Consider the following 56,729-nt stretch of genomic DNA (forward strand, 5'->3'; position numbering starts at 1 on the left):
TTAAAGATGAAAAACCTTCCTCTGATACTTCGTGTGAGACTCTTGATACTTTTGCTTGTTGTCTCAGCCCAAAAGACTGAAACCGCACTCGCTATCAAGCGCCCACACTTATCGGCTGTTAGTTTTTAAAGAGCACATCGCAAGACATTCACTACATCAACTTCTGTCTTGCGTCGCTGCATCAGCAGCAGAGAAACGAGATTATGAACAACGTTTCGGTTCGTGTCAACAAGATTCGAAGCGTTTTCTCGTCTTGCCAACCGCGCTCAGCACCTTCTACAACCGATCCCAAGCGCACCACCGATACCGCCCACTCCCGCTTCCTTCGCGTTCATCGAATCGCGAAGGAACGGAATTCTAGTGAGCGAATGCCTCCTCCGCAAGTGAGATGCGAAAAAATAATTCGGCGGCTCTGGACGCCCTCGCCCGCCATCGATCGACAGACCTTAACGGCGCACGATAAAAGCGTCGTCCGAGCGACTACAATCAAAGGTTCACCGCACCAATTAACTTTCGTACTTATATGCGCTCGCGAATCGCAAAACGTATTCCCCCGGATGCCGACAAGCTCGTCAGCCTCTCCCTCGCGCTCTTCGCGTCCGGAAGCCGGGTCGAGGACAGGTTCTGGGAAGCCCGCCTTGACACCCTCATCGCAAAACTCGTGCGTAACGGCAATCAGACGACGCTCGACGCCGCGCTCGACCATCTGCAGCAGAACCATCCAGACGCCTATGGAGCGCTCGCCGATATGGCCGAGACGCACAGCGAGTCATTCAAAATCGACATCGAGGGCGCGCCCCACGAAGCATTGCTCATTTCCGCGCCGGTGCTCGCGTGGACGCGCTACGCGATCCCGTCGGGGGCACTCAAGGGCGACGCCGTCGATGCCCTGCGCACGCAAATGCAGGCGCATGTTCTCGCAGCGGACGCGCGCGTCGCCGTCGCGCCCTATCTCTATAGCATCGACCAGTTGCCGCGACACCACGTGGATACCGCACGCCTCGCGCAACAGTTGTTGCAAACGGTGTTGACCGGCACCGCCGCGCGCCTGAATCTGTCCGATCTTCCCGAAACCTCGCCGATTCTCGCCGACCCGCGATTCCTGCTGGCTCTGGTCGTCGTGCCGGCCGGCGCGGCGTTCTTCCGCTGGCAGGAAGACGAAAACGGCAGCCGCGTCGAGCGTGGTCAATGCCTCGAACAGTGGGCCGCTCAGGGCGGGCCGAGCTTCGCCGCCATCTTGCCTGGCTGCGAATTCGAGTGCCTGCTTCCCGATGCCTACTACTCGGCCTGCCGCGACGCCGACGAGCAGGTCCGTCCCCACACCGTGCGCACCGCAGTCCGATATCTGTTCGACACGCTCGGCACCGCGCCTCAGGATTTACGCGCGGTTATCGCGGGCTTCGGCGAACGGCGCATCGACGAATACCGCATCGGCTTCACGCGGCGCGGCAGCAACGATGTGATCTACGGGGTCGTGTGGCCGCTCTACGGACGCGAAAACGGAGAGTCGGGGATGGACGACGACGCGGCCGATCTCGAAGGCGCCGATGGCCCGGTCGAGGAAATCGTCGAGTTGCTCAAAAAAACAGGCGTCTCGGATGTGCGGCGTCACGCGGGACGCTTCGAGCCGGAGTTCTGCGACGACTGCGGCGTGCCGCTCTACGCGGATCCGCTCGGCGAGATCGTTCATGCCGAGATGCCCGAGGACGCAGAACCGGCGCAACCTCATTTCCACTGATATTCGGCGAAAGCGCCGGTCTCGACCCACGACGAACCCCGCCCTCGCGCGGGGTTTTTTGTGTATTTATGCCTATGCCATTCGGCTAGGGGGCCGAATCAGCCCAAATTTGTCAATATAGCCACTGACGCCGATATGTACGCCGGCGTCGAGTCCCGGAGCCGAGGGGCAACGGGTGTATTGACACGAGGTAAAGCATGATAATCAACATTATTGGTTCCGACGCCGAGCGCCGGGCGGGCCTTAAAACATTGCTGCGCCGTGTTGCGCGCCAGGCGCAATTCACTGAGGCGAAGGATTGGAGACAAGCCCGTTCCGCCTTGAAACGCTCCGAACCCGACATGATCGTGATCGACTGGGCGCCCGACATGCGTACCGGCGACCTACAGCTTCTGCTCGACGAAGCGCCACGCGTGCCCGCAGCCATCATGGTCGACCGCTGCGGCGCCGCGCTCGTCTATGCGCTGATAAGCGTCGGCGCAATGGGCGTGATCCCACGCGCGCTCGACCCGATCCTTATCCTTCGTGCGTTTGAGATGGTGCTCGTCGGCGGCCACTACATTCCGCCCGACGTGGTCGACCCGGAACTGACGCTCGAACTCACGGCCCGCCGCGCTCGAGATATCGCCAAGCTGCCGCTCAAAATCCGCCACCATCCGGCTCTGTCGCCCCGACAGCAGCAGATCATGCGCTGCGTCCACATGGGCAGCACGAACAAGATGATCGCGAAGACGCTTGGTATCAGCGAAGGCACGGTGAAGATCCACCTTGCAAGTATCTTCCAGCAGCTTGGCGCGACAAATCGCGCCGCCGCGGTTGCGATCTACAACGGCGTGCAGAATTCGCACCTCGAAATTCTGCGCATTGGAAGCGAGAGATCCGCGCGTGTCGTCGCGGGGCAGCCAGGCGCAATTCCGTTGCGCCGTCCACGGACGCGTTATCCGTCGCTTCTCGACAACGACGCGGCTGCGCTTCCCATGGCCGCCGAGCCTGAGTCGACGTTCTAGCAACAAACCAGGCAAACGGGTTCGTCCTTTGCGCACACGTTTTACGCGCAACGAGTAATATGCAAGGCATGGGGTTCTTCTACACACCGCTACCGCTATGGCTTACCGTCGGCAGCTGGATCGCAGCCGCGGGCGTGCTCGCGCTCGGACTGCTGCAGCGACCGTTCGCTCGTCTGCAGGATGCGACGCTGCAAAACGTGTGGCTCGGCATCATTGTCGCGGTCTCGGTGCTGTGGGCGTGCAACGCATGGTTCGATGACGGACCCGTCATTCATCTGTTGGGTGCGACGCTGATGGTCACGTTGTTCGACTGGAGGCTCGCGCTGATCGGAACTGCTGCGACTACCGGCCTCGCCGCGGTCGTTCTCGATGCCTCGTGGCTCTCGGTAGCGACCACCTACCTGCTCTTCGGCGCACTGCCCGTCGCGGTCTCGACCCTGTTGCAGCGTTTGAGCAATGCCTGGTTGCCGCGCAATCTCATCACCTTCATCACCGGGCACGGCTTCGTCACTTCGGCTGCGGCGGTGGCGGCGGCATGTGGCGCCACCGTGCTGCTCGAGATGGCGCTCGCTAGCGGCCGGTTCGTCGTTCCTCCGGCGTTCACGCGAGGCTCGCTGCTGCTGGGCGTCGGCGAGGCGCTCTTCACAGGCCTGCTTACCATCCTGATCGCCGTGTACAAACCTGCGTGGATCACCACGTATGACGTGCGCCGCTATCGCCTCGATCGCGGTCCGCGCGTCTAAGTCTCGCGAACCTTGCCCGCCTCGTGCGATCCCATGCCTCGGATATCGGATTCCGGGCGATGGGCACGCGTGCAAAGTACGATAAGATTGAACTCCTTCCCCACACGGCGCATCTTACTTGCCCGTGTCTTCTTAGCGCCAGACTTGATGGAAAGTAACTACGCACCGCGCCGGCTCCTGCGGCTCGTCGGCCGGTTGGCGGTATGCGCATCACTCACATGCGCGGTTTCCGCTTTTGCCGATTCGCTCGACGAGCGCAACGAACTGATTCACCACTTCGTCATCGACTTCAAGGCCAACCCGCTCGTCGCGGATTGCGCCGCGCATGGCAACTTCATCGCCAGCACGTCTTCGGCTTTCGATCACGTCGAATTTCCGCCCGACTCGTTCGATGCCTCCCATTCCGCAATCGAACCGTGGAACGATTCGTTCGACGAGAAGAAGCAGCGAATCAAGGTGGACAACGTGGTGACCGTCGAAGGTCAAGGCATGCCGAAGGACGGGGAGCGCGATCCCACTCCGCTCAAGTTCCGCTGCGGTTATGTCGGCAGCCAGATGCTCGCTTTCGGCTGGAACGATCCGGTGCCGGCGTTGCGTCCACGTGCCGAACCGCGCTCGACCCACAGTACAAAGGGCAAACACGGCACGAAAAACAAGGCGACCACGGGCAAGACGAAGAGCACGTCGAAGTCTTCGGCCAAGTCGACGAAGAAGACGACCAAGAAGCACTAGCCGATTTTTTCCCTGCAACGAAGACACGACAAAAAAGGGCGTGGCCACATAAAGCGGCCACGCCCTTCTTGCATCAGCGGGTTAGTCGCCGGCGTCAGGCGCCGGAAGACTGCAGATGCCACAGGATGGCCTGCAGCATCGACGCGCCGAGCGCCGCGCTACGCGCGCCACTCCAGCCGACGCTCTCATCCGGCAGATTCGCGTTGTCCTTGAACGGCATCTCCAGCGTGAGCGACAAGCACTTGTACTCGTTGCCGATGTACTTCGACGCGAGCTTCAGTGCATCCGTCTGATACTTGCTCGACTCATAGCCGTACACGTCCTGGAAATCCGGGCTCGCCTGCTTGAAGAATTCGACGAACGCCTTCTGTTCCTTCGCCTGCTGCGGCGTGAAACCCGGCAGCATCTCCGATCCCGCGACGAACACATAGGGAATCGCTTCGTCGCCGTGGATATCGAAGAACAGGTCGCAGCCCGTTTCCGCGATGGCCTCGCGCACGGCGAGCACTTCCGGGCTGCGCTCGGCACTCGGCTCCATCCATTCGCGATTCAGGTTCGCGCCCGCCGCGTTGGTGCGCAGGTTGCCGAGCACGCTGCCGTCGGGATTCATGTTCGGCACGATATGGAAGATGGCACGCTCGAAGAGCGAGCGCGCAACCGGATCGCCCGCCCAGTCTCCGAAGCCCGCGAGGCGCTTCACGAGCCCTTCGACGAACCATTCCGCCATCGTCTCGCCCGGATGCTGACGCGCGATGATCCAGACTTTCTTCTTCGGCTCGGCGTCGCCGAAGTCCGGGATGCCGAGCGAGAGCACCGACATCGGGCGGCCCTGCACCGAGCTGCCGAGTTCGGTCAGCGTCGCGAGCGGCATCTGTTGAACCGCGCCGAGAAATTCCGAGTGGCGCTCCTCGCTGTACGGCTCGAAGTACGCGTAATAGATACGATCGAAGTCCGGCGTGTGATCGATCTTCATCACCTTGCCGTCGTATTCCGTCGATACGCGGAACCAGTTCACGCGGTCATAGCTCGCGACCGCCTCGTAGTCGCGCCAGCCTTCCGGGAACGCGCACTGGGCCGCGTTCTCGAAGGTCATCACGAGACGCTCGCCACGCGCGCCGGACACGCGAAAGTAGAACCACTGCGCGAAATCGGCATGCGAATCGGGACGGATGCGCAGCCGAATGTCCTCGGGATCGTCGGCGTTGAGGACTTCGATCGCGCCCGCGTCGAAATTGCTTGAAATGGAGAGTGTCATCTGCGTTTCCTTGCGTGCTTGCCGCGCGGGTCTCAATCCCCGATGCGGCGACGAAATACGTATGTCGTGTCGTTCGACGCCTTCGGGTCGAACCTGTAGCCTTCGCTGTCGAAGCTCTTGAGCGCTTCCGGCTCGTCGACGCGGTTCTCGACCGCAAAACGCGCCATCAGACCGCGCGCGCGCTTCGCGTGAAAACTGATGATCTTGTAGCGTCCGCCCTTCCAGTCTTCGAAGACCGGCGAGATGACAGGCGCCGCGAGCAGCTTCGGCCTGACCGACTTGAAATATTCCCCCGACGCGCAATTCACCAGCACACGCGCGCCGCGCTGCTTTTTCATCTGTTCGTTGAGCGCCGCCGTGATGCGCTCGCCCCAGAACGCGTACAGATCCTTGCCGCGCGCGTTCGGGAATTTCGTGCCCATTTCCAGACGATACGGCTGCAACAGATCGAGCGGCCGCAGCAAACCGTACAGCCCCGACAACACGCGCACATGGTTCTGCGCGAAGTCGAGATCGCCCGCGGAGAGCGTCTTCGCGGCGAAGCCTTCGTACACGTCGCCGTTGAACGCGAGCACCGCCTGCTTGGAATTGTGCGCATCGAAAGTCTTCGACCACTCCGCGTAACGCTGGAAATTCAGCGCCGCGAGCTGGTCCGAGATGCCCATCATTCCGCCGATTTGCTGCGGCGAGAGTTCGCGCAGCCCGTCGATCAACTCGGCGGCGTCATCGACGAATTGCGGCAGCGTGTGCTTCTTGATATGAGCAGGCGTCTCGTAGTCGAGCGATTTGGCGGGAGAGAGAACGATTATCATGGAGGCTCGCCGGCACCCCGCCGGCGATCGTTGGCATAAACCCCTGATTGTATCGAATGGACAATTCCGCCGCGCCGCTGCCGTCGCCGACGCGCGTGGTGCTCGATTCGAATGTGTGGATCGACATCCTCGTATTCGACGACGCCGCCACGCGCCCGATTCACGCGGCCCTCGAAGCCCGCACGCTCGAAGCGCTGATCGACGAACGCTGCCTGCGCGAACTCACGCGCGTGCTCGACTATCCGCAGTTCGTGCGCATGGAGGTCGACAAGACCGCCGCGCTCGCGACTGTCGCGCGCCTGTCGACGCTCGTCGCCGCGAGCATCGAAGAAGACGAGCGTCCGCTGCCCAAATGCCGCGACCGCGACGACCAGAAGTTTCTCGAACTCGCGCACGCGTCGGGCGCGCAGTGGCTGGTCTCGAAGGATCGCGCGGTGCTGAAGCTCGCACGCCGCATCGCGCGCGACTTCGCCTTTCGCATCGCCGAACCGAAACCCTTCGTGCTCGCGTTCGAAGCACAGGCGGCCATCGGCTGATGCTGTCTTAAAATAGTCGCGAGCCCTATTCAACGTCCACATCATCATGAACGCCACGCACGAATTGCCGCCGACACCGCCCGAGCTTTCCTTCCCGTCGCGTCTGCCCAATGTGGGCACGACCATCTTCACCGTGATGAGCGCGCTCGCAACGCAAAAGGGCGCGGTGAATCTCGGTCAGGGTTTCCCCGATTTCGACTGCGATCCGCGCATCGTCGATGCGGTCGCCGGCGCAATGCGCGACGGCCACAATCAATATCCGCCGATGGCGGGCGCCGCGCCCTTGCGCCACGCGATCGCGCGCAAGATCGACGCGCTCTACGGCCGCGCCTATGACGCAGACACGGAGATCACCGTGACCGCGGGCGCCACGCAGGCGCTGCTCACGGCCATACTGTGCTGCGTGCATCCGGGCGATGAAGTCATCGTCATCGAGCCGATGTACGACAGCTACGTGCCGTCGATCGAGCTCGCGGGCGGCAAGCCGGTGTTCGTGTCGCTCGAAGCGCCCGATTACGCGCTGCCCTTCGACAAGATCGCCGCCGCGATCACGCCGAAGACGCGGCTTCTGATGATCAACACGCCGCACAATCCGACCGGCCGCGTATGGCGCGCCGACGACATGAAAAAGCTCGAGGAGATCGTGCGCGACACCAACGTGCTGATCGTCTCCGACGAAGTCTACGAGCACATGGTCTACGACGGCGCGCCGCACGAAAGCGTCTCGCGCTGTCCGGAACTGGCCAAACGCAGCTTCGTCGTGTCGAGCTTCGGCAAGACCTTTCACGTGACCGGCTGGAAAGTGGGCTACGTCGCCGCGCCCGCCGCGCTCACCGCCGAATTCCGCAAGGTGCACCAGTTCAACGTGTTCACGGTGAATACGCCGATGCAGATCGGCCTCGCGCACTATCTCGAAGATCCGAAGCCGTATCTGGAACTGCCCGCGTTCTATCAGAAGAAGCGCGACTTCTTCCGCGCGGGACTGTCGAACACGCGCTTCTCGCTGCTGCCTTGCGACGGCACATACTTCCAGTGCGTCGATTATTCGAAGATCAGCGACATGCCCGAAGCCGAATTCGCGCAGTGGCTGACGAGCGAGATCGGCGTGGCCGCGATTCCCGTGTCGGCGTTCTATCACGAGAGCCATGAATCGGGCGTCGTGCGCTTTTGCTTCGCGAAAAAGGAAGAAACGCTCGCGCTCGCGCTCGAACGTCTCGCCAGACTCTGAGCGACGGCGCGAGCGCCGAACCGTCTCGAACCCGACGCCACGCGCGTTCCCATCTCCGAGGAGCAGAACCGCATCATGAGCCAGCACGACTACAGGATCGAGACGCTCGGTATCGTCGGCAGCGGCGCGATGGGGCGCGGCATCGCGCAGATCGCGGCGCTCGGCGGACTGAACGTGCATGTCTACGACACCAATCCGAAAGCGCTCGCCGCCGCGCGCGCGTATCTGTCGGAGACGTTCGCGAAGCTCACCGCCAAGGGCAAGCTCAAGGAAGCCGACGCGCACGCCGCGCTCGCGCGCATCCGCGATGCGGGCGACGCGAGCGAACTGGCCGATTGCGACGCCATCGTCGAGGCGATCGTCGAGAATCTCGACATCAAGCGCGAACTGTTCCGCGAGCTCGAAGCGGTGGTCGGCGAGCATTGCATTCTCGCGTCGAATACCTCGTCGCTGTCGATCACCGCGATCGCCGCCGGCTGCGCGCATCCGGGGCGCGTCGCGGGCTTTCACTTCTTCAATCCGGTGCCGCTGATGCGTGTAGTGGAAGTCATCGACGGCCTGCGCGGCGACCCGCGCGCCGGCGACGCACTGATGGACCTCGCGCGCCGCATGGGTCACACGCCGGTGCGCGCGAAGGACATGCCGGGCTTCATCGTCAATCACGCCGGGCGCGGCATGAACACCGAGGGCCTGCGCGTGGCGAGCGAAGGCGTCGCGAGCTTCGCGGATATCGACCGCATCATGCGCGAGCAGGCGGGCTTTCGCCTCGGGCCGTTCGAACTGCTCGATCTCACCGCGCTCGACGTCTCGCATCCGGTGATGGAATCGATCTATCACCAGTTCTATGAAGAGCCGCGCTTCAAGCCGTCGCCGATCACCGGCACGCGGCTCGCGGGCGGTCTCATCGGGCGCAAGGCGGGCGAGGGATTTTATCGATATGTCGATGGCAAGCAGGACGTGCCGCCGGAACCCGCCGCGCCCACGCAGCTGCCGACGCACGTCTGGATCAGCCGCGCGTCGCACGCCGGCCGCGAGGAGGTGCTGAAGCTGATCGCCAAATGCGATTGCTCCGTCCACATCGACGCGGGCCACACGCCCGAGCCGGAATCACTCATTATCGTGACGCCGCTCGGCCTCGATGCGACGACCGCCGCCGTCAACGAACATCTCGACGCCACGCGCGTCGTCGCCGTCGATACGCTCTTCCCGCTCGATACCGTCGCGCGCCGCACGATCATGACGACGCCCGCGACCTCGCCCGCCATGCGCGACGCCGCGCACGCCCTCTTCTCGTTCGACGGCGTGCCCGTCACCGTGATCCGCGATTCGACCGGCTTCGTCGCTCAGCGCGTGGTGGCGACGATCGTGAACATCGGCTGCGATATCGCGCAGCAAGGCATCGCGACGCCCGAGGACATCGACCTCGCGGTGACGCTCGGCCTCGGCTATCCGCGCGGCCCGCTCGCGCTCGGCGACGCCATCGGCGCGACGACCATCCTGACCATCCTGCGCAACATCCACGCCGTACTCGGCGACCCGCGCTACCGGCCGGCGCCCTGGCTCACGCGGCGGGCGCAGCTCGGACTTTCGCTTACCCATATCGAGGAGCTCAGATGAGCGCCGAATTACTGACAGACCGTCCCGCGGGCAGCGACACCACGCTCGTGCTCAAGTTGTCCAATCCCGGCGCGCGCAATGCGCTGCATCCGGACATGTACGCCGCGGGCATCGAGGCGCTGAACACGGCGGAGCGCGACAACAGCGTGCGCGCGATCGTGCTGACCGGCGCCGACAATTTCTTCTGCGCGGGCGGCAATCTGAATCGCCTGCTCGAGAACCGCGCGCAGGATCCGTCGGTGCAAGGCGCGAGCATCGACTTGCTGGCGGAATGGATCAGCGCGCTGCGCGCATCGACGAAACCGGTGATCGCGGCTGTCGAAGGCGCGGCCGCGGGCGCGGGCTTTTCGCTTGCGCTCGCGTGCGATCTGATCGTCGCCGCCGATGACGCCAGGTTCGTCATGTCGTATGCGCGCGTCGGCCTTACGCCCGACGGCGGCGCATCGTGGTTCCTGTCGCGCGCGCTGCCGCGCACGCTCGCAAGCGAAGTGCTGCTCGAAGCGAAGCCGATCGGCGCGGCGCGCCTGCACGAAGTCGGCGTCGTGAACCGGCTGACGAAGAAAGGCATCGCGCTCGATGCGGCCATCGCGTGGGCCGACGATCTCGGCAGCGTGTCGCCGAAAGCGATGGCGCGCATCAAGTCGCTGATCAGCGCCGCCGACGTGCAGCCGCTCGCCGCGCATCTCGACATGGAACGCGACAGTTTCGTCGATGCGCTCCATCACGGCGATGCGCTCGAAGGCATCACCGCGTTCCTCGAAAAGCGCCAGCCGAATTATCGTTAAGCTCATGGCTCAGTACGAATTGCCGAAGCGCCGCCGCATCTTTCTGATGCGTCATGGCGACGTCACTTATTTCGACGACAGCGGCCGCGCGATCGATCCTGAAAGCGTCCCGCTCAACGAACAGGGACGCGAGGAAGCGAGCGCCGCGGGCCGCGAGTTCGCCGCGCAAAAGATCCACTTCGATCGCGTGATCGTGAGCGGATTGCCGCGCACGGTGGAAACGGCGCGTCGCGTGCTCGCGGAAACGGGTCAATCGATCGAGCCGGAAATCTGGCCCGAGTGGCAGGAGATTCGCGGCGGCAAGCTCAAGGACCTCACGACATCGGACATCGAGCGCGCGTTTCTTTCGGTGTTCGATGGCGTCGTGCCGGAAGAAACACAATTTCTCGGCGGCGAGACGATCGGCCAGTTGCTCGATCGCGCGCTGCCCGCGGTTGCGCGCCTGCGCGATGATCGCTCGTGGGACACGGTGCTGCTCGTGCTGCACGGCGGCGTCAATCGCGCGCTGCTCTCGCATGCGATCACAGCCGGCGGGCGCGCGTTCTTCGGGCATCTGTCGCAGGCGACGGGCTGCATCAACGCACTCGACGTCGGCGACAAATCGAGCGACTGGATCGTGCACGCGATCAATCATTCGCCGCCCTCGCCGCTGCACGCCGACGTGCGCAACACGACGATGGAACTGCTCTATGCGCAGTTCGTACGCTACAAGGCCGTCGACATGAAGTGATGGCGACGCAAAAACGGAGGAGACGATGCAGGACGAAGAAAAGAACAAGCACTCCGATTTTTCCGCGTTCGAAGGAACGCGCCCGGTGCAGGACAAACAGCGCTTCGACATCGATGCCCTCTCGACATGGCTCGCAGCGAACGTCGATGGCTTCGGCGGCCCGCTGACCGTCGAGCAGTTCGCGGGCGGTCAGTCGAACCCAACATTCAAGCTCGTCACGCCCGCGCAAAGCTATGTGATGCGCGCGAAGCCCGGACCCGTGGCGAAACTTTTGCCTTCCGCGCATGCGATCGAGCGTGAGTATCGCGTGATGGACGCGCTCGCCTCCACCGACGTCCCGGTCGCGCGCATGCTCGCGTTGTGCGAGGACGAAAGCGTGATCGGCCGTGCGTTCTATGTGATGGAGTTCGTGCAGGGCCGGGTGCTGTGGGATCAGTCGCTGCCCGGCATGACGCCCGCCGAACGCGCCGCGATCTACGACGAAACGAATCGCGTGATCGCCGCGCTTCATACGGTCGATATCGAAGCCGCCGGACTGTCGGGCTACGGCAAGCCGGGCAACTACTTCGAGCGACAGATCGGGCGCTGGAGCAAGCAGTATGTCGCGTCGGAGACCGAAAAGATCGATGCGATGGATCGCCTGATCGAATGGCTGCCGCAGCACATTCCGCAGACGCAAGGCGCGCGCGTGAGTGTCGTGCACGGCGACTATCGGCTCGACAATCTGATCTTCCATCCGGACGAGCCGCGCGTGCTGGCCGTGCTCGACTGGGAACTCTCGACGCTCGGCGATCCGCTCGCCGATTTCGCGTATCACTGCATGGCGTGGCATGTCGATCCGTCGCAGTTTCGCGGCATCGCCGGGCTCGACTGGGCCGCGCTCGGCATCCCCGATGAAGCCGCCTATGTGAAGTGCTATTGCGAGCGCACGGGCTTCACGATCGAAGGCGACTGGAACTTCTATCTCGCCTACAACATGTTCCGCATCGCCGCGATCCTGCAGGGCATCATGAAGCGCGTCGTCGATGGCACGGCCGCGAGCGCGCAAGCCGTCGACGCGGGCAAGCGCGCACGGCCGATGGCCGAACTCGCGTGGCAATACGCGCAGAAAGTCGGCCGATAAAAGCGAGGGAGACAAGCCATGAACTTCGACTACACGCCCAAGGTGCAAGCGTTGCGCGAAAGGCTGCTCGCGTTCTTCGATGCACACATCTATCCGAACGAACGCGCTTACGCCGACGAAATCGCGGCCAATCGCGCGGCGGGCAATGCGTGGATGCCGACGCGACTGATCGAAGGCCTGAAGGAAAAGGCGCGCGCCGAAGGACTCTGGAATCTCTTTCTGCCTGCATCGGAACGTGGCGCGGGCCTGACGAATCTCGAATACGCGCCGCTCTGCGAAATCATGGGCCGCGTGCCGTGGGCGCCGGAAGTGTTTAACTGCGGCGCGCCCGACACGGGCAACATGGAGACCATCGAACGCTACGGCACCGATGCGCATAAGGCGCAATGGCTCGAACCGTTGTTGCGCGGCGAAATCCGCTCGGCGTTTCTGATGACCGAGCCGGAAGTCGCGTCGTCGGATGCGACCAACATCCGTTGCAGCATCGTGCGCGACGGCGACAGCTATGTCATCGACGGCCACAAGTGGTGGTCATCGGGCGCGGGCGATCCGCGCTGCAAGGTGTATATCGTGATGGGCAAGACCGACACGCAAGCGCCGAAACACGCGCAACAGTCGATGATTCTCGTGCCCGCCGATGCGAGCGGCATCACGGTGCATCGGCCGCTAAGCGTCTTCGGTTACGACGACGCCCCGCACGGCCACATGGACGTCACGCTCGACCACGTGCGCGTGCCCGCGGCGAACATGCTCCTGGGCGAAGGACGCGGTTTCGAGATCGCGCAGGGCCGCCTCGGGCCGGGGCGCATTCATCATTGCATGCGCCTGATCGGACTCGCGGAACGCGCGCTGGAACTGATGACGAAGCGCACGCTCGGACGCGTCGCGTTCGGCAAGCCGATCGCGCATCATGGCGTGACGCAGGAGCGTATCGCCGAGGCGCGGATCATGATCGAACAGGCGCGGCTTCTGACGCTCAAGGCCGCGTACATGATGGACACGGTCGGCAACAAGGGCGCGCGCGGCGAGATCGCGATGATCAAGGTCGTTGCGCCGAATGTCGCGTGTCAGGTGATCGACTGGGCGATCCAGGCGCACGGCGCGGGCGGCGTCAGCGATGACTTTCCGCTGGCGTATGCGTATGCGTCGGCGCGTACGTTGCGGCTCGCCGATGGGCCCGACGAAGTGCATCGTAATGCTATCGCGAAGCTGGAGTTTGGTAAGTTCGCGGATGTTTGAGGACTCGGCGGATGCGTCGCGATAGCGGCTCTCGCGCGTGGGCTATGGCGGGTTCGTGCGAATGCTTGGATTTTGTCGCCGGATCCCGGGTTCGTGTCGGTCTATTTGTGTTGCCCCTGTGCGGGGCGGCAGTCACTTTCTTTGCTGCTGCAAAGAAAGTAACCAAAGAAACAGCTATCCCCAGCCTAAGCACTTCACACCGGCCGCGGCACAGGCGATTAGCCTAATGGCCCGGCAGTAGCGAGTGCCCTCGTAGGTCTCGCGAGGCTTGGACCGCGCACGGTCCGCCGCTCCAATTGTTTAAGCGTGCTGGTTCAGCACGAAATAGCTTCGGCACAGCGCTACGCGCTGCCGTTGGGTATGCAGGGGAAACCAACGGAGCACATGTGCAGTGCATTGAGATGGCGGCGTCAGCAAGGAAGAGCGCGCAAACCCGATTGAGCGGTCGGCCGCGAAGCGGGCCGGAGCCATTTGGTGCTGAACCAGTTTGTTCTGTAGTGCGATGTGTCAGACCGTGCGCGAGCCAAGCCCGGTAGGTCCTTCGAGGGCGACACTTAGGCGAGTGCCACCGCGGGCTGGCAAGCATGGCCAACGTGCGTGTGACCGCGGGCGGTGAGAAGCTGCTTTCTTTGGTTACTTTCTTTGCAGCAGCAAAGAAAGTGACCCCCGCCCCGGGGAGGGGCAGTGCTAATAAACCGACACGAACCCGGGATCCGGCGAACGCCCCAACCACTCTCATCCCTCGCCGCCCGGATTACGCAACCCGAACAGCGCAGCAGAATCCACCGTCAGCACGACCTCGCCATGCTGGTTGTGCGCTTCCCATCGCGTCTGCACGATCCCGCGATCCGGCTTGCTCTTCGACACGCGCTTGTCGAGCACGCGCACGGTAAGCCGCACCGTATCGCCGACGCGCACGGGCTTGATCCACCGAATGTTATCGAGGCCGGGGGAGCCCATCGAGGTCGAATCGCCGACCATGTCGCGCACAAGAATGCCCATCATCGCGGAACACGTGTTCCAGCCGCTCGCGACAAGTCCGCCAAAATGCGACGCCTCGCCAGCCGCCTCCGACAGATGAAAAGGCTGCGGATCATAACGCTCGGCGAATCCGACGATCTCTTCTCTCGTGAACGTGTGCGCGCTCAACTGCACTGCGCTGCCGATGTCGAAATCTTCATAAGCGTATTTCATGCAAAAGCTCCTCGATGAGCGTCAGTCTTCGGTAACGGAAAAAGCGGGGAGCATCGCGAAGCGCGCGAGATGATGATCGACATCGCCAAGCGTCGTCTCGATGATCGACAGGCGCTTGAACCAGTGCGCCGCGGGCAGTTCGTTGGTCATGCCCATGCCGCCGTGCAACTGCACCGCCTGTTGTCCGACGAAGCGCGCGGCCTGACCGACGCGCACCTTCGCGGCCGAGACAGCTTGTGCGCGCGTCGCGGCATCGTCGCTCGCGTAACGCGCGGCGGACAGATACGTGATCGAGCGCGCCTGCTCCGCGTGGATCAACATCTCGACCATGCGATGCTGCAGCGCCTGAAAGCGCGCGATCGGCATGCCGAACTGCTGGCGTTCCTTCGTATAGTCGACGGTCGCACGATTGAGCGCATCGAGTGCGCCGAGCGCTTCCGCGCATAGCAGAAATGTCGCGTAGTCGGCGATTCGCTCGAAGGTCGCGGCGCCCGTATCGCGGCCAGCGAGGCGCATCGCGGGCGTCGCGTCGAAGGTGAGCGTTGCGGCGCGCTGCCCGTCGATCGTGCGGTACTCGGTAATGCCAACCTTTGCTGCATCTTTCCCGACGATGAACAGCGCCATTTCGCCTTCCGCGCGCGCCGGCACGATCCAGTAATCGGCCTGCGCGCCATGCTGGACCATCGACTTCGTGCCTTCCAGCGTGAAGCGCTCGCCTTCGCCGCTCGCAGTGGTGCGCAGATCGAAGAGATCGTAGCGCGCGTGCGGCTCGTGAAACGCGACCGAAAGACGGATCTCGCCGCGCCCCGCCCGTTCGAGCAACTCGCTGGCGATCGCACTGCCCTTCTGCGCAGCGAGCCGCAGCGCTTCGATGCCTACAGCCGTCGCCCAATACGGTTCGACGACGAGCGCACGCCCGAGCTCCTGCATCACGACGAGCATGTCGACCGGACCGCCATCGAAGCCGCCCTGCGCTTCGGGAACCGGCAGCGCGAGGAGACCCAGTTCGGCGAACGCGCGCCAATGTTTTTCATCGACGCCCGCCTCCGACGCGACGATCTTCTGCCGCGCATCGAACGCATATGCCTTGTCGAGATAACGGCGCAGCGCATCGCGGAACTGCTGCTGTTCATCGCTGAAAGTAAAGTCCATGCGCCGCTCCTCAAAGTCCCAGAATCATCTGCGCGATGATGTTCTTTTGAATCTCGTTCGATCCGCCGTAGATCGATGTCTTGCGGAAGTTGAAGTAGTACGCGGCGAGCGGCGCGGCATCGTCGTCGCCCGTGATGCTATGCGGGCGCTCGCCTTCGAGGAATGCGGGATCGAAGGCGGCTGCCTGCGGGCCGATTGCTTCGACCATCAACTCGGTCAGCGCCTGCTGCACTTCGGTGCCTTTGATCTTCAGCATCGACGCTTCCGGTCCCGGACCCTTGCCGCCCGCCTCGCTCGCGATCACGCGCTGAACCGTCACTTCGAGCGCCATCAATTCGATTTCGAGCGCGGCGATTTTCGCGGCGAAGACCGGATCGTGCAGGAGCGGCTTGCCGGCCTTGTTGCGGTCCAGAGCGAGTCGCTTGAGAAACAGCAACTCGCGCTTCGACAGCCCGACGCGCGCAATGCCCGTGCGCTCGTGGCCGAGCAGATACTTCGCATACGTCCAGCCGCGATTTTCCTCACCGACGAGATTCTCAGCCGGCACTTCGACGTCCTCGAAGAAGACTTCGTTGACTTCGTGATCCTCATCGAGCGTGATGATCGGGCGAACGGTGATGCCCGGCGTCTTCATGTCGATCAGAAGAAACGAGATGCCTTCCTGTTTCTTCGCTTCGGGATCGGTGCGCACGAGGCAGAACATCATGTCGGCGTGCTGGCCGAGCGTGGTCCACGTCTTCTGGCCGTTCACGATGTAGTGATCGCCGCGTCGTTCTGCGCGCGTGCGCAGCGACGCGAGATCGGAGCCCGAGCCGGGTTCCGAGTAGCCCTGGCACCACCAGTCGGTGGCGTCGAGAATGCGCGGGAGATAGCGCGACTTCTGCTCGTCGCTGCCGTACTTCATGAGCACCGGCGCGACCATCATTACGCCAAAAGGCAGCACCATCGGCGCGCCGGCCCGGGCGCATTCCTCGTCCCAGATATGCCGTTGCGTCACGTCCCAGCCGGGGCCGCCGTATTCCTTCGGCCACGCGATTGCCGACCATCCGCGCGACGCGAGCAGCTTGTGCCAGTTCGCGTAATCGTCGCGGGTCAGACGCTTGTGATGGAGAACTTTGTCGCGCAGCGCGCGAGGAAGACTGGCTTCGAGCCAGATGCGGACGTCGGCGCGAAAGGCGTCGTCGGCGGGGGAATAACTGAGGTTCATGCGCGGAGTCTCCCTTATGGCTCATTCCGGAGCCAGAAGAGACGCCGCGCGCAAGACTTACTGCAGCGGCTCCTTCAATGCTTCCGGAACAGGCAACGGCATCACGTCGATCCCTTCCTCGAGCAAGGCATGCGCGTCTTCAGGCGTCGTGACGCCGCGAATGTTGCGCGCCGGCGCCTCGTTGTAATGAATGCGCCGCGCCTCCTCGGCAAACCGCTCGCCCACGTTTTCGGTCTTCTCGATCAACTCGCGCATGAACTTCAATGCGCGCGCCTGAAGTGCCGCCGACTCGGGCGCGGCTTGCGCCTGCGTAGCCTGTGGCACTGCCTCGCCTCGCGCCGACGACAGATTCAGGCGCGGCGCGGACGGCATGCGACTCACGTCCGTCGCCGAGCAAACCGGACACGCAACCAGCTTGCGCGACAACTGCGACTCGAACTCCTCGGTCGAGGCAAACCAGCCTTCGAACCGGTGTTCGTGCGAGCACTTTAAATCGAGGACCTTCATGCTGATGGGGCTTCGGTGAAGTTTATCTCAAAATCGCGTTTTGTGAACGATCGTTCTAAAAATCGGACAGATGCCGACGACCGCCGCGCGACGAATCATTCATTCTAGCCGGTCGGCCCCTCCGACGCTTTTACTGACGCAAAAACGACAAAAGCGGCTGTCGAGGCCGCTTTTGCATGAGTCGGATTGGCAACCGATCAGTCCGTGATCGTCTCGCCGAGCTTCCATTCGCCCGAGCGAATCTTCTCCAGCCAGAAGACACCGATGATCGTCTTCACGTCGCTGATGCTGCCGTCCTTCACCCAGTTCATCAACTGCACTTCGTCGGCGATGAAGGTTTCGAGGAACTCGCCCTCGTCGAGCTTCGCATCGCCCGCATGCAGGCCGCGCGCAAGATAAATGTCGATGAACTCGGTCGAATACGAAATCACCGGATGGATGCGCGTGAGGAACGTCCACTCGCGCGCCGTGTAGCCCGTCTCTTCCTGCAGCTCGCGCTTCGCGCACGTCAGCTCGTCTTCGTTGGGATCGAGCTTGCCCGCCGGAAATTCGAGCAGCACGCGACCCACCGGATAACGGAACTGGCGTTCGAGCAGCACACGGCCGTCGTCGAAGACCGGCAGGATCATCACCGCACCGGGATGCTCGACGAACTCGCGCGTCGCGTGCTTGCCGTCGGGCAATTCCACGGTATCGCGTTTCAACGTAAGGAATTTGCCCTCGTGCAACGTGACGCTTTCGACCTTCTTTTCGATGAGGCCGTCGTCATTGCCGGGAATCGAGGAATGATCTGCCATCTTGAGCCCTGTGCTTTGAAGCAAGCTGCCGACGGCGAAAAGCCGTCAGCGGCGTTTGACGAGATACTGATACGTGAAGCCCGGGAAGGCCAGCACGATGAAGAGACTGAAGGTGACGGCATAAAACTGCCATCCCTGATCGAACCGGTTGCCGGCGCGCGCTTCCAGCATGAAGCCGAGCGCGCCGACCACGAAGTAAAGAACGATCAGTTCGCCGATGCGAATCCACGCGCTCTTCTTCGCCGCCTTGCGTCCCGTCGGCGCCGCAAGGCGCACCGGGACGAGGGCGAAGAGACGCTGATTCAGGAACGGCACATTGGCGAGAACGAGCGCCAACAGGACGATGAACCAGCCTGCCGCCGACATTACAGCGGCAGCGTGTGCGAGATCGCCGTCAGGCACGCCGTCATCAGCGGACCCGGCACGAGGCCGAGCACCAGCACGGCCAGGCCGTTGAATGCGAGCAGCGAGCGGTTGAGGCCGCCAGCGACGATCGGCGATGCGTCTTGCGGCGCATCGAAGTACATCAGCTTCACGACACGCAGGTAGTAGAACGCGCCCACGAGCGAGGTCATCACGGCGAGAACGGCGAGCCACGTGAGGCCGGCATTCATCGTCGCTTCGAGCACGGCGAGCTTCGCGTAGAAGCCGACCGTCGGCGGAATGCCGGCGAGCGAGAACATCATGATCATCATGACGAACGCGAACACGGGGCTGCGCTGGTTCAGGCCCTTGAAGTCTTCGAGCATTTCGGCTTCGAAGTCGCGGCGCGCGAGCAGCATCACCACGCCGAAGGTGCCGAGCGTCGTCACGAGATAGATGATGCTGTAGAACATCGCCGAGCTGTATGCGCCGGCCGCGCCCGTCACCTTGCCGTCGACCACGCCGGCGAGCAGGCCGAGCAGCACGAACCCCATATTGGAGATGGCCGAGTAAGCGAGCATCCGCTTGATGTTCTTCTGCACGATACCCGTGATATTGCCGACGATGAGCGACAACGCCGCGAGGATCACGAGCATCTCCTGCCAATCCACCGCGAACGGCAGCAGGCCCATCACAAGGAAGCGCAGGCCCCACGCGAATGCCGCGACCTTCGGACCGCCGCCGGTGAGCAGCGTCATCGCGGTCGGTGCGCCTTGATAGACGTCCGGCACCCACATGTGGAACGGCACGGCGCCCATCTTGAACGCGACGCCCGCGACGACGAAGATCACTCCGAACAGCAGGACGGCATCGTTGATGCGGCCCGAAGCGACGGCCTTCAGCACTTCGTTCAGTTCAAGCGAGCCGGTCGCGCCGTAGAGCATCGAGATGCCGTACAGCAGGAAGCCGGATGCGAGCGCGCCGAGCACGTAGTACTTCATCGCCGATTCGTTCGACTGCGGCGAGTCCTTGCGCAGCGCGATCACCGCGTACAGCGACAGCGACATCAGTTCCAGGCCGAGATACAGCGTGAGGAAGTTGTTGCCCGAAATCATCACGCACTGGCCGAGCAGCGAGAACATCCCGAGCAGGAAGAAGTCGCCGCGGAACAGGTCGCGGTCTTCGAGATACTTCTTCGAATAGATGATCGACACCGCGTAGCCGAGACACACCACCGCCTTCATCGCGCTCGCGAACGGATCGACGATGTACATGCGCGTGAAGAAGTAATGCGGCGTCGGGTCGAGCGCCGTGGCGGCGAACCACACGCCGACGACGATCGTCGAGACGAGCGCGATCAGATACGTCGTGCCGCGGCTCTTCTCGCCGAACACCGTGTCGTTCAGCCAGGCCAGAACGACCGCGCCCATCAGGATCGCGTCAGGCCAAAGAATACTCATAGAGGCGTTTTGCATGATCTTTTAGTTCCTCCGCACGACGTTACTGAGCCAGCGGCAGCTTGGACTGCGCGACGTGGGAGAGCAGGTTTGCCACGGATTCGTGCATCACATCGGTAAAGGGCTTCGGATGCAGACCCATATACAGCGTGAAGAGCGCGAGGATGGCGAGCATCAGGAACTCGCGCTTGTTGATGTCCTTGAGCTTCGCGACGTGGTCGTTGGCGACCGCGCCGAAGTACACGCGCTTGTACATCCACAGCGTGTAGGCCGCACCCAGAATCAGCGTGAACGTGGCGAGGAAGGCGATCCAGAAGTTGTACTTCACGGCCGCCAGAATCACCATGAATTCGCCGACGAAACCCGAGGTGCCCGGCAAGCCACAGTTGGCCATCGCGAAGAGCATCGCGAACGCGGCGAACTTCGGCATCGTGTTGACGACACCGCCGTAATCCGCGATCTGACGCGAGTGCACGCGGTCATAGAGCACGCCGATCGAAAGGAACATCGCGCCGGAGATGAAGCCGTGCGAGATCATCTGGATGATCGCGCCTTCCACGCCGAGCTGGCTCGACGGGCCGAACATGAAAAAGCCGAGCGTGACGAAGCCCATGTGCGCGATCGACGAATACGCGACGAGCTTCTTCATGTCAGCCTGCACCAGTGCGACGAGGCCGATGTAGATCACCGCGATCAGCGACAGCGTGATGACGACAGGCGCGAGGAAGTGGCTCGCGTCCGGCGCGATCGGCAGCGAAAAGCGCAGGAAACCGTACGCGCCGAGCTTCAGCATGATCGCCGCCAGCACGACCGAGCCGCCCGTCGGCGCTTCCACGTGCGCGTCCGGCAACCACGTGTGCACCGGCCACATCGGCACCTTCACGGCGAAGGCCAGGAAGAACGCGATGAAGAGCAGCACCTGCGGCGTCATGTCGAGCTTCGCGGCGTGCCACGTGGCGAGATCGAACGTGTGCGTCTGCGTGTACAGATACAGCAGCGCGACCAGCATCAGAAGCGAACCGGCCAGCGTGTACAGGAAGAACTTGAACGCCGCGTACACGCGATTCGGGCCGCCCCACACGCCGATGATGATGTACATCGGAATCAGCGTGGCCTCGAAGAACACGTAGAACAGCAGGCCGTCCGCCGTCGAAAACACGCCGATCATGATGCCCGAGAGAATCAGGAACGCGGCCATGTACTGCGACACGCGCTCGGTGATCACTTCCCAGCCGGCGATCACGACGATCACCGTGATGAGCGCGGTCAGCACGACGAACCACATCGAGATGCCGTCCACACCGAGGTGGTACGTGATGTTGAAGCGTTCGATCCAGTTCGACTGCTCGACGAACTGCAGCGCGGCCGTCGACGTATCGAAGCCGGTGATGAGCGGAATCGTGACGATCAGCCCGAGCACCGAGCCGATCAGCGCGACCCAGCGCGCGGGCGCCGGGTTCTGATCGTTGCCAACTGCGAGTACCAGCAAGCCGAAAATGATCGGCAGCCAGATCGCGACACTGAGAATCGGAAAAGAGTGCATAGGATCCCTCGCCTTATTTGCCGCCGAGCGTCACAAACAGGGTCAAGAGCCCCAACATGCCGATAATCATGGCGAACGCGTAGTGATAGATGTAACCGGATTGAAGGAAGCGGATCACACCGGCGAACCAGCCCATGAACCGCGCACTGCCGTTGACGATGCCGTCGATGACGACCACATCGCCCTCTTTCCACAAGCCACGGCCGATGGCGACCGCGCCCTTCGCGAACACGATCTCGTTGATCTTGTCGCAGTAGTACTTGTTGTCGAGCAGCACGTAGATCGGACGGAACGTCTTTGCGACGACCGCCGGCAGATCCGGACGCTTCATATAGAAGAACCACGCGACGATCACACCCAGCGCCGCGAGCCACACCGGTCCCGGCGTGATGATGCCGTGCAGCGCCATCGCCATCCAGCCGTGGAACTCTTCGGCCATTTCCTTCAGGCCTTCGTGGTTCTCGCCGATGAAGATCACCTTGTCGAACGCGACGCCGTGCGCGAAGAAGTCGCCGTAGATCATCGGGCCGATCATGATCGCGCCGATGATGATCGACGGAATCGCGAGCAGCACGAGCGGCAGCGTCACCACCCAGGGCGTTTCATGCGGCACATGAGCGTGGCCGTGACCATGATCGTCGTGACCGTGCGCGTCATGACCGTGACCGTGCGCTTCGGCCTGGCCCATCGGCGAGTCGGGATGCTTCGGACCGCGGAAGCGTTCTTCGCCGTGGAACACCATGAAATACATGCGGAACGAGTACAGCGACGTGACGAACACGCTCGCGACCACCGCGAAGTACGCGAAGCCCGAGCCCGCCAGATGCGAGTACTTCACGGCTTCGATGATCGAATCCTTCGAGTAGAAGCCCGAGAAAAACGGCGTGCCGATCAGCGCGAGCGACCCGATCAGCGACGTGATCCAGGTGATCGGCATGTACTTGCGCAGGCCGCCCATGTTGCGCATGTCCTGATCGTGGTGCATGCCGATGATGACCGAGCCCGCGCCGAGGAACAGCAGCGCCTTGAAGAACGCGTGCGTGCCGAGGTGGAACACGGCGACCGGATACGCCGATACGCCGAGCGCCACCGTCATGTAGCCGAGCTGCGAGAGCGTGGAGTACGCGACCACCCGCTTGATGTCGTTCTGAACGACGCCGAGGAAGCCCATGAACAAGGCCGTGATCGCGCCGATCACCGTAACGAACGAAAGCGCCGCATCCGAATGTTCGAACAGCGGCGACATGCGCGTCACCATGAAAATGCCGGCCGTCACCATGGTCGCCGCGTGAATCAGCGCGGAGATCGGCGTCGGGCCTTCCATCGAGTCCGGCAGCCAGACGTGCAGCGGGAACTGCGCGGACTTACCCATCGCGCCGATGAAGAGGCACACGCACGCGACCGTCAGCAGACCCCATTGCGTGCCGGGGAACGTCATCGTCGCGAGCTTGTCGCCTTGCGCGAACACGTCGCCGTAATTCAGCGAACCGGAGAACGCGAGCAACAGGCCGATACCCAGCAGAAAACCGAAGTCGCCCACGCGGTTCACGATGAACGCCTTCATGTTGGCGTAGATCGCGCTCTCACGCGTGAAGTAGAAGCCGATCAGCAGGTACGACACGAGACCCACCGCTTCCCAGCCGAAGAACAGTTGCAGGAAGTTGTTGCTCATGACGAGCATCAGCATCGAGAACGTGAAGAGCGAGATGTACGAGAAGAAGCGCTCGTAGCCCACTTCCTCGTCCGCCATGTAGCCGATCGTGTAGATGTGCACCATCAGCGAGACGAAGGTCACGATGACCATCATCATTGCCGTGAGCGAGTCGACCAGGAAGCCGACTTCCATCTTGAGCGTGCCGACGTTCATCCACTCGTAGATGGTCGCGTTGAAGCTCGCGCCGTGCATCACGTCGTTGAAGACGATCGCGGAGAGGATGAACGAGATGAAGACGCCGAGGATCGTGATGCGATGCGAGCCCTTGCGCCCTACCGCCTTCCCGAATAGCCCTGCGATCAGCGAGCCGGCCAGCGGCGCCAGCGGGACCGCGAGCAGGAGGTTTTCATTGAGTGTCGTGGACATAACAGCCTTGCCTGAAATTAACCTTTGAGCTGATCGAGGTCCTCGACGTTGATCGTGTCGAGGCTACGGAACAGGGTCACGAGAATCGCGAGACCGATCGCGGCTTCAGCCGCAGCCACGGTCAGCACGAAGAACACGAAAATCTGGCCGTGCACGTCGCCCAGATAGTGCGAGAACGCGACGAAATTGGTGTTCACCGCGAGCAGCATCAATTCGATGGCCATCAGGATGATGATGACGTTGCGCCGGTTCAGGAAGATGCCGACGATGCTGATCGCAAACAGGATCGCACCGAGCACGAGGTAATGGGCAAGACTCAACATATTCGATTTCTCCTTCGCGCTCAGCCCTTGTTGTCGACCGTGCCCGCGCCGATGTTTCCGGTCACGGCAGGTTCCGTAGCGGCGTCAGGCGCCTCCGTCTCGGACTTCATCTTCACGATGCGCACGCGGTCCTGCGCGCGCACCTTGACCTGCTGGCTGACCGTTTGCGTCTTCTTGTCCTTCTTGTCGCGGATCGTGAGCGAGATCGCCGCGATGATCGCGACCAGCAGCACGAGGCCCGCAATTTCGAACGCGAAGATGTAGTCCGTGTAGATGACCTTGCCGATCAGTTGCGTGTTCGGCATCAGCGCCGCGCCCGAAACGCCCGCGCCAGCCGAAGCGTCGCGCAGCGGAGTCGTCGTCGCGCCGTAGCCGTGCCACAGGATCAGCGCCGTCTCGATCACGATGATCGCGCCGACGATGCTCGCGAGCGGCACGAAGCGCTTGAAATCCCGCCGCAGGACATCAACGTTGATGTCGAGCATCATCACGACGAAGAGGAACAGCACCATCACGGCGCCCACGTACACGAGAACCAGCAGAATCGCGAGGAATTCGGCTTGCAGCAGCATCCAGATCGCGGCCGCGTTGAAGAACGAGAGCACGAGGAAGAGCGCGGATGACACCGGGTTGCGCGAGGTGATCACCTTCAGCGCCGACACGGTCAGCAGCAGCGCGAAGATATAGAACAGTACGGTTGTGAATTCCATGATTACCGGTTCATCGTTAGGCCATCATCAGGCATGGTGTGTCGGCGCTCGTGGACAGAATGCATCCTCGGCGCTCGCCGCAGTGTGCCAAACAGCAACAACAAAATCGCTGGCGCGACGCCGGAACGCCTGGTTCCGGCATCGAACGCATATCAGCGATAAGGCGCGTCCGCCGCCTTCGACGCGGCGATTTCCGTTTCGTAACGATCGCCCACGGCGAGCAGCATGTCCTTCGTGAAGTACAGATCGCCGCGCTTTTCGCCGTGATATTCGAGGATGTGCGTCTCGACGATCGAATCGACCGGGCAGCTCTCTTCGCAGAAACCGCAGAAAATGCACTTGGTCAGGTCGATGTCGTAACGCGTCGTGCGACGGGTGTTGTCCGCGCGCGTTTCCGATTCGATCGTGATCGCCATCGCCGGGCACACCGCTTCGCACAGCTTGCAGGCGATGCAGCGTTCTTCGCCGTTTTCGTACCGGCGCAGCGCATGCAGACCGCGGAACCGCGGCGAGATCGGGGTCTTTTCCTCCGGGAACTGCACCGTGATCTTGCGCTGGAACGTATAACGACCCGTCAGCGCCAGACCCTTCAGCAGTTCGGCCAGGAAGAAGGTTTTGAAGAAGTTCTGAATTGCGTTCATGATGATTTCGTCCGCCCTTGTCTCACTTCCAGATGTTGAGCGGCGACATGATCCAGAAGCCGACCACGACCACCCAGATCACCGACACCGGCAGGAACACCTTCCAACCCAGACGCATGATCTGGTCGTAGCGGTAACGCGGGAAAGTCGCACGCGCCCAGATGAACACCGACAGCAGCAGGAAAACCTTGAAAACGAACCAGAATACGCCCGGAATGAAAGACAGGAAGCCGAACGGTGCATCCCAGCCGCCGAGGAACAGCGTCGTGGCGATCGCGGAGATCACGATCATGTTGATGTACTCGGCGAGGAAGAACAGCGCGAACGCCATGCCCGAGTAATCGATCATGTGACCCGCGACGATTTCCGATTCGCCTTCCACCACGTCGAACGGGTGACGGTTCGTTTCAGCGATGCCCGAGATGAAGTACACGACGAACATCGGCAAGAGCGGCAGCCAGTTCCACGACAGGAAGTTGATGCCCCAGCCCGCGAACATGCCGCGCTGTTGCGAGTGCACGATGTCGGACATGTTCAGCGTGCCCGCGACCATCAGCACCACGACGAGCGCGAAGCCCATTGAGATTTCGTAGGACACCATCTGCGCCGCGGCGCGCATCGCGCCGAGGAACGCGTACTTCGAGTTCGAGGCCCAGCCAGCGAGAATCACGCCATACACGCCGATCGACGAGATCGCCATGGCGTAAAGGAGGCCGGCGTTGATGTCGCCGAGCACCGCCTGCGCCTGGAACGGAATCACCGCCCAGACCGCGAACGCGGGCACCACGGTCATGATCGGCGCGATCATGTAGATCCACTTGCTGGCCGCTGTCGGCTGAATCACTTCCTTGAGCAGAAGCTTCAGCACGTCCGCGATCGGCTGCAGCAGACCGGCCGGGCCGACGCGATTCGGGCCGAGACGCACGTGCATCCAGCCGATGAGCTTGCGTTCCCAGAGAATCAGGTACGCCACGCACAGCAGGATGACAACCGCAACCACGAGGATGCGGACGAGCGCCCACACCGTCGGCCATGCGACGCCGAGAATCTGCGTGCCGCCTGCGTTGATCGTATCGAACAAGCCCATTTTTACGCCTTCTCCACTACCAGTTCACCGAACAGGCCGCCGAGCGCGGCGCCAGCCGCCGTGCCCGCCGACACGCGGACCACCGACTCCGCGAGATTCGCGTCGCGGACCGCGGGCAACGTCACCGACAGACTGCCTTGCTTGATACGCACTGCTTCGCCGTCCTTCAGACCGAGCTTCTCGAAGAGCGCGGTCGGCAAGCCGGCCACGTTCGCGTCGCGTGCGGCTGCCGTCAGATGCAGCGACGGCGCGCGGCGCACGAGCGCATCGGCGTGATAGATCGGCACATCGGCGAGACGCTGCAGGCCGCTGCCGTTCAGCGCGACGTTCGATGCCGCGCGCTTCGCTTGCACCGTCGTCTTGTTCGACAGACGCGAGCTCAGATCGCCCGTACCGAGCGCGGCGATGCGCACTTCTTCAGCCGTGTCGAACTCGAAGCCCGGCAGACCGAGGATCGTGCCCAGCACGCGCAGCACCTTCCAGCCCGGACGCGTGTCGCCCAGCGCGCGCACGACGCCGTTGAACGACTGTGCCGTGCCTTCCGCGTTGACGAACGTGCCCGACGTTTCCGTGAACGGTGCGATCGGCAGCAACACGTCCGCGTAATCCATGCCGTGCTTGAACGGCGACATCACGACGACCATTTCCGCCGCCTTGAGCGCGGCGATGGCCTGCGCCGGATTCGCCGTGTCGTATTCCGGTTCCGCGTTCAGCAGCACGTAAGCCTTGCGCGGCTGCTCGAACACTTCGCGTGCGTTGAGGCCGCCCTCGCCCGGCAATGCATCAACGAGATGCGCGCCGACCGAATTCGCGCCTTCCGTGAGGAAGCCGAGCGTCGCGCCGGTATTGTCGGCGATCCACTGGGCCGCCGCCTGAATCTGTGCAAAGTCGGGATGCTGAACCGCGAGGTTGCCGAGCAGCACCACGCGCACTTCGCCCGCCGACAGCGATGCCGCGACATCCTTCGCCGCCGCCGATGCTTCGCGACCCGCGAACGCGTCAGGCACTGCGACGCCGCGCGCTTCGCCGACCGCCGCCGCGATGCTCGCGAGCTGATCGAGCCACGCGGAAGGCGCGGCGACCAGACGATGCGCGGTCGGGATCAGTGAGTCGTCATTACTGGCGTTGAGGAACGTGATCTTCGCGCCGTTCTTCGCGGCCTGACGCAGACGCGCGGCGAACAGCGGATGATCGCGGCGCAGGAACGAGCCGATCACGAACGCGGTGTCGATGGTCGACAGATCCGCGATCTTCGTGCCGAGCCAGGGCGCACCAATGCCGGCCGGCGCCGAGAAATCGCTCTGACGCAGACGAAAATCGATATTCGGCGTGCCGACGCCTTCAGCCAGTTGCTTCAGCAGATGCAGTTCTTCGACCGTGCCGTGCGGCGTGGCCAGAGCGGCGATGGCGTTCGCGCCATGATCCGCCTTGATGCCCTTCAGACCCTTCGCGACGTATTCGAGCGCGGTCTGCCAGTCGGTTTCGATCCAGTTGCCGCCTTGCTTGAGCATCGGCGTGGTGAGACGCTCGTCGCTGTTCAGGCCTTCGTATGAGAAGCGGTCCTTGTCCGAGATCCAGCATTCGTTGATGGCTTCGTTCTCCATCGGCAGAACGCGCATCACACGATTGTTCTTCACCTGCACGACGAGGTTCGCGCCGACGGAGTCGTGCGGGCTCACCGACTTGCGGCGCGACAATTCCCACGTCCGCGCGCTGTAGCGGAACGGCTTGCTGGTCAGGGCGCCAACCGGGCACAGATCGATCATGTTGCCCGACAGTTCCGAATCCACCGTCTTCCCGACGAACGACGTGATTTCCGAATGCTCGCCGCGGCCCAGCATGCCGAGTTCCATCACGCCGGCGATTTCCTGGCCGAAGCGCACGCAGCGCGTGCAGTGGATGCAGCGCGACATCTCTTCCATCGAGATGAGCGGACCCACGTTCTTGTGGAACACCACGCGCTTTTCTTCGCTATAGCGCGACTGGGACTTGCCGTAACCGACAGCCAGATCCTGCAACTGGCACTCGCCGCCCTGATCGCAGATCGGACAATCGAGCGGGTGATTGATGAGCAGGAATTCCATCACCGACTGTTGCGCCTTCACGGCCTTGTCGGAGGTGGTGCGCACGATCATGCCGGCCGACACGGGCGTCGCGCAGGCGGGGACGGCCTTCGGCATCTTTTCGACTTCGACGAGGCACATCCGGCAGTTCGCCGCGATCGAAAGCTTCTTGTGATAGCAGAAGTGAGGAATGTAAGTGTCGACCTTGTGCGCAGCCTGGATCACCATGCTGCCTTCAGGCACCTCGACCGTCTTGCCGTCAATTTCTAGTTCAACCATGATGGATAGATATCCTCAACCCTCTGTCGCGCAACGGACTGCGCGCCTGATTACGCGGTAAGCGCTTCGGTGCTCGCGTGATGCGCGTGCCCGCCGACGAGACAATGCTTGTGCTCGACGTGATATTCGAATTCGTCCCAGAAGTGCTTGAGCATGCCGCGCACGGGCATCGCCGCTGCATCGCCGAGCGCGCAGATCGTGCGGCCCATGATGTTCTCGGCGACCGAGTTGAGCAGATCCAGATCTTCCTTGCGGCCAAGACCATGCTCGATCCGGTGCACCACGCGGTATAGCCAGCCGGTGCCTTCGCGGCAAGGCGTGCACTGACCGCACGACTCTTCATAGTAGAAGTACGACAGGCGCAGCAGAGAGCGCACCATGCAGCGCGTTTCGTTCATCACGATGACCGCGCCCGAACCCAGCATCGAACCGGCCTTCGCGATCGAATCGTAGTCCATGTCGGTCGCGAGCATCATGTCGCCCGGCACGACCGGCGCGGACGAACCGCCCGGAATCACGGCCTTGACCGACTTGCCGCGCACGCCGCCCGCCAGTTCCATCAGCGTCGAGAACGGCGTGCCGAGCGGAACCTCGTAGTTGCCCGGACGATTGACGTCGCCGGACACGGAGAAGATCTTGGTGCCGCCGTTGTTCGGCTTGCCGAGCTCGAGATAATTCTGCGGGCCGACTTCCAGCAGGAACGGCACGGCCGCGAAGGTCTCGGTGTTGTTGATGGTGGTCGGCTTGCCGTACACGCCGAAGCTCGCCGGGAACGGCGGCTTGAAGCGCGGCTGGCCCTTCTTGCCTTCCAGCGATTCGAGCAGCGCGGTTTCTTCGCCGCAGATATACGCGCCGTAACCATGATGCGCATACAGCTCGAACGAGAAGCCGGAGCCCAGAATGTTCGCGCCGAGATAGCCGGCCGCGCGCGCTTCTTCGAGCGCCGCTTCGAACACCCGATAGACTTCGAAAATCTCGCCGTGGATGTAGTTGTAGCCGACGGTGATGCCCATCGCGTACGCGCCGATGGCCATGCCTTCGATCAGCGCGTGCGGATTCCAGCGCAGGATGTCGCGATCCTTGAACGTGCCCGGCTCGCCTTCGTCCGAGTTGCAGACGAGATATTTCTGCCCCGGGAACTGACGCGGCATGAAGCTCCACTTCAGGCCGGTCGGAAAGCCCGCACCGCCGCGGCCGCGTAGACCCGACGCCTTGACGTCGGCGATCACCTGCTCGGCCGGAATCTTTTCTTCGAGAATGCGGCGCAGCTGCTTGTAGCCGCCGCGCGCAACGTAATCCTCGAGATGCCAGTTCTCGCCGTTAAGGCCAGCGAGGATCAGCGGCTTGATGTGACGATCGTGGAGTGACGTCATTTCGAAAGTTCCTCGATCAACTGGTCGATCTTCTCGCGGCTCATGAAGCTGCACATACGGTGGTTGTTCACGAGCATCACCGGTGCGTCGCCACATGCGCCAAAGCACTCGCCTTCTTTGAGCGTGAACTTGCCGTCCGCGGTGGTCTCGCCGAAATCGATTCCAAGCTTCTGCTTGAGATACTCGGCGGCGCTGTCCGAACCGCCGTCCGGCCCGAGCTGGCAAGGCAGATTCGTGCACAGCGTGATCTTGTGTTTGCCGACCGGCTTCAGCTCGTACATCGTGTAGAACGTGGCGACTTCCTGCACCGCGACCGGCGGCATGCTCAGGTAATCGGCCACGAACTGCATGAGCTCGGGCGAGAGCCAACCATGCTCTTCCTGAGCGACAGCGAGCGCCGCCATCACCGCCGATTGCTTTTGCTCGGCGGGATATTTCGCGACCGCGCGATCGATTTCTTTCAGGCCTTCAGCTGAGATCATTTTCAGACACGACTCTTTCAATTCCTACCGAACGAAAACCTGCCGCGCCCTTCATGTTGCGGCAGACCTGGCGTTCCTGCGGATTCCTGTTATTGCGTTCGCATTTCCATGAACGGCGCCCCGATGCGCGCGCCGTGCAGGTGGCGATGAAATCAGCGATCGATCTCGCCGAACACGATGTCTTGCGTACCGATGATCGTCACAGCGTCGGCGATCATGTGGCCTCGCGCCATTTCGTCGAGCGATGCGAGGTGTGCATAGCCCGGCGCGCGAATCTTCAGGCGATACGGCTTGTTCGCGCCATCCGAAATCAGGTAGATGCCAAACTCGCCCTTCGGATGTTCGACCGCCGCGTACGTTTCGCCTTCCGGCACGTGGAAGCCTTCGGTGAAGAGCTTGAAATGGTGAATCAGCTCTTCCATGTTGCTCTTCATGCCGACGCGCGAAGGCGGTGCAACCTTGTGATTATCGACCATCACAGGGCCGGGATTCTTGCGCAGCCACGCAATGCACTGTTTGGCGATGCGGGTGGACTGCCGCATTTCTTCCACGCGCACCAGATAACGGTCATAGCAATCGCCATTCACGCCGACGGGGATATCGAAGTCGAGCTGGTCGTACACCTCGTACGGCTGCTTCTTGCGCAAGTCCCACTCGATGCCCGAGCCGCGCAGCATCGCCCCGGACAGGCCCATCTGCAACGCGCGCTCCGGGCTCACCACGCCGATGCCCACGAGACGCTGCTTCCAGATGCGGTTGTCGGTGAGGAGCGTTTCGTACTCGTCGACACAACCCGGGAAACGATTGAAGAAATCCTCGATGAAGTCGAGCAACGAACCCTGACGGTTCTCGTTCATCCTGTCGAGCGCTTTCGCGTTGCGGATCTTCGATGCCTTGTATTGCGGCATCGCGTCCGGCAGATCGCGATAGACGCCACCCGGACGATAGTACGCCGCGTGCATGCGCGCGCCCGACACCGCCTCGTAGACGTCCATCAGATCTTCGCGCTCGCGGAACGCATAGAGGAACACCGCCATCGCGCCGACGTCGAGCGCGTGCGAGCCGATCCACATCAGGTGATTCAGCACGCGCGTGATTTCATCGAACAGCACGCGGATGTATTTCGCGCGAATCGGCACGTCGATGCCGAGCAGCTTCTCGATGGCCATCACGTAGCCGTGCTCGTTCACCATCATCGACACGTAGTCGAGACGGTCCATGTACGGCACCGACTGGATGAAGGTCTTGGTCTCGGCCAGCTTCTCGGTCGCGCGATGCAGCAGACCGATGTGCGGGTCGGCGCGCTGAATCACTTCGCCGTCGAGTTCCAGCACGAGACGCAGCACGCCGTGCGCTGCCGGGTGCTGCGGGCCAAAGTTCAGCGTGTAATTCTTGATCTCTGCCATGGCGTTCTCTTAATGTTTCAGACCGCCATAGCGATCTTCGCGGATCACGCGCGGCGTGATTTCGCGCGGTTCGATCGTCACGGGCTGATAGACCACGCGCTTCTCTTCCGGGTCGTAGCGCATTTCCACATAGCCGGAAACCGGGAAGTCCTTGCGGAACGGATGGCCGATGAAGCCGTAGTCCGTGAGAATGCGGCGCAGGTCGGGATGGCCTTCGAACACGATGCCGTAGAGGTCGAACGCTTCACGCTCGTACCAGTTCGCCGATGTCCAGATATCGACCACCGAAGGCACGATGGGCACTTCGTCGTCCGGGGCGAATACGCGCACGCGCACGCGCCAGTTGTTCGTGATCGAGAGAAGATGGCTGACCGCCGCAAAACGCGGGCCGTCGTAGACACCGTCGCCGTAGGTCGAATAGTCGACGCCGGCGAGATCCATGAGCTGCTCGAAGCGCAGCGACGGGTCATCGCGCAACTGCTCGCAGACGTTCAGATAGTTGGCCGCCTTGACGACGACCGTCACCTGACCCAGCGACTCCGTGATGGTCTGGAGACGGTCGCCAAACGCCGTCTCGAGGTTCGCTTTGAGGGTCTCGAGTTTGCTTGCCATAGTTTGGGGAGACTCAGGCCCTTACTGACGGGCGATGGTGTTGGTGCGGCGAATCTTCGCCTGCAACTGGATCACGCCGTAGACCAGCGCTTCGGCGGTCGGAGGGCAACCAGGAACGTACACGTCGACCGGCACGATCCGGTCGCAACCGCGCACGACGGAATATGAATAGTGGTAGTAGCCACCGCCGTTCGCGCACGAACCCATCGAAATGACCCAGCGCGGCTCGGCCATCTGGTCGTACACCTTACGAAGCGCGGGCGCCATCTTGTTGCACAGCGTACCGGCGACGATCATCACGTCGGACTGGCGCGGACTCGGACGAAACACCACGCCGAAACGGTCCAGGTCGTAACGGGCGGCGCCCGCGTGCATCATCTCGACCGCGCAGCACGCGAGACCGAACGTCATCGGCCACAGGGAGCCGGTGCGCGTCCAGTTGATGAGCTTGTCAGCCGTAGTGGTGACAAAGCCTTCCTTCAAGACCCCTTCGATACTCATTTGTTTTCCACTCCAGATGAGCAGCCAGCCAAAGCCGCCCATGAATCCGGTGATCTAACTGTCATTCCCAGTCGAGCCCGCCCTTTCTCCAGATGTAGGCGAAACCGAGCAAAAATTCGAGCAGAAAAATCATCATCGCCATGAAGCCGGGCCAGCCGATATCGCGCAGGGACACACCCCACGGGAACAGGAATGCCGTTTCAAGGTCGAAAATGATGAAAAGAATCGCGACGAGATAGTAACGCACATCGAACTTCATACGCGCGTCTTCGAAGGCTTCGAAGCCGCACTCGTACGGCGCGTTCTTCTCCGTGTCGGGCTTGTTGGGACCGAGAATCTTGCCGATGCTGATCAACGCAATACCTAAACCTAGGCCCACTACGAGAAACAAGAAGACGGGGTAATAGGGTGCGAGGTTCAAGGCTATCCTCTGATCGGTAGATGTGGTCTGTTATTGATTGGGACCTTCAGCCGGGACGGACCACCCGGCGGGAGAATGCACTTGGGACCGCTCACGATATCAGCACACTGTGACAACCGCTTTGACGCTGTCTATGCCGCCATGAAACCGTAAGGGTACTCCAGAAGTGACAATGCCAGCCGAAGCGAAGCAAGCGGCTGGCATTGGATAACTTTGGTGCCGACGGCGAGACTCGAACTCGCACAGCTTTCGCCACTACCCCCTCAAGATAGCGTGTCTACCAATTTCACCACGTCGGCACTGTACTGCAATCCGGGAAAACTACTTCTAAATTGCCGCGAATCGCTTCAAGACTTGAATTATAACTGGGCCCTACGAATTGTTCAACGCACAAAATGCAGATTATGCGAAAAATTCGTTCTGTCGTTATTTAGGCACGTCGGCGCCCGGCGCGGACGATGCAACCGGTGCGGAAGCAGGCGCGGAAGCCGCCGATGCTGCCGCCGAAGCCGATGTCGGCACGGGCGCGGCGCCACCCAGCACACCCGCCGATGTTTGCGGCTTGTAGCTTCCGAGATAGGTCAGCGTCAGCGTCGTGACGAAAAAGACCGCGGCAAGAACAGCGGTAGTACGCGACAGGAAGTTGGCCGAACCCGTCGCACCGAACAGACTGCCCGATGCGCCGCTGCCGAACGCAGCACCCATGTCCGCGCCCTTGCCATGCTGAAGCAGCACGAGGCCGATAACGCCCAGCGCCGACAGCAACTGGACAACGATAATCAATGTCTTCAAATACAGCATTTCAACTCACCCGATCCCTGATGTTTCCGTGACACCTTCGTGTCGCACTATGCTCTTTCGCCTGCCCTGCCCGCTTGCCGTTCGACGCTCAATGCGTCACGGTTTGCGCCGCCCGGCAGATCGCCAGAAAATCCTTCGACTTCAACGATGCGCCGCCGATCAGCCCGCCGTCGATGTCCTTTTGCCCAAACAACTCTTCCGCATTTTCAGGCTTCACGCTGCCGCCGTACAAAAGCGGCACGCTCGCCACCGATGCACCCTTCTCCAGCAGCTTGTGACGCAGAAATGCATGAACGTCCTGCGCCTGGCCCGGACGCGCCGTCTTGCCCGTGCCGATCGCCCAGACCGGTTCGTACGCGACCACGATGCCCGCCGCCTGCTCTTCCGTCAGAATCGCCAATACGGCATCGAGTTGCGTGCCGATGATCTGCTCGGTCGTACCCGCCTGGCGCTCTTCGAGCGTCTCGCCGACGCACACGATGGGCGTGAGCCCCGCTTCGATCGCGCGCTGCGCCTTCGACGCAACGAGTTCCGGACTTTCGCGATGATACGCGCGTCGCTCCGAATGCCCGACGATGGCATACGTGACGCCAAAGTCCGCCGCCATCTCTGCCGCGACTTCGCCCGTGAACGCGCCGCCCGAATGCGCCGACACGTCCTGAATGCCCCATTGCACGACCGAACCGCTCAAGAGCGCCTGCGATTGCGCAAGGTAAGGACACGGAACGCACACGCCGACACGCACACCCTTTTGCAAAGCCGATGCCCCTGCGGCGACTTCGGTCAGCAGGGTCGCGTTGTCACTGATGCGACCGTGCATCTTCCAGTTGCCCACCACCAGTTTCGCTCGTTCTCTGGACATATGTCTCGTCAGTCGGCGGCGGCTTGCAAGAACCGCCTGTTATAAAAATGAACCGCTACGAACCGCAAACTGCTTGCAAAACAGGCGATTTTACTGTGTTACGACGAAACCGGTCAAACCGTCAAAAGCGCCGCAACGTGAAACGCCGGATTTCGCATGGAAACGTCACGCGCCTTCACGCCAGTCCAGCACGATCTTGCCGACGTGCGTGCTGCTTTCCATCAGCGTGTGCGCGGCGGCGGCGTCGTGCGCCGGGAAGACCTGGTGGATCACTGGCTTGATGCGCCCCGCCTCGATTTCCGGCCAGACACGCTCCTTCAGCTTTGCCGCGAGCTTCGCCTTGAACGCGACCGGACGCGGACGCAGTGTCGAACCGGTGATGACGAGGCGCCGACGCAGCACGTCGTTCAGATTGATCTCCGCCTTGGCGCCGCCCAGCAGCGCGATCACGCAGATGCGCCCGCCATCGGCCAGCGCCTTGAGCTCGCGCGCCAGATAGTCGCCGGCGACCATGTCGAGAATCACGTCGACGCCGCGGTCATTCGTCAGCGACTTCACTACTTCGACGAAATCTTCCGTCTTGTAGTTGATCGCGCGCTCGGCGCCGAGCGCTTCGCACGCGCGGCATTTTTCGTCGGTGCCGGCCGTGGCGAAGACGCGAAAGCCGAGCGCCTTCGCGATCTGGATCGCCGTCACGCCGATGCCGCTCGATCCGCCCTGCACGAGCAGCGTCTCTTCCGCGCCGTTCTCGCCCGCGCCCAGCTGACCACGCTCGAACACGTTGCTCCAGACGGTGAAGAAGGTCTCCGGCAACGATGCGGCCTCGATCTCCGACAGCCCCTTCGGCACCGGCAGACACTGTTCGAGCGGCGCGACCGCATATTCGGCGTAACCGCCGCCCGCGAGCAGCGCGCACACGCGATCGCCTTTTTTCAGACCGAACGGGTTGTGTTTGGGATCGAAATCGCCATCGACGATTTCACCGGCCACTTCCAGCCCCGGCAGATCGGATGCCCCCGGCGGCGGCGCGTACGCGCCCTTGCGCTGGAACACGTCCGGCCGGTTGACGCCGGAAGCGGCAACCTTGATCAACACCTCGCATTTGCCCGGCGCAGGTGTCGGACGTTCGCCCAGTTTCAGGACTTCGGGTGCGCCAAACTCAGTGATTTCGATGGCCTTCATATCCTCTCCCTGTGCCGACCAGCGTCAGTGTGCATTCGAACCGGATGGCACTGCGCGCGCCTGTAGCAATCACGCTGCACACTGCCATCGAGTCCGATGACGCGTCGGACAATGCATAGCGTCCGAAGCGTCATACATGAAAACGGCCGGCTCGCATCAGCGGCCGGCCGTCTACACATTACCGCATTACGACTGCGGATGCGTGGGTTCCGCCTGCTGTGCGGCTTCGTTCAGAAGCGCCTTCGCCGACAGACGCACACGACCCTTTTCGTCCGTCTGGATGACCTTGACCTTCACGATCTGGCCTTCCTTCAGATAGTCGTTGATGTCCTTCACGCGCTCGTTGACGATCTCCGAGATGTGCAGCAGACCGTCCTTGCCCGGCAGGATGTTCACGATCGCGCCGAAGTCGAGCAGCTTGAGCACCGGGCCTTCGTAGACCTGGCCGACTTCCACTTCAGCCGTGATGTTCTCGATGCGCTTCTTCGCGTCGGCCATGCCTTCCGCGCTCGTGCTTGCGATCGTCACGACGCCGTCATCGGAAATATCGATGGTCGTGCCGGTTTCTTCCGTCAGCGCGCGGATCACCGAGCCGCCCTTGCCGATCACGTCGCGGATCTTCTCCGGATTGATCTTGATGGTGATCATGCGCGGCGCGTAGTCGGACAGTTCCGTGTTCGTGTGCGGAACCGCAGCCGTCATCTTGCCGAGGATGTGCATGCGGCCTTCCTTCGCCTGTGCGAGCGCGACCTGCATGATTTCCTTCGTGATGCCCTGGATCTTGATGTCCATCTGCAGCGCGGTCACGCCTTGTGCCGTGCCGGCCACCTTGAAGTCCATGTCGCCGAGGTGATCTTCGTCGCCCAGGATGTCGGTCAGAACCGCGAACTTGTTTCCTTCGAGGATCAGGCCCATCGCGATGCCCGCGACGTGCGCCTTCATCGGCACGCCGGCGTCCATCAGCGCGAGGCAGCCGCCGCAAACCGACGCCATCGACGACGAACCGTTCGATTCCGTGATTTCCGACACGACGCGGATGGAATAGCCGAATTCGTCGGGGCCCGGCAAGCATGCGACCAGCGCGCGCTTCGCGAGTCGGCCGTGACCGATTTCACGACGCTTCGGCGAACCGACGCGGCCGGTTTCGCCCGTTGCGAACGGGGGCATGTTGTAGTGAAGCATGAAGCGCTCGCGATATTCGCCTTCGAGCGCGTCGATGTTCTGCTCGTCGCCCTTCGTGCCGAGCGTCGCGACGACCAGCGCCTGCGTTTCGCCACGCGTGAAGAGCGCCGAACCGTGCGTGCGCGGCAACACGCCCGTGCGGATTTCGATCGGGCGGACCGTGCGCGTGTCGCGGCCGTCGATGCGCGGCTCGCCGTTCAGGATCTGCGAGCGGACGATCTTCGCTTCGATATCGAACAACACGTTGCCGATGGTTGCCGCATCGGCAACAACTGCTTCCTCGGCGAGCTTCGCCGAGGTCGCCGCGTAGACTTCCTTCAGCTTGGTCGAACGTGCCTGCTTGTTGCGCAACTGGTAAGCGGCTTCGAGTTCCGTCTTGGCGATTTCCGTGACGCGCGAAATGAGCGCTTCGTTCTTCGCGGCGGGCTTCCAGTCCCACTCGGGCTTGCCGCCTTCGCGGACGAGCTCATGGATTGCGTCGATGGCCGTCTGCATCTGCTCGTGGCCGAACACCACGCCGCCGAGCATCACTTCTTCTGACAACTGCTGCGCTTCCGATTCCACCATCAGCACAGCGCGCTCGGTGCCCGCGACGATCAAGTCGAGCGCCGATTCCTTCATTTGCGGACGCGTGGGGTTCAGCACGTACTCGTTGTTGATGTACGCGACGCGCGCGGCGCCGACCGGACCGTTGAACGGCAGGCCCGACACGGCGAGCGCGGCCGATGCGCCGATCAGCGCGGGAATATCCGCCGGGACGTCCGGATTCAGCGACAGGACGTGGATGACGACCTGCACTTCGTTATAGAAGCCTTCCGGGAAGAGCGGACGCAGCGGACGGTCGATCAGGCGCGAAATCAGCGTCTCGCCTTCCGACGGACGGCCTTCGCGGCGGAAGAAGCCGCCCGGGATCTTGCCGGCGGCATAGGTCTTTTCGAGGTAATCGACGGTCAGCGGGAAGAAGTCCTGGCCCGGCTTGGCGGTCTTCGCGCCGACGACGGTCGCGAGCACGACGGTATCTTCGACATCGACGATCACCGCGCCGCTTGCCTGACGAGCGATTTCACCCGTTTCCAGGCGGACATTGTGTTGTCCCCACTTAAATTCTTTGACGATTTTATTGAACATTGTGACTCCTTCTACGTTGGCCGCGCCGGTCGTCTGGCGCTGACTGGGGCGGTCGCGAGCCACGCTTGAGAGGTGTGTTATGCCATTCCAGCGCGGGGCCTGCCCGACGTGCGCGCACACGCCGCGCTGGAATGACACAAAGCTCTGCCGCGAGGCCGGACCGGTTGTCGAACCGGATGCTGCATCCGGGTAAAGCGATGAACTGCTGAAGTACCAACTACGCGGTGCCGATCGATGAAAACGCGATCGCGCACCACTTCGCGGCCGGAACGTACAAAAACAAAGTGCCTGTATCAGCGGACTGACACAGGCACTTCGTTCTAACGGCGGCCGTTTGACGCCAATTACTTGCGCAGACCCAGCTTCTCGATCAACGAGCGATAACGATCCGCATCCTTGCCCTTCAGGTAGTCGAGCAGCTTGCGACGACGGCTCACCATGCGCAGCAGACCGCGGCGGCTGTGATGATCCTTCGAGTGCGACTTGAAGTGGACGGTGAGTTCGTTGATGCGGCTCGTGAGGAGTGCGACTTGCACTTCAGGGGAGCCGGTGTCGTTGGTGCCGCGCGCATATTCTGCGACGATGTCGGACTTCTTGACTTCTGCTACGGACATTTGCTTTTCCTTTGATTCAGACAGGCGGTCACGGAAGAAAGGCCGTGCCGTGGGTTTGCCAATTTCGGATTTCGCCTTAGTCAAAACTCCAAGACGAAGCGCGGAGTATATCACACTGCGGCCCGCCGAGGACACGGTTCCGGCGGGCGCAGGCGACGCCTAGCGTGCCGGACGCGTCATTTTGCAGCTCGTCTCCGGGACGGTTTTCTGCGCCGGCACGGCAAGCAGCGTGCGAAAGCCGTAACCGGAGCCTTCGTTATCGAGCGCGACGCCCTTCGCTTCCGCCTTGTCCATTTCCATGACGTAAAGGGGCTGGATCACCTGATGATCGTCGGCGCGCATCGTCATCGCGTGGAAGCCTTCGCCGTCGAATTTCATGCCTTCGAGCGCGCGCGCCACCGCGAGCGGGGTCGCGCTGCCCGCGCGGGTCATCGCCGAGGCGAGCATTTCGATCATCAGCGGCATGCGCGCGACGAGGTAATCGTCCGCGGCGGCCGGGTAGCGGGCGCGAAACGCGCGATAGTACGCATCCGACGCCGCACCGCCCACGTTCGGATGCCAGTCCGCCACCGCGATCACGCGCTTTACGCCAGCGTCGCCGAGCGCCGCTGGCGCGCCCAGACTGTTTCCGTAGAACGTGTAGAACTTCGTGTCGAGCCCCTGCTCGCGCGCCGCTTTCACCAGCAACGTCAGGTCGTTGCCCCAGTTGCCGGTGATCACCGCGTCGGCTCCGCTCGAACGGATTTTGGCGATGTAAGGCGCGAAATCCTTCACACGGCCGATCGGATGAAACTCGTCGCCGGCAATCGCGATATCCGGCCGCCGCTCCTTGAGCGCGCGCTGCGCTTCGCGGCTCACGTCGTGGCCGAAGCTGTAGTCCTGATTCAGCAGATAAACCTTTTTGACCGCGCGATCGTCTTTCAGCGCGTCGGCGAGCGCGTCCATGCGCATCCCGGCGTGCGCGTCGAAGCGAAAGTGCCAGAAACTGCACGCGTCGTTGGTGAGCGCGGGATCGTCGGCGGAATAGTTCAGGAAAAGCACGCGGCGGTCCGGTTCGCGCGCGTTCTGCTTGTCGATCGCCGCGACGAGCGCCGCCGCCACCGCCGAGCTGTTCCCCTGCATCACGAAGCCGATCCCGTCGTCGATCGCCGCGCGCAGTTGCACGAGCGTCGCCTCGCTGTTGCCCTTGCCGTCGAACACGACGAGTTGCAGCGGATGCATGCCGTCCGCGAGCTTCACGCCGCCCTGCGCGTTCACGCGCTCGACGCCGAAGCGCAGATTGCGCTCGACCATCGCGCCGGCGTTCGCGAACGGGCCGGACATGCCTTCGATCAGCGCGAGCTTGATGGGCGGCAAATCGGCCGCTTTCGCCGTCAAAGAGAATGCGAGGCACGTCGATGCCACAGTGAGTAGCCATCGCACCCCGCGCACGCCGATTCCTTTCTTCATGGGTTCCGCCGATCCGCCGAAAGCGCGGATCATAGGCCGCACCGGGCGCGCCGCGCAAGTCCGTCATTGCCGACACATCCGCTCGAATAGTGTGGCGTATCGGAGAATGTTTTGCCGCGCGCGCGTGTCAAAATCACGAGAAACATCGCATAAACGCTGCTCGCCGGCGCGAGGAGCAAGCACGTGGAGGCTTCAATGCTGCACAAACTCAACCGCATGCGCGCGTCGCTTGCGTGCGCGGGCGTCGCGCTCCTTCTGTCCGCGTGCGCGCAGCCGTGGCAGAACTATCAGACCGGCGCCGATGCATCGACGGTCACCGCCCGGCTCGGTCCGCCGCGCGAAGTCTACGATTTGCCCAACGGCGGCAAGCGCCTGATGTGGCCGACGCAACCGCTCGGCGAATTCACCACCGCCGCCGACATCGACGCATCCGGCAGGATCGTCAGCGTCAGGCAGGTGCTCGACGAGAACGAGTTCTACAAGGCGCAGATCGGCACGTGGACGAAGAAGGACGTGCTCGTGAACTTCGGGCGGCCGGTGGAGACGTCATACTTTCCGCTGATGAAACGCGAAGTCTGGACCTACCGCTACATGGAAGCGAACGTCTGGTACATGATGTACAGCTTCTATTTCGACGATCAGGGCGTTCTGCGCCTGACGCAGAAGACGCCCGACCCGCTTCACGATCCCGACCGGCGCAATCTGTTCTGAGCACGTGAGCGTCGCGCCATTGAAAAAGCCCTCTCGCGAGGGCTTTTTGTTGTCAGTCGCGACCGCGCCCGCCAATCAAAGCTGCGGATTGAGCTTCTCGACCTTCGAGTGCAGCTTGTTCAACGCGGCGATATACGCCTTCGCCGACGCAGCGACGATGTCCGGATCGGTGCCGACGCCGTTCACGATTCGCCCGCTCTTCGACAGACGCACCGTTACTTCGCCTTGCGCCTGCGTGCCGGTCGTGATCGCGTTGACCGAGTACAGCACGAGTTCCGCGCCGCTTTCGACCTTCGATTCGATCGCGTGCAGCGTCGCATCGACGGGACCGTTGCCGCCCGCTTCGCCCGTGACTTCGCTGCCTTCCACCGCGAACACGACCTTGGCCTGCGGCTGCTCGCCGGTTTCCGAATGCTGCTTCATCGACACGAAGCGGAAGTGTTCCTTCGCCTGCGCCTCGGCGGATTCCTCGGAGACGATCTGCATGATGTCTTCGTCGAAGATTTCGGCCTTGCGGTCGGCGAGATCCTTGAAACGCGCGAATGCGGCGTTCACGTCGGCTTCGGATTCGAGCGTCACGCCGAGCTCTTCCAGACGCTGCTTGAACGCGTTACGGCCCGACAGCTTGCCGAGCACGATCTTGTTCGCGGCCCAGCCCACGTCTTCCGCGCGCATGATTTCGTAGGTATCGCGCGCCTTCAGCACGCCGTCCTGGTGGATGCCCGACGCATGCGCGAACGCATTCGCGCCAACGACCGCCTTGTTCGGCTGCACGACGAATCCGGTGATCTGCGACACGAGCTTCGACGTGGGGACGATCTGCGTCGTGTCGATGCCGACATCGAGCCCGAAGTAATCCTTGCGCGTCTTCACGGCCATCACGATTTCTTCGAGCGACGTGTTGCCCGCGCGCTCGCCGAGACCGTTGATCGTGCATTCGACCTGACGCGCGCCGCCGATCTGCACGCCCGCGAGCGAATTGGCGACCGCCAGGCCGAGATCGTCGTGGCAGTGAACCGACCAGACGGCCTTGTCGGAATTGGGCACGCGCTCGCGCAGCGTCCTGACGAGATTGCCGTAATGCTCCGGAATCCCGTAGCCGACCGTATCCGTGATGTTGATCGTGCGCGCGCCTTCTTCAATGACGCCTTCGAGCACGCGGCAGAGAAAATCGATATCCGAGCGGCTACCGTCTTCCGGCGAGAACTCGACGTCGTCGGTGAACTTGCGCGCGAAGCGCACCGCGAGGCGCGCCTGCTGGTAGACCTGCTCCGGCGTCATGCGCAGCTTCTTTTCCATGTGCAGCGCCGACGTGGCGATGAACGTGTGGATGCGGAACTGATTCGCGGGCTTCAGTGCATCGGCGGCGCGCTGGATGTCCTTGTCGTTCGCGCGGGCGAGCGAGCAGACCGTGCTGTCCTTCACGAGCGATGCGATGGTGTTGATCGCGTCGAAATCGCCGTTCGAACTCGCGGCGAAGCCCGCCTCGATCACGTCGACCTTCATGCGCTCCAGTTGCTTCGCGATGCGGATTTTCTCTTCCTTCGTCATCGACGCGCCGGGGGACTGTTCGCCATCGCGCAAGGTCGTGTCGAAGATGATCAACTTGTCTGCTGCCATGTTGGGCTCCTGTGGGGAGATTTATCGATTGTTGGAAATATCGCGATCGAAACGATAAGGCAAAAGGAAATTCGGGTGTTCGCGCCACCGCTGGCGTCGAAAACCTGAAAGGACGAGCAGACGGGAGGCGAGAAGAATTAGCGCGGTAGGCGCGCTAGCAGCGATAGTGCGCATAGCGACGCACCAGCCGGGAACAGCGAGAAGGGGAACGGAAAAAAGTTCATTCAAAAACTATAACGGCTTTTAGAGGCGCGTGCAATGAGGCTTTCCGATCGCGCCGATTGACGCTCATTCGCCGCGCCTGTTTGCCGAAGCCGGCTGAAAAACAAAAAAGCCTGCGTCCCGGAAGGAGGCAGGCTTTTTCGATGCCGGACAGCCAATCAGTAACCGCCGATCGACGCGCTCACGCGCTGGCGCAGTTCCGAGCCATCGCCAACCGGCGCGTTCTCGATGCGGCGCGCGCCCTGAAAGCGCTTTTCCCAGTAGCCGTCTTCCATATCGTCGACACGGATCGTGCTGCCGGTGGAAGGCGAATGCACGAACTTGTTGTCGCCGATATAGATGCCGACGTGCGAAAACGAGCGGCGCATCGTGTTGAAAAACACGAGATCGCCCGGTTTAAGATCGGAGACGGTCACCTTCTCGCCCACACGGCTCATTTCCTCGGCGCGGCGCGGCAAGGTCATGCCGAGCGTGTCCTGAAAGACGTAGCGAACGAAGCCGCTGCAGTCGAGGCCGGAATCCGGCGTGTTGCCGCCCCAGCGATACCGCACGCCGATCATGTTGAGCGCGCCGACGACGACGTCGCCCGCCTTGCTCGCCACGCCCGACAGAAACGACTTCGCGCCGCCCGAACTGCTGACGGCGTCTGCGCTCGTTGCGTCAGAGGATTTGCTGGAGGAAAAAATGCCGTTGTTGGCATTTTGGCTACTACTGCTGACTTCATCGGCGAACGCGCCGGAAGTTGTTGTCATCAGAAGGCCGATTAACATACCCGCGGCGGCGCGCGCGCATGTTTGAGTCAACGTTAGTGGTTGCATCGGTCGGTAGGTTTTACAATTAAAAGCTGCGAAATCAGGGAGATACGTGAAAGTTTGGAGGGATACTAGCTACAAAGTATTTAACTGTCAAAAGAAATAGAAAAATACAATTGAGATGGGCACCCAATTGGTGAAAAAGAAAGATTTTTAGGAATTCAGTGCTGCGGTCAGAAGCTTTCGTGTGTATTCGTCGGAAGGGTTCGCAAAAATCTTCTCTACTTCGCCCGACTCCACGACAAAACCATTTCGCATCACCGCCACGCGATGCGCCATTGCGCCGATCACCTGCAGGTCGTGGCTAATGAAAACGTAACCGAGATTGTGCTTCTTCTGAATGTCGGCGAGCAGCGCAAGTACCTGAGTTTGAATGGAAACATCGAGTGCGCTCGTCGGTTCGTCGAGGATCAGGATGCTCGGTTCGAGCACGAGTGCGCGGGCAATCGCGATGCGCTGCCGCTGTCCTCCGGAGAATTCGTGCGGATAACGATCGAGCGCCGCGCGCTCCATGCCGACTTCGCGCAGTACCGCGATCACCTTTGCGCGCCGCGCGGCCGCATCGAGTTCCGGACGATGCAGCGCGAGCCCTTCCCCGACGATCCTCTCCACCGTCTGCCGCGGCGACAGCGAGCTGAACGGGTCCTGAAACACCACTTGCAGGTTCGAGCGCAGCACCGCCTTTTCGCGTCCGCGAAAATCGCCGATCGCGCGGCCCTGAAACTGCACCGTGCCCGTCGAGGTGCGCTGCAGGCCGAGCAGCGCCATCGCGAGCGTGGACTTGCCCGAACCCGATTCCCCGACGATGCCGAGCGTCTCGCCCTGCCGCACCGTCAGCGTCACGTCGTCGACGGCCTTGAAGCGGCCGCGCCGGAACCAGCCCGCGAAACCCGGCAGGCGCGTCGCGTAGTCGACGGAGACATCCTTCGCGTCGAGCAGCACCGGCGCGATCGGCAGCACGGGCAGCACATTGCGCTTCGGCTTGCTTTGCATCAGCCGCTTGGTGTACGGATGCTGCGGCGACGTGAAAATCTCCTCCACGGCAGCGCTTTCGACGAGCACGCCCTTCTCCATCACCGCGACGCGCTCCGCAAAGCGCCGCACGAGGTTCAGGTCGTGCGTGATGAGCAGCACCGCCATGCCGCGCTTCTCGGCTTCATCGCGCTGAAGCTCCAGCAGCAGTTCGACAATCTGCGCGCGGATCGTCACGTCGAGCGCCGTGGTCGGCTCGTCGGCGAGCAGAAGCCGCGGCCGGCAGGCGAGCGCCATCGCGATCATCACGCGCTGGCGCTGCCCGCCCGAAAGCTGATGCGGATAACTGTCCACGCGTCTTTCCGGCTCGGTGATGCCGGTACGCGCGAGCAGCGCGATCGCGCGTTGCCGCGCCTCGCGCGGACTCGTGCCGTCGTGTAGCTGGATCGTCTCGCCGATCTGGTCGCCGACCGTATAGAGCGGATTGAGCGCCGTCATCGGCTCCTGGAAGATCATCGCGATATCGGAGCCGCGCAGGCCGCGCATCGCGTGCTCGCTCTTCGACAGCAATTCCTCGCCGGCGAAGCGGATCGAGCCGGTCACTTCGGCGTCGCGCACGAGACGCAGAATCGACAGCGCCGTCACGCTCTTGCCCGAACCCGATTCGCCGACGAGCGCCACACGCTCGCCCGCGCGGATATCGAGATTCGCGCCGTCGACGGCGAGCGTGTCACCGAAGCGCACGCGCAGATCCTGAATCGAAAGAAGCGGCTCGCTCACTGCCCGCCTCCCGCTTTCACCGCATCGGCGATGCGCGTGTCCAGCGCGTTGCGCAGGGCGTCGCCCATGAAGGTCAGCAGCAGCAGCGTGGCGACGAGCACGCCGAACGTCGACAGCGAAATCCACCAGGCGTCGAGATTGGCCTTGCCCTGCGCGAGCAGTTCGCCGAGCGAGGGCGTCGGCGACGGCACGCCGAGGCCGAGAAAATCGAGGCTGGTGAGCGCGAGAATCGCGCCGCTCATGCGAAACGGCAGGAACGTGATGACCGGCGTCAGGCTGTTGGGCAGCACGTGCCGCCAGATGATCTGCCAGTTCGACAGCCCCATCGCGCGGGCTGCGCGCACATAGTCCTGCGTGCGATTGCGCAGAAACTCCGCGCGCACGTAATCCGACAGGCCGATCCATCCGAACAGCGACAGCAGGATGATCAGCAGGATCAGGCTCGGCTCGAAGATCGACGCGAAGATGATGAGCAGATAAAGCTCCGGCAGCGCGCTCCATATCTCGATCAGCCGCTGCCCGGTGATATCGATCCTGCCGCCGAAATACCCCTGAACCGCGCCCGCGACGACGCCGAGTACCGTGCCGATCGCCGTCAGCACGAGCGCGAACAGCACCGACACGCGAAAGCCGTACACCAGCCGCGCGAACACGTCGCGGCCGCGATCGTCGGTGCCGAGCCAGTTTTCGCGCGAAGGCGGCGCCGGGTTCGAGCCTTTCGAGAAATAGTTGAGCGTGTCGTAGTAGTAGTGATTCGGCGGATAGATCGCGAAGTTGCCGGGCGCGCTGAAACGGTCGCGCACGAAGGGATCGAGATAATCGGCGGGCGTCGGGAAATCGCCGCCGAAGGTCGTCTCCGCATAGGTCTTCACGAGCGGAAAGTACATATGCCCCTGGTAGCGCACGACGAGCGGCTTGTCGTTCGACCAGAGCGGGCCCGCGAGGCTGATGGCGAACGCCACGACGAACACGACGAGGCTCCAGTACCCCAGGCGATTGCGCTTGAAGCGCAACCAGACGCGCCGCCCCGGCGGCACCGATGCCTCGCCGCGCAGCGGTTGCGCGTCGCTGCCGTTGGCCTTTCGCCGTGACGATTCCGATGAAGCGGCTCGATTCAAATCAGCGCTCCAGTTGTTCGAATTGAATGCGCGGATCGACCCAGACGTAACAAAGATCCGAGATGAGCTTCGTCGCGAGGCCGATCAGCGTGAAGAGATAGAGCGTGCCGAGCACGACCGGATAGTCGCGCCGCACGACGGATTCGTACGAGAGCAGGCCGAGCCCGTCGAGCGAGAACAGCGTCTCGATCAGCAGGCTGCCCGTGAAGAACGCGCCGATGAACGCCGCCGGAAAACCGACGATCAACGGCAGGAGCGCATTGCGAAACACGTGCTTCCACAACACCCGGCGCTCGCTCAGACCTTTCGCGCGCGCGGTCAGCACGTATTGCTTGCGAATCTCGTCGAGGAACGCGTTCTTCGTGAGCATCGTGATGATGGCGAAGCTGCCGACCACCGACGCCAGCACAGGCAAGGTGATATGCCACAGGTAGTCGAGAATCTTGCCGCTCAAGGAAAGCGTCGCCCAGTTGTCGGACGTGAGATTGCGCAATGGGAACAGTTGCCAGAACGATCCGCCGCCGAAGAGCACGAGCAGCAGCACGCCCAGCACGAAGCCCGGAATCGCGAAGCCGACGAGCACGACGAGACTCGTCGCGACATCGAACTTCGAGCCGTTCCTGACCGCCTTCGCGATGCCGAGCGGCACCGATATCAGATACGTGATGAAGAAGGTCCACAAGCCGATGCTGATCGACACCGGCAGCTTCGACACGATCAGCGACCACACGCTCTGATGCCTGAAGTAGCTCTCGCCGAGATCGAAGCGCGCGAACTTGCCGAGCATCAGGACATAGCGTTGCAGCGGCGGCTTGTCGAAGCCGTAGAGCTTCTTGAGCTGCTCGACCTGTTGCGCATCGACGCCCGAATGCGTGCGCAGGCCGAACCCGCCGCCGCCTTCCGACTGACCGCGCCGCAGATCGTGAACAGCCTGCTCGACGGGTCCGCCCGGCACGAACTGGATCACGACGAACGTGAGCGTCAATACGCCGATGAGCGTCGGGATCATCAAGAGTATGCGTTTAAGGATGTAGCTCCACATGGCGCACCGTCCTTTATTTCGCCGCGGGCGCGGCTTTGGCCCACCACGTCGATATGACCCATTCCTCGGCGCCGTAATACAGCGGCAATGTCGACGGAAAGCCGAGCGTATTGCGATACGCCACGCGATGCGTCGCCGAGTACCAGTGCGGCACCACATAGTAGCCGTTCATCAGCACGCGATCGAGCGCGTGCGTCGCGTCGACGAGTTGCTCGCGCGTCTGCGCGGAAATCACTTTCTGCAGGATCGCATCGACGGCGGGCGACTTCACGCCCGCGAGATTGTCCGAGCCCTGCTCGTCGGCGGACTTGCTACCGAAGCGCGAGACCTGCTCGGTGCCCGGCACCTGCACGTCGGGCATGCGCACGCTCGTCACGTCGAAATCGAACGCATCGAGACGCTTCTGGATGAGCGCGTAGTCCACGGTGCGGAAGTTCATCGAGATGCCGAGCTTCTGCAGATTGCGCCCGAACGCGGCCGCGACCGGCTCCATCGACGCGCCGCCGCCCGTGTCGTCGAGAATCTCGAAGGCGAACGGCTCGCCCTTCGCGTTGCGCAGCGCGCCGTCGTGATACGTCCAGCCGGCTTCCCGGAGCAATTCGCGCGCCTTGATGAGATTCGCGCGCAGCGACCCGGGCGGATCGGTGTCCGGCTGGCGCGGCATCTCGCCGAACACAGCGGGATCGAGCTCGCTCTTGAGCGGGTTCAGTATCGCGAGTTCGCCTTCGCCCGGCTTGCCCTTCGCCTGCAGATCGGTATTGACGAAGAAGCTGTCGATGCGCCTGTACTGATTGAAGAACAACTGCCGGTTGAGCCACTCGAAATCGAGCGCGAGATCGAGCGCCTGACGCACGCGCACGTCCTTGAAAAGCGGCTTGCGCGTGTTGATGAAAAATCCCTGCATGCCCGTACCGTTGTGCTGCGGGAACTCGCGCTTGATGAGCTCGCCGCTGTCGAAGCGCTTGCCGATATCGCGCCGGACCCAGCTTCGCGCGATATATTCGACGAGCACGTCGTACTCGCCCGCCTTGAAGGCTTCGAGACGCGCGGTGGAATCGCCGTAAAGCTTGTAGTCGATGTGCGCGAAATTGAACATGCCCGCGCGCACCGGCAGCGACGCGCCCCAGTAGTCCGGATTGCGCCTGTACGAGATTGTGCGGCCGTTGTCGAACCGGTCGATCAGATACGGCCCGCTGCCGACGGGCTTCTGAAACGCGATCTGATCGAACGGAATGCGCGTGCCGTCGGGCTTCGTCCCCCACTTGCGCGAGAACACCGGCACGCCGCCCGCGAGCAGCGGCATCTCGCGCGTCGCGCTCTTGAACTCGAAGCGGATCGTGAGCGGATCGACAACGACCGCGCGCGCGATCTGCCCGAAGTACACCGAGAACTGCGGCGCGGCCAGCGGACTCTTGAGCGTCTCGAACGAGAACTTGACGTCCTCGGCCGTCACCGGATCGCCGTTGGAGAAGCGCGCTTTCGGGTTGATGTGAAACGTCGTCGACATGCCGTCGGGCGCGACCGCGATATCGTCGGCGAGCAGGCCGTACGCGGTCGCTACTTCGTCGGAACTGCCTGTCGTCAGGCTCTCGAACATCAGCGAAAGACCGGGCGCCGGGTTGCCGCGCAAGGTGAACGGATTGAACTTGTCGAAGCTCGTCAGCCGGTTCGGATTCGCGAGCACGAGCGTGCCGTCGCGCGGAGCATCGGGATTGACGTAATCGAAATGCTTGAAATCCGCCGGATATTTAGGCTCGCCGTATTGCGCGATCGCGTGAACCGCGTAGGCCGGGGTCGCGAGCCACGCGATCGATCCGGCCAGTGCAAGCGCGATGAATCTGCATGAGGCGCTGAATGAGCGGATCGTCGTGCGAGTCGTCATGTGCCTCTTGGCGCGATGTGTGATGAAGCGTTGAATGACCCGGGCAGAGTCCGAAACGAGCGGCGCGGGAATCCTGGGCGGGGCATTGCATTGTGAGAGAATTCTACCCAAAATCACGCGCCATACGGCTCGCGGCCTACGGGTTTGCATTTAGGCCGATTGCGCCACGCACGCTACGCGCGGTATCCGCTTCATGATCCGCGCGCGACACTGACATCAAAGAAGGAGCATTCATGGGCTTTCTCGCTGGAAAACGAATTCTGCTGACGGGCCTGCTGTCGAACCGCTCGATCGCTTACGGCATCGCGGCGGCTTGCAAGCGCGAAGGCGCGGAACTGGCGTTCACGTATGTCGGCGAGCGATTCAAGGAGCGCATCACCGAATTCGCGACCGAGTTCGGCAGCGACATGGTCTATCCCTGCGACGTCGCCGACGATGCGCAGATCGAAGGGCTCTTCGCGTCGCTGAAAGAACGCTGGGATTCGCTCGACGGCCTCGTGCATTCCATCGGCTTCGCGCCGCGCGAGGCGATCGCGGGCGACTTCCTCGACGGCATGACGCGCGAAAACTTCCGCGTCGCGCACGACATCTCCGCATACAGCTTCCCCGCGCTCGCGAAGGCCGCGCTGCCGCTGCTGAAAGACGGCTCGTCGCTGCTCACGCTCTCCTATCTCGGCGCCGAACGCGCGCTGCCGAACTACAACACGATGGGTCTTGCGAAGGCATCGCTCGAGGCGAGCGTGCGGTACATGGCGGCAGCGCCGTCGCTCGGCGGCAAGGGCGTGCGCGTCAACGCCATTTCGGCCGGCCCGATCAAGACGCTCGCGGCGAGCGGCATCAAGGGCTTCGGCAAAATCCTGAACTTCGTCGAAGAAAACGCGCCGCTCAAGCGCAACGTGACGATTGAGCAAGTGGGCAATGTCGCGGCGTTCCTGCTGTCGGATCTGTCGGGCGGCGTGAGCGCGGAAGTCGTTCACGTCGATGCAGGGTTCCACGCGGTCGTCGGCGGCATGGGCGGCGAGGCGGAATAACCCGCTCGTTTTCTGCTTCAAAAAAAAGCGCCGCTCACTTTCACGTGAGCGGCGCTTTTTTGCTGCCTGCGACCGTTCAAATGCCGCGTTTATCTATGTCCATGCGGGCCGCCATGACCGTTACCGTGTCCATGCCCGTGCCCCGGCGGCGGACCATGATACGGCCCGTGCCCATGCCCGTGATGGCGATTCCAGTCGTTGCGGCTCCAGTAGCGCCGGCCGTCCCAGTACCGGTTGCCGTGCCAGCCGATGAACACAGGCGGCGCATACATCGGCGCGGGCTGATAGATGACCGGCGGAGGCGGCGGCGCGTAGACCGGCGTCGGCGCGACATACACCGGCGCCGGAATGCCGATGTTCACGCCCACGTGCACATCGGCGCGCGCGGCGGCCGTCGCGCTCAGCGCTGCGATCACGAGCACACCCGCCACGATTCGTCCCGAAAGATTCTTCTTCATACGCAATCCGACCTCGCTTTTCTGCCTGTTCGCTTGGCACGAAATATAACGGAAAGCTTTCATCGCATTATTTCAGCTTTGTAAGTTTTCGCGCGCTTCAGCTAAATGTCAGGAGAAAGCTTACCTTTTGTTACATTGGGCTCAGGTCGGAAATCCCTGCGAGTGTTGTTTTAGCGGCGAATCCGTCCTTTGCCGATAAAGTCGCAACAAAAAAGCCACCCGCTGCGAACGGGTGGCTCTCGGTGCCCTACAACGGCAATGCGCGACGCTCAATGCCAGCCGTTGTGATGGCCGTTGTCATGTCCGTGACCGTGATCGTGGTCATGACCATGATCGTAATGGCGATAGTAGTCGTCGCGATTCCAGTAGCGACGGCCATCCCAGTAACGATCGCCATGCCAGCCGACCACGACGACCGGCTGCGCGTACATCGGCGGGGGCGGCGGCGCGTACACGACGGGCGGCGGAGGCGGCGCATAAACCGGCGCGGGCGCGACATACACGGGCGCGGGCACCCCGATGTTGACGCCCACGGACACTCCCGCACTGGCCGCGCCGGAGGCCATCAAACCGCCGATCATCACGGCGCCAGCCAGCACGGAAGCCTTCGATACCTTGTTCATGTGATGCCCCACCTCGATGGGTTGTTTGTTGTGTTGACGGGACTATATCGGACGGATGCCCCCTCAAGTGTTCGACTTCGTAACCTGCTATTACCGTCGAAAAACTTACGAAAAGTAAGCTCGCGCGCATAAAAAAGGCGACCTTCGCGTCACAAAGGCCGCCGTCCGCAAACGGGTTTTCTTCCGCTCAGTTCGGCAGTTCCTGCCCCTTCGTTTCCGGCGCGAGCGGAATCACCGCGAGGCCGATGAGGAACGCAACCGCGGTGATCGCGATCGGCACGCCGAGCGTCTTCATGTGGAGCACCATCGCGCCGATGCCGAAGTTCACGATCGCGCCGAAAAAGCGCCCAATCGACGTGCAGAATGCGAACGCGGTCGCACGCACGCGGGTTTCGAACTGCTCGGGCAGCCACAACGAGAACAGCGCGAAGTTGCCACCGAAGAAGCCGAGCACGACGAGCAGCGCGATGAACGGCACCAGTCCGTTCGGCAGATAGAACGCCCAGCCGAACGCGAGCGCGATCGACGCCGCCATGCCGACGAAGTACACCGCGAGCGTCTTTCTGCGGCCAATCTTCTCGGCCATCGGCGGCAGCGCGAGACAGCCGATGATGGTGCCGATCGAAAGCAGCCCGGTCGCGATCGACGCCATGCGCGCGGCGTCGTGCTTGTCCATGCCGGCCTTCGTCGCGAGCTGGACGACGGCGGACGGCTCGTACACCGCGCCCGCCCACAGCCCGATGATCGCCACCGTCAACAGCACGGCCGCGACGATCGTGCGTTTGCGATATTGCGCATTGAAGATCGTCTTGAGCGAGCTTTCGTGCTTGACGTGCGGATGAACGGTTTCGGCGCGCTCCCACTTGTCGGTTTCCTTCACGCGCAAGAGCACCATGATCGACACGACGACCGGGAACAGGCCGACCAGGAACATCGCACGCCAGCCGAAGGTCGCGCCGATCGTGTAGTTCAACGCCGCGGCAAGAAAGAAGCCCGCGTAATAGCCGGTCTGCAAATAACCCGCGCCCATTTTCCGGCGATCTTCCGGCCACGCCTCCGCGACATACGTCCCGGCCAGCGCCCATTCGCCGCCGATACCCACGCCCGCCAAGAAGCGATAGATGCCGAGCTCCCACACCGTATGCGCGGTCGCCGCGAGGCCGGTGAAGATGGCGAACGTGAAGATGGTCGCGGCCAGCACCTTGGTGCGTCCGAAGCGGTCGGCGAGCGGACCCCAGATGAACGAGAGTCCCCACCCCACCAGAAACAGCGCGAAGAGTATCGAGCCGGCGAGCCCGACATTCGCCGGCGTCGCCTCGTAGCCCGAGCGCGGCAACAGTTCGGTGAGCGCCGGCGCGAGCACGAGCGCGTAAATGAACGAATCCATTCCGTCGAGCGTCCAGCCGGCCCATGCGCCCCAGAAGCCGGTGATCTGCGACCGGTTGAGCGGCGTCTTCGTGGCGCGGGTGGCGCGTACCTCACGATCTAGCGTTGTCGGCATGGCCATGTCTCTCCAACGAAATTAACGACGCGCGAGTTAAAAGTGTTTGTTCTGGCGTCTAGGGAAAGCACCGGGGTTTCGTGTGCACTTTTATATATAATATTTGAACAGCAACCCGCGACAACTCCGCACTTTCACCTATCCATGCCGACAGATCTCCTAGCCGTGTCGCCTCCGGCTTCTTTTCGCGATGCGCAGTTCGAGCCGCGCCAGAGCACGTCGCGCTTCATCGCGGATGCGCTGCGCGCCGCGATCGTCGATGGCTCGCTGCTGCCGGGCGAGCCGCTGCGCCAGGACGCGATCGCACGGCAGTTTTCCGTCAGCGCCATTCCGGTGCGCGAAGCGTTTCGCCAGCTCGAAAGCGAAGGCTGGGTGACGATCGAGCCGAACCGGGGCGCGGCCGTCAGCCTGCAATCGGCCGACGAGGCGCGCGAGATCTACGAGATCCGCGCGTCGCTCGAAAGCCTGGCTATCGGCATCGCGATCGGACATCACTCGGCCGAGACGCTCGCCCACGTGAAGCGCCTGCTCGAAGCCGCAGAAAACGAGCCTGATCCCGCGCTTTACGTCGTGCGCAACGAGCAGTTCCATATGAGCCTCTACGCGCCCGCGGATCGCCCGCGTTTGATGGAACTGATCGGCCAGATGCATCGGCGAGGCGAGCGCTATCTGCGCCTTAAGCTCGGGCTTCCGATTCACAAAGATGCATCCGATGCCGAGCATCGCGCGATCTTCGATGCACTCGTCGCGCGCGATATCGAGCAGGCGCAAATGCTCGTCGCGCGCCACCTGCTCTCGACGGGCGATTTGATCTACCGCTTTCTCGCCGATGCCCAATCGCTCGCTCAATCGAGCCACATCAAGAAGAAACGCCGCCCGCGCGCTTCGGCATCTTCCAGCACGACCCAAACGACCCAAACGACCCAAACGACCCAAACGACTTCTCCAGAGACAGACCGATGAACTCGTCCACACCCGCCGACGCCCTCACCGCAAGCCGGAACTGGAACACGCGCGCGCAGGAAAAAGCGCGGCGCCTGAAGCTGATCGAACCGTGGCTCGATGGCTCGGTGCTCGATCCCGCGCGCATCGTCGATGCGCTGAACGCGCTGATCGTCACCGGCGATCGCGTCGCGCTCGAAGGCAACAACCAGAAGCAGGCCGACTTCCTCTCGCGTGCGTTCGCGAAGCTCGATCCGCAGCGGGTGCGCGACATCCATCTGCTCATCTCGAGCATCAGCCGGCCCGAGCATCTCGCGCTCTTCGAGCAAGGCATCGCGCATAAGGTCGATTTCGCGTTCGCCGGGCCGCAGAGCCTGCGCGTCGCGCAACTGCTCGAAGACGGCCAGTTGGAGATCGGCGCGATTTATACGTATATCGAACTGTATGCGCGCATGTTCATCGATCTCACGCCGCAGGTCGCGCTCGTGTGCGCCGTGCAGGCCGATCGACACGGCAATCTCTATACGGGCGCGAATACCGAGGACACGCCGACGATCGTCGAAGCCACCGCGTTTCGCCACGGCATCGTGGTCGCGCAGGTGAACGAAATCGTCGATCAGCTGCCGCGCGTCGATATTCCCGGCTCGTGGGTCGATGTCGTCGTGGAGGCGGACCGGCCGTTCGCGGTCGAGCCGCTCTTCACGCGCGATCCGCGCCACATCGGCGAGTTGCAAATCTTGATGGCGATGATGACGATCCGCGGCATCTACGAGCGTTACGGCGTGACGGCGCTCAATCACGGCATCGGCTTCGATACCGCCGCGATCGAACTGCTGCTGCCGACGTACGGCGAATCGCTCGGACTGAAAGGGAAAATCTGCACGAACTGGGCGCTCAATCCTCATCCGACGCTCATTCCGGCGATCGAATCCGGCTGGGTGCAGAGCGTGCATTGCTTCGGCAGCGAAGTCGGCATGGAGGACTACATCGCCGCGCGCTCCGACGTGTTCTTCACGGGACGCGACGGCAGCCTGCGCTCGAATCGCGTGTTCTGCCAGCTCGCGGGGCAATACGGCGTCGATCTTTTCATCGGCTCGACGCTGCAGATGGACGCCGACGCGAACTCGTCGACGGTCACGCTCGGACGGCTCGCGGGTTTCGGCGGCGCGCCGAACATGGGACACGATCCGCGCGGCCGCCGTCATTCGAGCGAAGCGTGGCTCAAGCTGCTGAAGGACGACGGCCCGAATCCGAAAATCGCGCGTGGTCACAAGCTCGTCGTGCAGACCGCCGAGACGTACAAGAAAGGCGGCGAGCCGACCATCGTCGATGCGCTCGATGCGATCGCCGTCGGCGAGAAAAGCGGCATGCCGATCGCGCCCGTCATGATCTACGGCGATGACGTCACGCACGTCGTGACCGAGGAAGGCATCGCGTATCTGCATGCGGCCGAAGGCGTCGATGAGCGCCGCGCCGCGCTCGCGGCTATCGCCGGCGTGACGCCCATCGGCATGCGCGCCGATCCTGCCAGAACCGCCGAGTTGAGACGGCGCGGCATCGTCGCGTATCCGGAAGATCTGGGCGTACGGCGCGGCGAAGCGAAACGCTCGCTGCTCGCGGCGCGCAGCATCGACGATCTCGTCGCGTGGTCGGGCGGCCTCTACGCGCCGCCCGCGCGCTTCAGAAGCTGGTGATCGCGATGAATGCACTTCCCTTGTTGCGCGACGACGTCCGCGACGTTGCGACGTCGCCGCTGATCATCGCGACACACGCGGTCGATGCGCTCATCGCCGAGGCGCGTCTCACGCCCAAGCCCGCGCTCGTCGATGAACGCGGCAGCGGTGCGCATCGCGATCTCGATCTCGACACGATGCTGCGTTCCGCGCGGGCGCTGCAGCCGACGTTCCTCGCGATCGCGCGCGCGGCGCATGGCTTGCGGCCATCGCAGACGCTGCGCGAGCAACTGGCGCGCATCGGCCGCGAAGGCGAAGCCGCGATGATGCGTGCGACGAGCGGCAGCAACGCGCATCGCGGCGCGATCTGGATCGTCGGTT

53 protein-coding genes and 1 tRNA gene (1 of these 54 running past the window's edge) are annotated in these 56,729 nt (G+C 62.6%); 16 read left to right on the forward strand and 38 right to left on the reverse strand.

From position 1 onward, the window contains the following. Positions 1-523 precede the first annotated feature (523 nt). From PQR08_RS19130 to PQR08_RS19145, 4 genes are all read left to right on the forward strand, one after another. Positions 524-1,738: a DUF2863 family protein gene (locus tag PQR08_RS19130; protein WP_250483748.1), complete on the forward strand. Its 1,215-nt coding sequence runs from the start codon at positions 524-526 to the stop codon at positions 1,736-1,738. 197 nt (positions 1,739-1,935) lie between these two features. Continuing rightward, positions 1,936-2,745, forward strand: a complete 810-nt coding sequence (locus PQR08_RS19135; protein ID WP_187609790.1) for a response regulator transcription factor — start codon at positions 1,936-1,938, stop codon at positions 2,743-2,745. Between the two features lie 68 nt (positions 2,746-2,813). Next, on the forward strand, positions 2,814-3,488 hold the full coding sequence (locus tag PQR08_RS19140; protein WP_029672580.1) for an energy-coupling factor ABC transporter permease: 675 nt from the start codon (positions 2,814-2,816) through the stop codon (positions 3,486-3,488). Positions 3,489-3,635: 147 nt separating this feature from the next. Further along, positions 3,636-4,220, forward strand: a complete 585-nt coding sequence (locus tag PQR08_RS19145) for a BspC domain-containing protein (protein WP_187609791.1) — start codon at positions 3,636-3,638, stop codon at positions 4,218-4,220. Positions 4,221-4,314: 94 nt separating this feature from the next. On the opposite strand, the gene PQR08_RS19150 is transcribed toward PQR08_RS19145, so the two are convergent. Together PQR08_RS19150 and yaaA are read right to left on the reverse strand one after the other, a co-directional pair. Next, positions 4,315-5,475 carry a M14 family metallopeptidase gene (locus PQR08_RS19150; RefSeq protein WP_238293827.1) on the reverse strand — a complete coding sequence of 387 codons (1,161 nt, stop codon included), beginning with the start codon at positions 5,473-5,475 and terminating at the stop codon, positions 4,315-4,317. Positions 5,476-5,507: 32 nt separating this feature from the next. Further along, positions 5,508-6,287, reverse strand: coding sequence for a peroxide stress protein YaaA (gene yaaA / locus PQR08_RS19155; protein WP_250483749.1), 780 nt, complete (start codon positions 6,285-6,287; stop codon positions 5,508-5,510). A 56-nt stretch (positions 6,288-6,343) separates the two neighbouring features. Between yaaA and PQR08_RS19160 the strand changes: the two genes are divergently transcribed. From PQR08_RS19160 to PQR08_RS19190, 7 genes are all read left to right on the forward strand, one after another. Further along, a complete protein-coding gene (locus PQR08_RS19160; protein WP_250483750.1) occupies positions 6,344-6,823 on the forward strand; it encodes a putative toxin-antitoxin system toxin component, PIN family in 480 nt (159 codons plus the stop codon). A gap of 46 nt (positions 6,824-6,869) precedes the next feature. Further along, positions 6,870-8,051, forward strand: coding sequence for a pyridoxal phosphate-dependent aminotransferase (locus tag PQR08_RS19165; protein WP_250483751.1), 1,182 nt, complete (start codon positions 6,870-6,872; stop codon positions 8,049-8,051). Between the two features lie 75 nt (positions 8,052-8,126). Continuing rightward, positions 8,127-9,668: a 3-hydroxyacyl-CoA dehydrogenase gene (locus PQR08_RS19170; RefSeq protein ID WP_250483752.1), complete on the forward strand. Its 1,542-nt coding sequence runs from the start codon at positions 8,127-8,129 to the stop codon at positions 9,666-9,668. Then, positions 9,665-10,453 carry an oxepin-CoA hydrolase, alternative type gene (locus tag PQR08_RS19175; RefSeq protein ID WP_238214863.1) on the forward strand — a complete coding sequence of 263 codons (789 nt, stop codon included), beginning with the start codon at positions 9,665-9,667 and terminating at the stop codon, positions 10,451-10,453. The genes PQR08_RS19170 and PQR08_RS19175 overlap by 4 nt, the downstream gene beginning before the upstream one ends. 4 nt (positions 10,454-10,457) lie before the next feature. Continuing rightward, positions 10,458-11,183 carry a histidine phosphatase family protein gene (locus tag PQR08_RS19180; protein ID WP_250483753.1) on the forward strand — a complete coding sequence of 242 codons (726 nt, stop codon included), beginning with the start codon at positions 10,458-10,460 and terminating at the stop codon, positions 11,181-11,183. Positions 11,184-11,208: 25 nt separating this feature from the next. Next, complete coding sequence (locus PQR08_RS19185) at positions 11,209-12,306, forward strand: phosphotransferase (protein ID WP_250483754.1); 1,098 nt, start codon at positions 11,209-11,211, stop codon at positions 12,304-12,306. A gap of 18 nt (positions 12,307-12,324) precedes the next feature. Next, positions 12,325-13,545 (forward strand): acyl-CoA dehydrogenase family protein, encoded by a 1,221-nt coding sequence (locus PQR08_RS19190; protein ID WP_250483755.1) that lies wholly within the window; start codon positions 12,325-12,327, stop codon positions 13,543-13,545. A 735-nt stretch (positions 13,546-14,280) separates the two neighbouring features. On the opposite strand, the gene PQR08_RS19195 is transcribed toward PQR08_RS19190, so the two are convergent. The 27 genes from PQR08_RS19195 to PQR08_RS19325 form a co-directional block, all read right to left on the reverse strand. Next, positions 14,281-14,739: a MaoC family dehydratase gene (locus PQR08_RS19195; protein WP_029672467.1), complete on the reverse strand. Its 459-nt coding sequence runs from the start codon at positions 14,737-14,739 to the stop codon at positions 14,281-14,283. Positions 14,740-14,760: 21 nt separating this feature from the next. Next, complete coding sequence (locus tag PQR08_RS19200; protein WP_250483756.1) at positions 14,761-15,891, reverse strand: acyl-CoA dehydrogenase family protein; 1,131 nt, start codon at positions 15,889-15,891, stop codon at positions 14,761-14,763. Positions 15,892-15,901: 10 nt separating this feature from the next. Next, positions 15,902-17,098 (reverse strand): acyl-CoA dehydrogenase family protein, encoded by a 1,197-nt coding sequence (locus PQR08_RS19205; RefSeq protein ID WP_250483757.1) that lies wholly within the window; start codon positions 17,096-17,098, stop codon positions 15,902-15,904. Between the two features lie 57 nt (positions 17,099-17,155). Further along, positions 17,156-17,605 carry a DUF1178 family protein gene (locus PQR08_RS19210; RefSeq protein ID WP_250483758.1) on the reverse strand — a complete coding sequence of 150 codons (450 nt, stop codon included), beginning with the start codon at positions 17,603-17,605 and terminating at the stop codon, positions 17,156-17,158. Between the two features lie 197 nt (positions 17,606-17,802). Then, the gene (locus tag PQR08_RS19215; RefSeq protein WP_035502982.1) at positions 17,803-18,402 is read right to left on the reverse strand and encodes an NUDIX domain-containing protein; all 600 of its coding nucleotides are present in this window, start codon (positions 18,400-18,402) and stop codon (positions 17,803-17,805) included. A 45-nt stretch (positions 18,403-18,447) separates the two neighbouring features. Further along, positions 18,448-18,768, reverse strand: a complete 321-nt coding sequence (locus tag PQR08_RS19220) for a DUF2818 family protein (RefSeq protein WP_250483759.1) — start codon at positions 18,766-18,768, stop codon at positions 18,448-18,450. Next, entirely contained in the window at positions 18,768-20,225 is a 1,458-nt protein-coding gene (gene nuoN / locus PQR08_RS19225; RefSeq protein ID WP_408162127.1) for an NADH-quinone oxidoreductase subunit NuoN, read from the reverse strand. The genes PQR08_RS19220 and nuoN overlap by 1 nt, the downstream gene beginning before the upstream one ends. Positions 20,226-20,265: 40 nt before the next feature. After that, positions 20,266-21,765, reverse strand: coding sequence for an NADH-quinone oxidoreductase subunit M (locus tag PQR08_RS19230; protein ID WP_250483761.1), 1,500 nt, complete (start codon positions 21,763-21,765; stop codon positions 20,266-20,268). Between the two features lie 13 nt (positions 21,766-21,778). Further along, positions 21,779-23,845 carry an NADH-quinone oxidoreductase subunit L gene (nuoL, locus tag PQR08_RS19235; protein ID WP_250483762.1) on the reverse strand — a complete coding sequence of 689 codons (2,067 nt, stop codon included), beginning with the start codon at positions 23,843-23,845 and terminating at the stop codon, positions 21,779-21,781. Positions 23,846-23,862: 17 nt separating this feature from the next. Further along, complete coding sequence (gene nuoK, locus PQR08_RS19240; protein WP_007588140.1) at positions 23,863-24,168, reverse strand: NADH-quinone oxidoreductase subunit NuoK; 306 nt, start codon at positions 24,166-24,168, stop codon at positions 23,863-23,865. A 20-nt stretch (positions 24,169-24,188) separates the two neighbouring features. Next, positions 24,189-24,878 (reverse strand): NADH-quinone oxidoreductase subunit J, encoded by a 690-nt coding sequence (locus PQR08_RS19245; protein WP_238214874.1) that lies wholly within the window; start codon positions 24,876-24,878, stop codon positions 24,189-24,191. 152 nt (positions 24,879-25,030) lie between these two features. After that, positions 25,031-25,519, reverse strand: coding sequence for an NADH-quinone oxidoreductase subunit NuoI (gene nuoI / locus PQR08_RS19250; RefSeq protein WP_250483763.1), 489 nt, complete (start codon positions 25,517-25,519; stop codon positions 25,031-25,033). Positions 25,520-25,541: 22 nt separating this feature from the next. Then, positions 25,542-26,606, reverse strand: a complete 1,065-nt coding sequence (gene nuoH, locus PQR08_RS19255) for an NADH-quinone oxidoreductase subunit NuoH (RefSeq protein WP_238214876.1) — start codon at positions 26,604-26,606, stop codon at positions 25,542-25,544. 2 nt (positions 26,607-26,608) lie between these two features. Then, positions 26,609-28,948 carry an NADH-quinone oxidoreductase subunit NuoG gene (gene nuoG, locus PQR08_RS19260; RefSeq protein ID WP_250483764.1) on the reverse strand — a complete coding sequence of 780 codons (2,340 nt, stop codon included), beginning with the start codon at positions 28,946-28,948 and terminating at the stop codon, positions 26,609-26,611. 50 nt (positions 28,949-28,998) lie between these two features. Next, positions 28,999-30,321 (reverse strand): NADH-quinone oxidoreductase subunit NuoF, encoded by a 1,323-nt coding sequence (gene nuoF, locus PQR08_RS19265; protein WP_035502995.1) that lies wholly within the window; start codon positions 30,319-30,321, stop codon positions 28,999-29,001. Continuing rightward, positions 30,318-30,803 (reverse strand): NADH-quinone oxidoreductase subunit NuoE, encoded by a 486-nt coding sequence (gene nuoE, locus PQR08_RS19270; protein WP_250483765.1) that lies wholly within the window; start codon positions 30,801-30,803, stop codon positions 30,318-30,320. The genes nuoF and nuoE overlap by 4 nt, the downstream gene beginning before the upstream one ends. 152 nt (positions 30,804-30,955) lie before the next feature. Beyond that, entirely contained in the window at positions 30,956-32,209 is a 1,254-nt protein-coding gene (locus PQR08_RS19275) for an NADH-quinone oxidoreductase subunit D (RefSeq protein WP_250483766.1), read from the reverse strand. A 9-nt stretch (positions 32,210-32,218) separates the two neighbouring features. Beyond that, the gene (locus tag PQR08_RS19280; protein WP_250483767.1) at positions 32,219-32,821 is read right to left on the reverse strand and encodes an NADH-quinone oxidoreductase subunit C; all 603 of its coding nucleotides are present in this window, start codon (positions 32,819-32,821) and stop codon (positions 32,219-32,221) included. A 21-nt stretch (positions 32,822-32,842) separates the two neighbouring features. Beyond that, positions 32,843-33,322: a NuoB/complex I 20 kDa subunit family protein gene (locus PQR08_RS19285; protein WP_006052903.1), complete on the reverse strand. Its 480-nt coding sequence runs from the start codon at positions 33,320-33,322 to the stop codon at positions 32,843-32,845. Positions 33,323-33,383: 61 nt separating this feature from the next. Further along, the gene (locus tag PQR08_RS19290; protein WP_187608862.1) at positions 33,384-33,743 is read right to left on the reverse strand and encodes an NADH-quinone oxidoreductase subunit A; all 360 of its coding nucleotides are present in this window, start codon (positions 33,741-33,743) and stop codon (positions 33,384-33,386) included. Between the two features lie 214 nt (positions 33,744-33,957). After that, positions 33,958-34,042: transfer RNA gene (locus PQR08_RS19295), tRNA-Leu, on the reverse strand. A gap of 127 nt (positions 34,043-34,169) precedes the next feature. After that, a complete protein-coding gene (gene secG, locus PQR08_RS19300; protein ID WP_250483768.1) occupies positions 34,170-34,544 on the reverse strand; it encodes a preprotein translocase subunit SecG in 375 nt (124 codons plus the stop codon). A gap of 88 nt (positions 34,545-34,632) precedes the next feature. Continuing rightward, entirely contained in the window at positions 34,633-35,406 is a 774-nt protein-coding gene (tpiA, locus tag PQR08_RS19305) for a triose-phosphate isomerase (protein ID WP_035503004.1), read from the reverse strand. Positions 35,407-35,571: 165 nt separating this feature from the next. Then, positions 35,572-36,588, reverse strand: a complete 1,017-nt coding sequence (locus PQR08_RS19310; protein WP_187608860.1) for an NAD(P)H-quinone oxidoreductase — start codon at positions 36,586-36,588, stop codon at positions 35,572-35,574. 186 nt (positions 36,589-36,774) lie between these two features. Continuing rightward, positions 36,775-38,898 (reverse strand): polyribonucleotide nucleotidyltransferase, encoded by a 2,124-nt coding sequence (pnp, locus tag PQR08_RS19315; RefSeq protein ID WP_250483769.1) that lies wholly within the window; start codon positions 38,896-38,898, stop codon positions 36,775-36,777. Between the two features lie 344 nt (positions 38,899-39,242). Beyond that, the gene (gene rpsO / locus PQR08_RS19320) at positions 39,243-39,512 is read right to left on the reverse strand and encodes a 30S ribosomal protein S15 (RefSeq protein ID WP_035503009.1); all 270 of its coding nucleotides are present in this window, start codon (positions 39,510-39,512) and stop codon (positions 39,243-39,245) included. 159 nt (positions 39,513-39,671) lie between these two features. Next, positions 39,672-40,961: a branched-chain amino acid ABC transporter substrate-binding protein gene (locus PQR08_RS19325; RefSeq protein ID WP_408162134.1), complete on the reverse strand. Its 1,290-nt coding sequence runs from the start codon at positions 40,959-40,961 to the stop codon at positions 39,672-39,674. A gap of 195 nt (positions 40,962-41,156) precedes the next feature. Here PQR08_RS19325 and PQR08_RS19330 point away from each other — a divergent pair, with 195 nt between their 5' ends. Continuing rightward, entirely contained in the window at positions 41,157-41,672 is a 516-nt protein-coding gene (locus tag PQR08_RS19330; RefSeq protein ID WP_238293870.1) for a hypothetical protein, read from the forward strand. 75 nt (positions 41,673-41,747) lie between these two features. Here PQR08_RS19330 and PQR08_RS19335 read toward each other — a convergent pair whose 3' ends face one another. The 6 genes from PQR08_RS19335 to PQR08_RS19360 form a co-directional block, all read right to left on the reverse strand. Next, positions 41,748-43,292, reverse strand: a complete 1,545-nt coding sequence (locus PQR08_RS19335) for a 2-isopropylmalate synthase (RefSeq protein ID WP_250483771.1) — start codon at positions 43,290-43,292, stop codon at positions 41,748-41,750. Positions 43,293-43,672: 380 nt separating this feature from the next. Next, positions 43,673-44,332: a C40 family peptidase gene (locus tag PQR08_RS19340; RefSeq protein ID WP_250483772.1), complete on the reverse strand. Its 660-nt coding sequence runs from the start codon at positions 44,330-44,332 to the stop codon at positions 43,673-43,675. A gap of 147 nt (positions 44,333-44,479) precedes the next feature. Continuing rightward, positions 44,480-46,078: an ABC transporter ATP-binding protein gene (locus PQR08_RS19345; RefSeq protein WP_035503015.1), complete on the reverse strand. Its 1,599-nt coding sequence runs from the start codon at positions 46,076-46,078 to the stop codon at positions 44,480-44,482. After that, positions 46,075-47,196 carry an ABC transporter permease gene (locus PQR08_RS19350; RefSeq protein WP_408162137.1) on the reverse strand — a complete coding sequence of 374 codons (1,122 nt, stop codon included), beginning with the start codon at positions 47,194-47,196 and terminating at the stop codon, positions 46,075-46,077. The genes PQR08_RS19345 and PQR08_RS19350 overlap by 4 nt, the downstream gene beginning before the upstream one ends. A gap of 1 nt (position 47,197) precedes the next feature. Continuing rightward, positions 47,198-48,238 carry a microcin C ABC transporter permease YejB gene (locus PQR08_RS19355; RefSeq protein ID WP_250483773.1) on the reverse strand — a complete coding sequence of 347 codons (1,041 nt, stop codon included), beginning with the start codon at positions 48,236-48,238 and terminating at the stop codon, positions 47,198-47,200. 13 nt (positions 48,239-48,251) lie between these two features. Further along, positions 48,252-50,120 (reverse strand): extracellular solute-binding protein, encoded by a 1,869-nt coding sequence (locus PQR08_RS19360; protein ID WP_250483774.1) that lies wholly within the window; start codon positions 50,118-50,120, stop codon positions 48,252-48,254. Positions 50,121-50,353: 233 nt separating this feature from the next. Between PQR08_RS19360 and fabI the strand changes: the two genes are divergently transcribed. After that, complete coding sequence (gene fabI, locus PQR08_RS19365; RefSeq protein ID WP_238214902.1) at positions 50,354-51,151, forward strand: enoyl-ACP reductase FabI; 798 nt, start codon at positions 50,354-50,356, stop codon at positions 51,149-51,151. Positions 51,152-51,240: 89 nt separating this feature from the next. Here fabI and PQR08_RS19370 read toward each other — a convergent pair whose 3' ends face one another. The 3 genes from PQR08_RS19370 to PQR08_RS19380 form a co-directional block, all read right to left on the reverse strand. Further along, the gene (locus tag PQR08_RS19370) at positions 51,241-51,609 is read right to left on the reverse strand and encodes a hypothetical protein (RefSeq protein WP_250483775.1); all 369 of its coding nucleotides are present in this window, start codon (positions 51,607-51,609) and stop codon (positions 51,241-51,243) included. Between the two features lie 269 nt (positions 51,610-51,878). Then, on the reverse strand, positions 51,879-52,232 hold the full coding sequence (locus PQR08_RS19375; protein WP_187608851.1) for a hypothetical protein: 354 nt from the start codon (positions 52,230-52,232) through the stop codon (positions 51,879-51,881). Between the two features lie 187 nt (positions 52,233-52,419). Next, positions 52,420-53,733 carry an MFS transporter gene (locus PQR08_RS19380; protein WP_250483776.1) on the reverse strand — a complete coding sequence of 438 codons (1,314 nt, stop codon included), beginning with the start codon at positions 53,731-53,733 and terminating at the stop codon, positions 52,420-52,422. Between the two features lie 144 nt (positions 53,734-53,877). On the opposite strand from PQR08_RS19380, the gene PQR08_RS19385 reads away from it, so the two are divergent. The 3 genes in view from PQR08_RS19385 to PQR08_RS19395 are tightly spaced (at most 5 nt apart) and all read left to right on the forward strand, a layout consistent with a single transcriptional unit that may run on beyond the window. Next, positions 53,878-54,696 (forward strand): GntR family transcriptional regulator, encoded by an 819-nt coding sequence (locus PQR08_RS19385; protein WP_250483777.1) that lies wholly within the window; start codon positions 53,878-53,880, stop codon positions 54,694-54,696. Further along, positions 54,693-56,369 (forward strand): malonate decarboxylase subunit alpha, encoded by a 1,677-nt coding sequence (mdcA, locus tag PQR08_RS19390; protein WP_250483778.1) that lies wholly within the window; start codon positions 54,693-54,695, stop codon positions 56,367-56,369. The genes PQR08_RS19385 and mdcA overlap by 4 nt, the downstream gene beginning before the upstream one ends. Before the next feature lie 5 nt (positions 56,370-56,374). Beyond that, on the forward strand, positions 56,375-56,729 hold the start of the coding sequence (locus PQR08_RS19395; protein WP_250483779.1) for a triphosphoribosyl-dephospho-CoA synthase. It continues 512 nt past the right edge of the window; 355 of the gene's 867 nt are visible here — the first part of the coding sequence; it begins with the start codon at positions 56,375-56,377; its stop codon lies off the right edge, out of view.

It is taken from the genome of Caballeronia jiangsuensis (genome assembly GCF_046030135.1).
GTDB classification, from domain to species: Bacteria; Pseudomonadota; Gammaproteobacteria; order Burkholderiales; family Burkholderiaceae; genus Caballeronia; species Caballeronia jiangsuensis.

What these genes read in the sequence shown, in the direction of transcription:
- PQR08_RS19130 (WP_250483748.1), top strand. Translation starts at nt 524, where the DNA reads ATGCGCTCGCGAATCGCAAAACGTATTCCCCCGGATGCCGACAAGCTC.
- PQR08_RS19135 (WP_187609790.1), top strand. Translation starts at nt 1,936, where the DNA reads ATGATAATCAACATTATTGGTTCCGACGCCGAGCGCCGGGCGGGCCTT.
- PQR08_RS19140 (WP_029672580.1), top strand. Translation starts at nt 2,814, where the DNA reads ATGGGGTTCTTCTACACACCGCTACCGCTATGGCTTACCGTCGGCAGC.
- PQR08_RS19145 (WP_187609791.1), top strand. Translation starts at nt 3,636, where the DNA reads ATGGAAAGTAACTACGCACCGCGCCGGCTCCTGCGGCTCGTCGGCCGG.
- PQR08_RS19150 (WP_238293827.1), bottom strand. Translation starts at nt 5,475, where the DNA reads ATGACACTCTCCATTTCAAGCAATTTCGACGCGGGCGCGATCGAAGTC.
- yaaA (WP_250483749.1), bottom strand. Translation starts at nt 6,287, where the DNA reads ATGATAATCGTTCTCTCTCCCGCCAAATCGCTCGACTACGAGACGCCT.
- PQR08_RS19160 (WP_250483750.1), top strand. Translation starts at nt 6,344, where the DNA reads ATGGACAATTCCGCCGCGCCGCTGCCGTCGCCGACGCGCGTGGTGCTC.
- PQR08_RS19165 (WP_250483751.1), top strand. Translation starts at nt 6,870, where the DNA reads ATGAACGCCACGCACGAATTGCCGCCGACACCGCCCGAGCTTTCCTTC.
- PQR08_RS19170 (WP_250483752.1), top strand. Translation starts at nt 8,127, where the DNA reads ATGAGCCAGCACGACTACAGGATCGAGACGCTCGGTATCGTCGGCAGC.
- PQR08_RS19175 (WP_238214863.1), top strand. Translation starts at nt 9,665, where the DNA reads ATGAGCGCCGAATTACTGACAGACCGTCCCGCGGGCAGCGACACCACG.
- PQR08_RS19180 (WP_250483753.1), top strand. Translation starts at nt 10,458, where the DNA reads ATGGCTCAGTACGAATTGCCGAAGCGCCGCCGCATCTTTCTGATGCGT.
- PQR08_RS19185 (WP_250483754.1), top strand. Translation starts at nt 11,209, where the DNA reads ATGCAGGACGAAGAAAAGAACAAGCACTCCGATTTTTCCGCGTTCGAA.
- PQR08_RS19190 (WP_250483755.1), top strand. Translation starts at nt 12,325, where the DNA reads ATGAACTTCGACTACACGCCCAAGGTGCAAGCGTTGCGCGAAAGGCTG.
- PQR08_RS19195 (WP_029672467.1), bottom strand. Translation starts at nt 14,739, where the DNA reads ATGAAATACGCTTATGAAGATTTCGACATCGGCAGCGCAGTGCAGTTG.
- PQR08_RS19200 (WP_250483756.1), bottom strand. Translation starts at nt 15,891, where the DNA reads ATGGACTTTACTTTCAGCGATGAACAGCAGCAGTTCCGCGATGCGCTG.
- PQR08_RS19205 (WP_250483757.1), bottom strand. Translation starts at nt 17,098, where the DNA reads ATGAACCTCAGTTATTCCCCCGCCGACGACGCCTTTCGCGCCGACGTC.
- PQR08_RS19210 (WP_250483758.1), bottom strand. Translation starts at nt 17,605, where the DNA reads ATGAAGGTCCTCGATTTAAAGTGCTCGCACGAACACCGGTTCGAAGGC.
- PQR08_RS19215 (WP_035502982.1), bottom strand. Translation starts at nt 18,402, where the DNA reads ATGGCAGATCATTCCTCGATTCCCGGCAATGACGACGGCCTCATCGAA.
- PQR08_RS19220 (WP_250483759.1), bottom strand. Translation starts at nt 18,768, where the DNA reads ATGTCGGCGGCAGGCTGGTTCATCGTCCTGTTGGCGCTCGTTCTCGCC.
- nuoN (WP_408162127.1), bottom strand. Translation starts at nt 20,225, where the DNA reads ATGAGTATTCTTTGGCCTGACGCGATCCTGATGGGCGCGGTCGTTCTG.
- PQR08_RS19230 (WP_250483761.1), bottom strand. Translation starts at nt 21,765, where the DNA reads ATGCACTCTTTTCCGATTCTCAGTGTCGCGATCTGGCTGCCGATCATT.
- nuoL (WP_250483762.1), bottom strand. Translation starts at nt 23,845, where the DNA reads ATGTCCACGACACTCAATGAAAACCTCCTGCTCGCGGTCCCGCTGGCG.
- nuoK (WP_007588140.1), bottom strand. Translation starts at nt 24,168, where the DNA reads ATGTTGAGTCTTGCCCATTACCTCGTGCTCGGTGCGATCCTGTTTGCG.
- PQR08_RS19245 (WP_238214874.1), bottom strand. Translation starts at nt 24,878, where the DNA reads ATGGAATTCACAACCGTACTGTTCTATATCTTCGCGCTGCTGCTGACC.
- nuoI (WP_250483763.1), bottom strand. Translation starts at nt 25,519, where the DNA reads ATGAACGCAATTCAGAACTTCTTCAAAACCTTCTTCCTGGCCGAACTG.
- nuoH (WP_238214876.1), bottom strand. Translation starts at nt 26,606, where the DNA reads ATGGGCTTGTTCGATACGATCAACGCAGGCGGCACGCAGATTCTCGGC.
- nuoG (WP_250483764.1), bottom strand. Translation starts at nt 28,948, where the DNA reads ATGGTTGAACTAGAAATTGACGGCAAGACGGTCGAGGTGCCTGAAGGC.
- nuoF (WP_035502995.1), bottom strand. Translation starts at nt 30,321, where the DNA reads ATGACGTCACTCCACGATCGTCACATCAAGCCGCTGATCCTCGCTGGC.
- nuoE (WP_250483765.1), bottom strand. Translation starts at nt 30,803, where the DNA reads ATGATCTCAGCTGAAGGCCTGAAAGAAATCGATCGCGCGGTCGCGAAA.
- PQR08_RS19275 (WP_250483766.1), bottom strand. Translation starts at nt 32,209, where the DNA reads ATGGCAGAGATCAAGAATTACACGCTGAACTTTGGCCCGCAGCACCCG.
- PQR08_RS19280 (WP_250483767.1), bottom strand. Translation starts at nt 32,821, where the DNA reads ATGGCAAGCAAACTCGAGACCCTCAAAGCGAACCTCGAGACGGCGTTT.
- PQR08_RS19285 (WP_006052903.1), bottom strand. Translation starts at nt 33,322, where the DNA reads ATGAGTATCGAAGGGGTCTTGAAGGAAGGCTTTGTCACCACTACGGCT.
- secG (WP_250483768.1), bottom strand. Translation starts at nt 34,544, where the DNA reads ATGCTGTATTTGAAGACATTGATTATCGTTGTCCAGTTGCTGTCGGCG.
- tpiA (WP_035503004.1), bottom strand. Translation starts at nt 35,406, where the DNA reads ATGTCCAGAGAACGAGCGAAACTGGTGGTGGGCAACTGGAAGATGCAC.
- PQR08_RS19310 (WP_187608860.1), bottom strand. Translation starts at nt 36,588, where the DNA reads ATGAAGGCCATCGAAATCACTGAGTTTGGCGCACCCGAAGTCCTGAAA.
- pnp (WP_250483769.1), bottom strand. Translation starts at nt 38,898, where the DNA reads ATGTTCAATAAAATCGTCAAAGAATTTAAGTGGGGACAACACAATGTC.
- rpsO (WP_035503009.1), bottom strand. Translation starts at nt 39,512, where the DNA reads ATGTCCGTAGCAGAAGTCAAGAAGTCCGACATCGTCGCAGAATATGCG.
- PQR08_RS19325 (WP_408162134.1), bottom strand. Translation starts at nt 40,961, where the DNA reads ATGAAGAAAGGAATCGGCGTGCGCGGGGTGCGATGGCTACTCACTGTG.
- PQR08_RS19330 (WP_238293870.1), top strand. Translation starts at nt 41,157, where the DNA reads ATGCTGCACAAACTCAACCGCATGCGCGCGTCGCTTGCGTGCGCGGGC.
- PQR08_RS19335 (WP_250483771.1), bottom strand. Translation starts at nt 43,292, where the DNA reads ATGGCAGCAGACAAGTTGATCATCTTCGACACGACCTTGCGCGATGGC.
- PQR08_RS19340 (WP_250483772.1), bottom strand. Translation starts at nt 44,332, where the DNA reads ATGCAACCACTAACGTTGACTCAAACATGCGCGCGCGCCGCCGCGGGT.
- PQR08_RS19355 (WP_250483773.1), bottom strand. Translation starts at nt 48,238, where the DNA reads ATGTGGAGCTACATCCTTAAACGCATACTCTTGATGATCCCGACGCTC.
- PQR08_RS19360 (WP_250483774.1), bottom strand. Translation starts at nt 50,120, where the DNA reads ATGACGACTCGCACGACGATCCGCTCATTCAGCGCCTCATGCAGATTC.
- fabI (WP_238214902.1), top strand. Translation starts at nt 50,354, where the DNA reads ATGGGCTTTCTCGCTGGAAAACGAATTCTGCTGACGGGCCTGCTGTCG.
- PQR08_RS19370 (WP_250483775.1), bottom strand. Translation starts at nt 51,609, where the DNA reads ATGAAGAAGAATCTTTCGGGACGAATCGTGGCGGGTGTGCTCGTGATC.
- PQR08_RS19375 (WP_187608851.1), bottom strand. Translation starts at nt 52,232, where the DNA reads ATGAACAAGGTATCGAAGGCTTCCGTGCTGGCTGGCGCCGTGATGATC.
- PQR08_RS19380 (WP_250483776.1), bottom strand. Translation starts at nt 53,733, where the DNA reads ATGCCGACAACGCTAGATCGTGAGGTACGCGCCACCCGCGCCACGAAG.
- PQR08_RS19385 (WP_250483777.1), top strand. Translation starts at nt 53,878, where the DNA reads ATGCCGACAGATCTCCTAGCCGTGTCGCCTCCGGCTTCTTTTCGCGAT.
- mdcA (WP_250483778.1), top strand. Translation starts at nt 54,693, where the DNA reads ATGAACTCGTCCACACCCGCCGACGCCCTCACCGCAAGCCGGAACTGG.